At 59.5% G+C, this 54745-nt stretch carries 60 protein-coding genes; 31 read left to right on the top strand and 29 right to left on the bottom strand.

The features are described 5' to 3' along the window. Nucleotides 1–51: 51 nt before the first annotated feature. Genes nadC through RCI20_RS17185 form a run of 4 tightly spaced genes read right to left on the bottom strand, consistent with a single transcriptional unit; the run spans nucleotide 52 to nucleotide 4313 of the window. Nucleotides 52–915 (bottom strand): carboxylating nicotinate-nucleotide diphosphorylase, encoded by an 864-nt coding sequence (gene nadC, locus RCI20_RS17200; protein ID WP_306607738.1) that lies wholly within the window; start codon nucleotides 913–915, stop codon nucleotides 52–54. Between the two features lie 56 nt (nucleotides 916–971). Continuing rightward, entirely contained in the window at nucleotides 972–2477 is a 1506-nt protein-coding gene (locus tag RCI20_RS17195) for an NAD(P)H-hydrate dehydratase (protein ID WP_306607736.1), read from the bottom strand. Continuing rightward, the gene (locus tag RCI20_RS17190; protein WP_306607734.1) at nucleotides 2474–3397 is read right to left on the bottom strand and encodes a histone deacetylase; all 924 of its coding nucleotides are present in this window, start codon (nucleotides 3395–3397) and stop codon (nucleotides 2474–2476) included. Before RCI20_RS17190 ends, RCI20_RS17195 begins: the two co-directional genes overlap by 4 nt. A 19-nt stretch (nucleotides 3398–3416) precedes the next feature. Next, on the bottom strand, nucleotides 3417–4313 hold the full coding sequence (locus RCI20_RS17185; RefSeq protein WP_306607732.1) for a tetratricopeptide repeat protein: 897 nt from the start codon (nucleotides 4311–4313) through the stop codon (nucleotides 3417–3419). 128 nt (nucleotides 4314–4441) lie between these two features. Between RCI20_RS17185 and RCI20_RS17180 the strand changes: the two genes are divergently transcribed. The 6 genes from RCI20_RS17180 to RCI20_RS17155 all read left to right on the top strand — a co-directional run bounded on the left by RCI20_RS17180 (nucleotide 4442) and on the right by RCI20_RS17155 (nucleotide 9608). After that, on the top strand, nucleotides 4442–6079 hold the full coding sequence (locus tag RCI20_RS17180; RefSeq protein WP_306607730.1) for a CTP synthase: 1638 nt from the start codon (nucleotides 4442–4444) through the stop codon (nucleotides 6077–6079). Continuing rightward, a complete protein-coding gene (gene kdsA / locus RCI20_RS17175; RefSeq protein WP_306607728.1) occupies nucleotides 6079–6912 on the top strand; it encodes a 3-deoxy-8-phosphooctulonate synthase in 834 nt (277 codons plus the stop codon). Before RCI20_RS17180 ends, kdsA begins: the two co-directional genes overlap by 1 nt. A 55-nt stretch (nucleotides 6913–6967) precedes the next feature. Next, the gene (eno, locus tag RCI20_RS17170; RefSeq protein WP_306607726.1) at nucleotides 6968–8251 is read left to right on the top strand and encodes a phosphopyruvate hydratase; all 1284 of its coding nucleotides are present in this window, start codon (nucleotides 6968–6970) and stop codon (nucleotides 8249–8251) included. A gap of 14 nt (nucleotides 8252–8265) precedes the next feature. After that, on the top strand, nucleotides 8266–8556 hold the full coding sequence (gene ftsB, locus RCI20_RS17165; protein WP_306607724.1) for a cell division protein FtsB: 291 nt from the start codon (nucleotides 8266–8268) through the stop codon (nucleotides 8554–8556). 90 nt (nucleotides 8557–8646) lie between these two features. Continuing rightward, nucleotides 8647–9117: a peroxiredoxin gene (locus RCI20_RS17160; RefSeq protein WP_306607764.1), complete on the top strand. Its 471-nt coding sequence runs from the start codon at nucleotides 8647–8649 to the stop codon at nucleotides 9115–9117. Further along, entirely contained in the window at nucleotides 9114–9608 is a 495-nt protein-coding gene (locus tag RCI20_RS17155; protein ID WP_306607722.1) for a peptidylprolyl isomerase, read from the top strand. The genes RCI20_RS17160 and RCI20_RS17155 overlap by 4 nt, the downstream gene beginning before the upstream one ends. A 72-nt stretch (nucleotides 9609–9680) precedes the next feature. Here the strand turns inward: RCI20_RS17155 and mutS are convergent, their stop codons facing one another. The 7 genes from mutS to RCI20_RS17120 form a co-directional block, all read right to left on the bottom strand. Beyond that, nucleotides 9681–12284, bottom strand: a complete 2604-nt coding sequence (gene mutS, locus RCI20_RS17150) for a DNA mismatch repair protein MutS (protein ID WP_306607720.1) — start codon at nucleotides 12282–12284, stop codon at nucleotides 9681–9683. Between the two features lie 85 nt (nucleotides 12285–12369). Next, the gene (locus RCI20_RS17145; RefSeq protein WP_306607718.1) at nucleotides 12370–13200 is read right to left on the bottom strand and encodes a DUF3883 domain-containing protein; all 831 of its coding nucleotides are present in this window, start codon (nucleotides 13198–13200) and stop codon (nucleotides 12370–12372) included. A gap of 20 nt (nucleotides 13201–13220) precedes the next feature. Further along, nucleotides 13221–14345 (bottom strand): protein adenylyltransferase Fic, encoded by a 1125-nt coding sequence (fic, locus tag RCI20_RS17140; RefSeq protein WP_306607716.1) that lies wholly within the window; start codon nucleotides 14343–14345, stop codon nucleotides 13221–13223. A gap of 222 nt (nucleotides 14346–14567) precedes the next feature. Further along, nucleotides 14568–14906 carry a type II toxin-antitoxin system RelE/ParE family toxin gene (locus RCI20_RS17135; RefSeq protein ID WP_306607715.1) on the bottom strand — a complete coding sequence of 113 codons (339 nt, stop codon included), beginning with the start codon at nucleotides 14904–14906 and terminating at the stop codon, nucleotides 14568–14570. 2 nt (nucleotides 14907–14908) lie between these two features. Further along, nucleotides 14909–15220 (bottom strand): type II toxin-antitoxin system Phd/YefM family antitoxin, encoded by a 312-nt coding sequence (locus RCI20_RS17130; RefSeq protein WP_306607713.1) that lies wholly within the window; start codon nucleotides 15218–15220, stop codon nucleotides 14909–14911. 113 nt (nucleotides 15221–15333) lie between these two features. Next, nucleotides 15334–16290: a DUF2726 domain-containing protein gene (locus tag RCI20_RS17125; RefSeq protein ID WP_306607710.1), complete on the bottom strand. Its 957-nt coding sequence runs from the start codon at nucleotides 16288–16290 to the stop codon at nucleotides 15334–15336. A gap of 305 nt (nucleotides 16291–16595) precedes the next feature. Continuing rightward, nucleotides 16596–18092: a Do family serine endopeptidase gene (locus tag RCI20_RS17120; RefSeq protein WP_306607708.1), complete on the bottom strand. Its 1497-nt coding sequence runs from the start codon at nucleotides 18090–18092 to the stop codon at nucleotides 16596–16598. Between the two features lie 152 nt (nucleotides 18093–18244). Between RCI20_RS17120 and RCI20_RS17115 the strand changes: the two genes are divergently transcribed. From RCI20_RS17115 to RCI20_RS17100, 4 genes are read left to right on the top strand one after another with little or no spacing between them, the layout of a single operon-like run. Beyond that, the gene (locus tag RCI20_RS17115) at nucleotides 18245–19351 is read left to right on the top strand and encodes an efflux RND transporter periplasmic adaptor subunit (protein WP_306607706.1); all 1107 of its coding nucleotides are present in this window, start codon (nucleotides 18245–18247) and stop codon (nucleotides 19349–19351) included. Then, the gene (locus tag RCI20_RS17110) at nucleotides 19351–22437 is read left to right on the top strand and encodes an efflux RND transporter permease subunit (protein ID WP_306607703.1); all 3087 of its coding nucleotides are present in this window, start codon (nucleotides 19351–19353) and stop codon (nucleotides 22435–22437) included. Before RCI20_RS17115 ends, RCI20_RS17110 begins: the two co-directional genes overlap by 1 nt. Then, entirely contained in the window at nucleotides 22430–22732 is a 303-nt protein-coding gene (locus RCI20_RS17105) for a DUF3240 family protein (RefSeq protein WP_306607701.1), read from the top strand. The genes RCI20_RS17110 and RCI20_RS17105 overlap by 8 nt, the downstream gene beginning before the upstream one ends. Beyond that, nucleotides 22729–23991, top strand: coding sequence for a TolC family protein (locus tag RCI20_RS17100; protein ID WP_306607699.1), 1263 nt, complete (start codon nucleotides 22729–22731; stop codon nucleotides 23989–23991). The genes RCI20_RS17105 and RCI20_RS17100 overlap by 4 nt, the downstream gene beginning before the upstream one ends. Before the next feature lie 162 nt (nucleotides 23992–24153). Here RCI20_RS17100 and RCI20_RS17095 read toward each other — a convergent pair whose 3' ends face one another. The 3 genes from RCI20_RS17095 to RCI20_RS17085 all read right to left on the bottom strand — a co-directional run bounded on the left by RCI20_RS17095 (nucleotide 24154) and on the right by RCI20_RS17085 (nucleotide 25050). Continuing rightward, nucleotides 24154–24372 carry a hypothetical protein gene (locus tag RCI20_RS17095; protein ID WP_306607697.1) on the bottom strand — a complete coding sequence of 73 codons (219 nt, stop codon included), beginning with the start codon at nucleotides 24370–24372 and terminating at the stop codon, nucleotides 24154–24156. A gap of 108 nt (nucleotides 24373–24480) precedes the next feature. Then, on the bottom strand, nucleotides 24481–24792 hold the full coding sequence (locus RCI20_RS17090; RefSeq protein WP_306607694.1) for a hypothetical protein: 312 nt from the start codon (nucleotides 24790–24792) through the stop codon (nucleotides 24481–24483). 21 nt (nucleotides 24793–24813) lie between these two features. Next, nucleotides 24814–25050, bottom strand: a complete 237-nt coding sequence (locus tag RCI20_RS17085; protein ID WP_306607692.1) for a hypothetical protein — start codon at nucleotides 25048–25050, stop codon at nucleotides 24814–24816. A 152-nt stretch (nucleotides 25051–25202) separates the two neighbouring features. Here RCI20_RS17085 and RCI20_RS17080 point away from each other — a divergent pair, with 152 nt between their 5' ends. From RCI20_RS17080 to RCI20_RS17070, 3 genes are all read left to right on the top strand, one after another. After that, nucleotides 25203–26510 (top strand): ATP-binding protein, encoded by a 1308-nt coding sequence (locus tag RCI20_RS17080; protein ID WP_306607690.1) that lies wholly within the window; start codon nucleotides 25203–25205, stop codon nucleotides 26508–26510. Beyond that, nucleotides 26507–27193 (top strand): 2-phosphosulfolactate phosphatase, encoded by a 687-nt coding sequence (locus RCI20_RS17075; protein WP_306607688.1) that lies wholly within the window; start codon nucleotides 26507–26509, stop codon nucleotides 27191–27193. Before RCI20_RS17080 ends, RCI20_RS17075 begins: the two co-directional genes overlap by 4 nt. A gap of 209 nt (nucleotides 27194–27402) precedes the next feature. Next, entirely contained in the window at nucleotides 27403–28467 is a 1065-nt protein-coding gene (locus RCI20_RS17070) for a GSU2403 family nucleotidyltransferase fold protein (protein ID WP_306607686.1), read from the top strand. Nucleotides 28468–28586: 119 nt separating this feature from the next. Here RCI20_RS17070 and RCI20_RS17065 read toward each other — a convergent pair whose 3' ends face one another. The 4 genes from RCI20_RS17065 to RCI20_RS17050 form a co-directional block, all read right to left on the bottom strand. Next, on the bottom strand, nucleotides 28587–29480 hold the full coding sequence (locus RCI20_RS17065; protein ID WP_306607684.1) for a DUF808 family protein: 894 nt from the start codon (nucleotides 29478–29480) through the stop codon (nucleotides 28587–28589). A gap of 222 nt (nucleotides 29481–29702) precedes the next feature. Further along, on the bottom strand, nucleotides 29703–30869 hold the full coding sequence (locus tag RCI20_RS17060) for a CBS domain-containing protein (RefSeq protein WP_306607682.1): 1167 nt from the start codon (nucleotides 30867–30869) through the stop codon (nucleotides 29703–29705). A 27-nt stretch (nucleotides 30870–30896) separates the two neighbouring features. Beyond that, nucleotides 30897–32006 (bottom strand): methyl-accepting chemotaxis protein, encoded by a 1110-nt coding sequence (locus RCI20_RS17055; protein ID WP_306607680.1) that lies wholly within the window; start codon nucleotides 32004–32006, stop codon nucleotides 30897–30899. 102 nt (nucleotides 32007–32108) lie between these two features. Continuing rightward, nucleotides 32109–32771 carry a pyridoxamine 5'-phosphate oxidase family protein gene (locus tag RCI20_RS17050; protein WP_306607678.1) on the bottom strand — a complete coding sequence of 221 codons (663 nt, stop codon included), beginning with the start codon at nucleotides 32769–32771 and terminating at the stop codon, nucleotides 32109–32111. Between the two features lie 83 nt (nucleotides 32772–32854). Here RCI20_RS17050 and RCI20_RS17045 point away from each other — a divergent pair, with 83 nt between their 5' ends. Continuing rightward, nucleotides 32855–34303 (top strand): PLP-dependent aminotransferase family protein, encoded by a 1449-nt coding sequence (locus RCI20_RS17045; RefSeq protein WP_306607676.1) that lies wholly within the window; start codon nucleotides 32855–32857, stop codon nucleotides 34301–34303. On the opposite strand, the gene RCI20_RS17040 is transcribed toward RCI20_RS17045, so the two are convergent. From RCI20_RS17040 to RCI20_RS17025, 4 genes are read right to left on the bottom strand one after another with little or no spacing between them, the layout of a single operon-like run. Beyond that, a complete protein-coding gene (locus RCI20_RS17040; RefSeq protein WP_306607674.1) occupies nucleotides 34300–35541 on the bottom strand; it encodes a hypothetical protein in 1242 nt (413 codons plus the stop codon). The genes RCI20_RS17045 and RCI20_RS17040 overlap by 4 nt on opposite strands. Nucleotides 35542–35554: 13 nt before the next feature. Further along, on the bottom strand, nucleotides 35555–36328 hold the full coding sequence (locus RCI20_RS17035; protein ID WP_306607672.1) for a hypothetical protein: 774 nt from the start codon (nucleotides 36326–36328) through the stop codon (nucleotides 35555–35557). 50 nt (nucleotides 36329–36378) lie between these two features. After that, nucleotides 36379–36915 (bottom strand): hypothetical protein, encoded by a 537-nt coding sequence (locus RCI20_RS17030; protein ID WP_306607670.1) that lies wholly within the window; start codon nucleotides 36913–36915, stop codon nucleotides 36379–36381. Beyond that, complete coding sequence (locus tag RCI20_RS17025) at nucleotides 36912–37190, bottom strand: DnaJ domain-containing protein (RefSeq protein WP_306607668.1); 279 nt, start codon at nucleotides 37188–37190, stop codon at nucleotides 36912–36914. Before RCI20_RS17025 ends, RCI20_RS17030 begins: the two co-directional genes overlap by 4 nt. Nucleotides 37191–37350: 160 nt before the next feature. On the opposite strand from RCI20_RS17025, the gene cysE reads away from it, so the two are divergent. Genes cysE through RCI20_RS16955 form a run of 14 tightly spaced genes read left to right on the top strand, consistent with a single transcriptional unit; the run spans nucleotide 37351 to nucleotide 46831 of the window. Then, a complete protein-coding gene (gene cysE, locus RCI20_RS17020; protein WP_306607665.1) occupies nucleotides 37351–38100 on the top strand; it encodes a serine O-acetyltransferase in 750 nt (249 codons plus the stop codon). A 59-nt stretch (nucleotides 38101–38159) separates the two neighbouring features. Further along, a complete protein-coding gene (locus tag RCI20_RS17015) occupies nucleotides 38160–38663 on the top strand; it encodes an Rrf2 family transcriptional regulator (protein WP_306607663.1) in 504 nt (167 codons plus the stop codon). 5 nt (nucleotides 38664–38668) lie between these two features. Then, nucleotides 38669–39844 carry a cysteine desulfurase family protein gene (locus RCI20_RS17010; protein WP_306607661.1) on the top strand — a complete coding sequence of 392 codons (1176 nt, stop codon included), beginning with the start codon at nucleotides 38669–38671 and terminating at the stop codon, nucleotides 39842–39844. A 45-nt stretch (nucleotides 39845–39889) separates the two neighbouring features. Beyond that, entirely contained in the window at nucleotides 39890–41101 is a 1212-nt protein-coding gene (locus tag RCI20_RS17005; RefSeq protein ID WP_306607659.1) for an IscS subfamily cysteine desulfurase, read from the top strand. Between the two features lie 45 nt (nucleotides 41102–41146). Beyond that, nucleotides 41147–41530 carry a Fe-S cluster assembly scaffold IscU gene (gene iscU / locus RCI20_RS17000; protein ID WP_066879609.1) on the top strand — a complete coding sequence of 128 codons (384 nt, stop codon included), beginning with the start codon at nucleotides 41147–41149 and terminating at the stop codon, nucleotides 41528–41530. A 2-nt stretch (nucleotides 41531–41532) separates the two neighbouring features. Then, nucleotides 41533–41856, top strand: coding sequence for an iron-sulfur cluster assembly protein IscA (gene iscA, locus RCI20_RS16995; RefSeq protein ID WP_306607656.1), 324 nt, complete (start codon nucleotides 41533–41535; stop codon nucleotides 41854–41856). After that, nucleotides 41856–42383 carry a Fe-S protein assembly co-chaperone HscB gene (hscB, locus tag RCI20_RS16990; protein WP_306607653.1) on the top strand — a complete coding sequence of 176 codons (528 nt, stop codon included), beginning with the start codon at nucleotides 41856–41858 and terminating at the stop codon, nucleotides 42381–42383. Before iscA ends, hscB begins: the two co-directional genes overlap by 1 nt. A gap of 2 nt (nucleotides 42384–42385) precedes the next feature. After that, nucleotides 42386–44266, top strand: coding sequence for a Fe-S protein assembly chaperone HscA (hscA, locus tag RCI20_RS16985; RefSeq protein ID WP_306607652.1), 1881 nt, complete (start codon nucleotides 42386–42388; stop codon nucleotides 44264–44266). Continuing rightward, nucleotides 44263–44607, top strand: coding sequence for an ISC system 2Fe-2S type ferredoxin (gene fdx / locus RCI20_RS16980; protein ID WP_306607650.1), 345 nt, complete (start codon nucleotides 44263–44265; stop codon nucleotides 44605–44607). Before hscA ends, fdx begins: the two co-directional genes overlap by 4 nt. Beyond that, nucleotides 44604–44798 carry a Fe-S cluster assembly protein IscX gene (iscX, locus tag RCI20_RS16975; RefSeq protein WP_306607648.1) on the top strand — a complete coding sequence of 65 codons (195 nt, stop codon included), beginning with the start codon at nucleotides 44604–44606 and terminating at the stop codon, nucleotides 44796–44798. The genes fdx and iscX overlap by 4 nt, the downstream gene beginning before the upstream one ends. Then, entirely contained in the window at nucleotides 44741–45121 is a 381-nt protein-coding gene (locus RCI20_RS16970; protein WP_306607761.1) for a YkgJ family cysteine cluster protein, read from the top strand. The genes iscX and RCI20_RS16970 overlap by 58 nt, the downstream gene beginning before the upstream one ends. Next, nucleotides 45121–45318, top strand: coding sequence for a hypothetical protein (locus RCI20_RS16965; RefSeq protein WP_306607646.1), 198 nt, complete (start codon nucleotides 45121–45123; stop codon nucleotides 45316–45318). Before RCI20_RS16970 ends, RCI20_RS16965 begins: the two co-directional genes overlap by 1 nt. Nucleotides 45319–45321: 3 nt before the next feature. Then, nucleotides 45322–45594 carry a hypothetical protein gene (locus RCI20_RS16960; protein WP_306607644.1) on the top strand — a complete coding sequence of 91 codons (273 nt, stop codon included), beginning with the start codon at nucleotides 45322–45324 and terminating at the stop codon, nucleotides 45592–45594. Then, on the top strand, nucleotides 45587–46831 hold the full coding sequence (locus RCI20_RS16955) for a threonine/serine exporter ThrE family protein (RefSeq protein ID WP_306607642.1): 1245 nt from the start codon (nucleotides 45587–45589) through the stop codon (nucleotides 46829–46831). Before RCI20_RS16960 ends, RCI20_RS16955 begins: the two co-directional genes overlap by 8 nt. Before the next feature lie 10 nt (nucleotides 46832–46841). On the opposite strand, the gene RCI20_RS16950 is transcribed toward RCI20_RS16955, so the two are convergent. Next, on the bottom strand, nucleotides 46842–47930 hold the full coding sequence (locus RCI20_RS16950; RefSeq protein WP_306607638.1) for a DUF3616 domain-containing protein: 1089 nt from the start codon (nucleotides 47928–47930) through the stop codon (nucleotides 46842–46844). A gap of 150 nt (nucleotides 47931–48080) precedes the next feature. On the opposite strand from RCI20_RS16950, the gene trxC reads away from it, so the two are divergent. Beyond that, nucleotides 48081–48515, top strand: a complete 435-nt coding sequence (trxC, locus tag RCI20_RS16945; RefSeq protein WP_306607636.1) for a thioredoxin TrxC — start codon at nucleotides 48081–48083, stop codon at nucleotides 48513–48515. 79 nt (nucleotides 48516–48594) lie between these two features. Here trxC and serB read toward each other — a convergent pair whose 3' ends face one another. The 3 genes from serB to RCI20_RS16930 all read right to left on the bottom strand — a co-directional run bounded on the left by serB (nucleotide 48595) and on the right by RCI20_RS16930 (nucleotide 50349). Then, the gene (serB, locus tag RCI20_RS16940; protein ID WP_306607634.1) at nucleotides 48595–49434 is read right to left on the bottom strand and encodes a phosphoserine phosphatase SerB; all 840 of its coding nucleotides are present in this window, start codon (nucleotides 49432–49434) and stop codon (nucleotides 48595–48597) included. 307 nt (nucleotides 49435–49741) lie between these two features. Then, entirely contained in the window at nucleotides 49742–50053 is a 312-nt protein-coding gene (locus RCI20_RS16935) for an addiction module antidote protein (protein ID WP_306607631.1), read from the bottom strand. Next, entirely contained in the window at nucleotides 50050–50349 is a 300-nt protein-coding gene (locus RCI20_RS16930; RefSeq protein ID WP_306607626.1) for a type II toxin-antitoxin system RelE/ParE family toxin, read from the bottom strand. Before RCI20_RS16930 ends, RCI20_RS16935 begins: the two co-directional genes overlap by 4 nt. 583 nt (nucleotides 50350–50932) lie before the next feature. On the opposite strand from RCI20_RS16930, the gene RCI20_RS16925 reads away from it, so the two are divergent. Beyond that, nucleotides 50933–51730 carry a hypothetical protein gene (locus RCI20_RS16925; protein ID WP_306607622.1) on the top strand — a complete coding sequence of 266 codons (798 nt, stop codon included), beginning with the start codon at nucleotides 50933–50935 and terminating at the stop codon, nucleotides 51728–51730. Nucleotides 51731–52173: 443 nt separating this feature from the next. Here the strand turns inward: RCI20_RS16925 and RCI20_RS16920 are convergent, their stop codons facing one another. Both RCI20_RS16920 and RCI20_RS16915 read right to left on the bottom strand, forming a co-directional pair. After that, nucleotides 52174–52368: a hypothetical protein gene (locus RCI20_RS16920; RefSeq protein WP_306607619.1), complete on the bottom strand. Its 195-nt coding sequence runs from the start codon at nucleotides 52366–52368 to the stop codon at nucleotides 52174–52176. Between the two features lie 219 nt (nucleotides 52369–52587). Continuing rightward, nucleotides 52588–53532 (bottom strand): MBL fold metallo-hydrolase, encoded by a 945-nt coding sequence (locus RCI20_RS16915; RefSeq protein ID WP_306607617.1) that lies wholly within the window; start codon nucleotides 53530–53532, stop codon nucleotides 52588–52590. A gap of 84 nt (nucleotides 53533–53616) precedes the next feature. Here RCI20_RS16915 and RCI20_RS16910 point away from each other — a divergent pair, with 84 nt between their 5' ends. Continuing rightward, nucleotides 53617–54468 (top strand): alpha/beta fold hydrolase, encoded by an 852-nt coding sequence (locus tag RCI20_RS16910; RefSeq protein WP_306607614.1) that lies wholly within the window; start codon nucleotides 53617–53619, stop codon nucleotides 54466–54468. Here RCI20_RS16910 and RCI20_RS16905 read toward each other — a convergent pair. Then, the coding region (locus RCI20_RS16905) for a hypothetical protein (RefSeq protein ID WP_306607612.1) at nucleotides 54465–54745 on the bottom strand (281 nt) is incomplete at its 5' end. The genes RCI20_RS16910 and RCI20_RS16905 overlap by 4 nt on opposite strands.

Below are 54745 nucleotides of genomic sequence, written 5' to 3'. Positions count from 1 at the left end.
ATCTGTCGTATTTTTTCACAACAACGGGATTTTATTCCATGAGGAATGAGTTCAGGCGACAAAACGCATCGACAGGTCGAGTGCCTTGACATCCTTGGTCAATGCGCCGACCGAGATGCGATCAACGCCGGTTTCGGCGATGCCGCGGATGGTTTCCAGGCTGACATTGCCGGAAGCTTCTAGCACCGCCCGGCCGGCGTTGATGGCGACGGCCTGGCGCAGCAGTTCGGGCGAGAAATTATCGAGCAGGATCATGCTTGCGCCGGCCTTCAGTGCCTGATCCAGTTCATCAAGGTTTTCCACTTCAACTTGAATGAATTTACAGCGGTCAACTGCTGTATCAGCCACTTTTTGCGCCGCAGCCATGGCCTGGGCGATACCGCCGGCGGCGTGAATGTGGTTTTCCTTGATCAGGATCGCATCCCACAACGCCAGCCGGTGATTGCCGCCACCGCCGGCCCGGACGGCATATTTTTGTGCGATGCGCAGGCCGGGCAGGGTTTTGCGCGTATCCACCACTTGCGCTTTGGTGCCGGCGATTGCATCGGCGTAGATTCGCACCTTGCTGGCGACGGCCGAGAGTAGCTGCAGGAAATTCAGTGCGCTGCGCTCGGCCGACAGTAGGGCGCGGCCGTTGCCGTCGATGCTGCACAGCAACTGGTCGGCGACGATGCGTTCGCCGTCGGTTGCCAGCCAGGTGACCGTGGCCGTCGGATCGAGCCGGCGCACGCATTCGTCGAACCAGCCGGTGCCGCACAGCACACCGGGCTCGCGTGAGATGACCGTGGCGCGAACCCGGCGCTCACCAGGGACCAGACTTGCCGTCAGGTCGCCGGGGCCGATGTCTTCGGCCAGGGCTGCATCAACGTTGCGGGCGATTTCAGGGGCGAGTGGCGTATCGAAGTCTATGGACATGGCTGGGTTCGGAAGATGATTCGGGGAGGGGATTGTAGCGTCTGGTATGCACGGGGTCATGCAGAGGAAGCACGCAGCCACTGATTGAACAGGCTGCGTGCTGCGTCGATCACTTCTCCGGCCGTCATGCCGGCTGGGCCGATGCCTTGTTCGACCAAGCGGTCGGCGGCGGCGCCATGCAGGTGAACGGCGGCGATCAGCGCCAGTTCGGCCGGCCAGTTTTGCGCCAGCAGGGTGCTGGTCAGTCCGCTCAGTACATCACCCATGCCGGCCGTAGCCATGCCCGGATTGCCGGTGGTATTTATCCACCAGCGGCCGTCGACCGCAGCAATCACGGTGCCGCAGCCCTTGAGGGCAACCGGGCAGGTATAGCGTCGGGCCAGTGCGCAAGCGGCGGTGATCCGGTCGGCCTGGACTTCGTGGGTCGATATTTCAAGCAGGCGGGCCGCTTCTGCCGGGTGCGGCGTCAGGATGGCCGGGGCAGTGCGCTTGCTCAGCTTGGCTTCGAGTCGGCGGTCGAGCGCCAGGAGGTTCAGCGCATCGGCATCCAGCACAAGCGGTAGCGGGCAGTCGAGCGCTTGCTTGAGCCACTGGATGGCTTCGGCCGATTGGCCCAGCCCCGGTCCGCAGAGCAGCGCCTGCAGATCGGCCTGGAACAGCGTGTCGACCGGACGAATCATCAGTTCCGGTTGGCTCAGGTCGACGGCCGGGCCATCCGGGTCAAGCAAGCCGAGGTAAACGCGGCCGGCACCCAGTTTCAGGGCGGCGCGCCCGGCGAGCAGTGCGGCACCGGCCATCGAGTGGCTGCCACCGATCACGCCGACGCCACCAAAGCTGCCTTTGTGCGAGTTTTTTTGCCGTGGCTGGAGCCGGCTGGCAAATAATCCGGGTGAGATTACCTGGCCGTCGGGTGCAATGGCGGTGTGGTTTGCTTCGTCGCTATCGGCAGGTAGACCCAGTGTGGCCAGGCGGATTTCGCCGCAATGATCCGGGCCATCTGCGGTCAACAGCCCCGGTTTGCCGGAAATGAAGGTCATGGTGTGGCTGGCGCTAATACATTCGCCCGGCACGGTGCCGCTGTCTGCATTGAGGCCGGAGGGGCAGTCGAGCGCCAGTAACGGGCAGTTGTCGCGTTTGACCAGTTCGTTGGCCGTGGCGATCCAGTCGGCGTAGTGCGCTGCCGGCGCGCGTGCCAGGCCGATACCGAACAATCCGTCGACAATCAACGACCAGCGTGACTGCGTCGGAATTTGCGTGCAGGTCGAACCACCGGCTTGCGTGAAGCGCTGGAAGGCGGCTGCCGCATCGCGTGGCAGGGTGGCCGGATCGGCGGCAAAGACCACATGAACGGCAAAAAACCGTTCGCGCAGCAGTCGGGCGAGGACGAAAGCATCGCCGCCATTATTGCCGGGGCCGGCCAGTATCAGTATCGGGTGTTCACCTGCCAGTTCAGTCGCCAGATCGGCGGCGGCCAGTCCGGCGCGTTCCATCAGTGGCAGTGCGGCGTACTGCCTTTCGATCTGGCGCAGGGTGCTGCTCAGGTAAAGATCGTGCGGCGTCATGGTTTGCTGCCTGTCGGTGAGGTGGTGCAATAACTTCGGGCCAATCGCAGGGTATTGGCGTGGATACTTACCGTGTCGTCGATATTGCGGGCGTAACCACCGGCCATGGTGATGGCGACCGGGATGTTGGCGTTGCGGCAGGCGGTAAAAACCTGGCGGTCGCGTTCGAGCAGGCCGTCCATGCTCAGTGCCAGGCGGCCGAGGCGGTCGTCCTTGTAGGGGTCGGCACCGGCCAGGTAGATGACCAGTTCAGGGCGCGCAAGGTCGAAAGCGGTGTCGAGGCCGTGTGCCAGTTGCAGCAGGTAGGCTTCGTCGGTACAACCGTCCGGCAATTCGATGTCGAGGTCGCTGTCTTCCTTGGTGAAGGGGTAGTTGCGTGCGCCGTGGATCGAGAAGGTGAAGATGCTGGCGTCGTCTTTCAGGATGGCAGCGGTGCCGTTGCCCTGATGCACATCGCAGTCGACGATCAGGATGCGGCTGGCGCGACCTTCAGCCTGCATGGCGCGGGCGGCGACGGCGGCATCGTTGAAGATGCAGAAGCCTTCGCCGTGATCGCGAAAGGCATGGTGTGTGCCGCCGGCCAGATTGGCGGCCAGGCCATCGCTGAAAGCGGCCCGGCAGGCACCCAGCGTTGCGCCGGCCGAGCGGCGCGAGCGTTCGACCATTTCTGCGGTCCACGGGAAACCGATGGCTTTTTGTGCCTTGGCATCGAGTTGACCGCAGGAAATGCGCCGGATGTAGTCGGCGTCGTGGGCGCGCAGCAGTTCTTCGTCACTGGCGGCATCCGGCAGATGGAAATCGCTGGCGGAGAAATTTGCGTCGGCCAGCAATACAGCGCGCAGCCGGGCGTATTTTTCCATCGGAAAACGATGACCCGGCGGCAAAGGCAGCACGAAGACGTCGGTGTAGAACAACTGCACGTTCGACGTCCGGCCGGTATCAGTTCAGCGCGGCAGACATCTTGCGCCGGAATTCGCGAACCAGATCGTCGTATTGTTCGCCAGCCAGTGCTTCGAACAATTGCAGCATGGCTTTGCGCGGTGCGCCTTCGTCGAAGAAGCGGTCGCGCCGGATGACTTCGAGCACCGCTTCGAGGGCTTCGCGGAAACGGCTTTGTGCGGCATAGGCGCGGGCCAGTTCGAGGCGGGTGGCGTGGTCGTCCGGGTTGGCGGCGAGCTTTGCTTCCAGCGGTGCGCTGTCGGCCGCGCCTTGAGCCAGCGCCAGACGGGCGCGCAGGGCGGTGGCGCGGTCTGCTTCATCCTTGTATTCGCCGGCCAGCAACTGGGCGGCTTCGTCGTTGCGTCCGAGTTGCATCAGCACGTCGATGGCGTCGAGCTGGACGGCTTGATCCTGCGGGTTGGCCTGGCTGGCTTCGACCAGTTTGGCCAGTGCTTCTTCCAGTTTGCCCTCGCCAAGCAGCGCGGCGGCAGCCTCGCGCAGATTGACGCCTTCACCCTCAACGGCTGGCAGGGCGATACGATCCAGGAATTCACGGACCTGGGCTTCCGGCAAAGCCCCGTTGAACTCGTCGACCAGTTGGCCCTGGAATACCACCTTCACAGAAGGAATGTTGCGCACACCAAAATGGCCGGCGAGTTCGCCATTTTCGTCGGCATTCACCATGGCCAGCAGGAAACGGCCCTTATATTCCTCGGCCAGCTTTTCCAGCATCGGTTTCAAGGTCTGGCAGGGGGCGCACCACGGCGCCCAGAAATCGACCACCACCGGCACCTGCAGAGAGGCTTGCAGCACTTTGACTTCGAAGTCTTCGATCGATACGTCGAAGGCGAATGCGGAGAGTGGCGTGGTGGCTGGGTTCGGCGGCATGGAGGACATGGTCGGCTCTTTTTTGGACGTGGTTCGTAAGCCATTCATTTTAACGGAGAGCGTCGATGTGAGGCTGCCGACTTTCGCTCGATGCATCTTTTCGGCTATCATCGCGCTTTCCCGCAGCCTGTCTTTCCATGACCAAATACGTTTTCGTTACAGGTGGTGTCGTGTCCTCTCTGGGCAAAGGCATCGCCGCCGCGTCGCTCGGGGCCATTCTGGAATCCCGCGGCCTCAAAGTTACCCACCTCAAGCTTGACCCCTACATCAACGTCGACCCCGGCACGATGAGTCCCTTCCAGCACGGAGAGGTTTTCGTGACCGAGGATGGCGCCGAGACCGATCTCGATCTGGGGCATTACGAGCGCTTTACCAGCGCCAAGATGACCAAGCGCAATAATTTCACGACGGGCCAGATCTACGACACCGTGCTCAAGAAAGAGCGCCGTGGCGAATATCTCGGCAAGACCGTGCAGGTCATTCCGCACATTACCGACGAGATCAAGTTCAAGGTCAAGGCCGGCGCCGAAGGTGCCGACGTGGCGATTGTCGAAGTCGGCGGTACGGTCGGCGACATCGAATCGCTGCCTTTCCTCGAAGCCATCCGTCAGATGGGTATCGAGGAAGGCCGCAACAACGTCTGCTACATGCATCTGACGCTGTTGCCCTACATTCCGACCGCTGGCGAACTCAAAACCAAGCCGACCCAGCATTCGGTCAAGGAATTGCGCGAAATCGGTATTCAGCCGGATATCCTGCTCTGCCGTGCCGACCGCTCCGTGCCGGTCGAAGAGCGGCGCAAGATTGCGCTGTTTTGCAACGTCATGCCGGAAGCGGTCATCGAGTGTCTCGATGCCGATTCGATCTACAAGATTCCCGGCATGTTGCACGAGCAGATGCTCGACGAAATCGTCTGCCACAAGCTGAATATCCTGGCCAAGGCTGCCGATCTGTCGGTCTGGGAAAACCTGATCGTGGCGCTGGAACATCCGCAACACGAAGTGACGGTGGCTTTTGTCGGCAAGTATGTCGATCTGACCGAGTCCTACAAGTCCCTGATCGAAGCGATCAAGCACGCCGGCATTCACACGCGCAGCCAGGTCAATATCATCTACATCGATTCGGAAGATATCGAGAAGGAAGGTTGTGGCGTACTCAAGGAGGTCGATGCCATCCTGGTGCCTGGCGGTTTTGGCCGACGCGGTACGGAAGGCAAGATTGCCGCCATTCGCTATGCCCGGGAAAACAAGGTGCCGTACCTCGGTATCTGCCTCGGCATGCAGTTGGCAGTGGTTGAATTTGCCCGCGACGTGGCAGGCATGGCCGACGCGCACTCCACCGAGTTCGTGCAGGACACCCCGTATCCGGTGATCGGTCTGATTACCGAATGGCTGGACGCATCCGGCAAGGTCGAAACGCGCAGCGAAGATTCGGACATCGGCGGCACCATGCGTCTGGGCGGCCAGGTCTGCAAATTGGCTGAGGGCTCGCTGGCCCGCCAGATTTACGGTGCACCGGAAATCACCGAACGGCATCGCCATCGTTATGAAGTCAATAACACCCTGCTCAGCCAGCTGGAAGAAAAGGGCCTGATCGTTGCCGGTCGTGCACCGGGCACTGACCTGTGCGAAATGGTCGAATTGCCGGCTGACGTCCATCCGTGGTTCGTCGGTTGCCAGTTCCATCCGGAATTCACCTCCAATCCGCGCCAGGGACATCCTTTGTTCACGTCCTACGTGAAGGCCGCACTGGCCAACAAGCAGGGCAAGCACTGATGAAACTCTGCGGTTTCGAGGCTGGTCTTGAGCAGCCGTTTTTCCTCATTGCCGGCCCGTGTACCGCAGAATCGGAGCAGCTTTGCGTCGATATTGCCGGCCGCATGAAGGAAATCTGCGGTCGACTGGGTGTGAACTACATTTTCAAGGCGTCCTACGACAAGGCCAACCGCAGTTCCGGCAAGTCGGTGCGCGGCCCCGGCCTGGACGGCGGCCTGAAGATTCTGGAAACCGTGCGCGCGCAGATTGGCGTGCCGGTATTGACCGATGTGCATGCCGTGGAAGATGTGGCGCAGGTGGCCAGCGTCGTCGACGTGCTGCAGACGCCGGCCTTCCTGTGCCGGCAGACCGATTTCATCCATGCCGTTGCGTCCTGCGGCAAGCCGGTGAACATCAAGAAGGGCCAGTTCCTGGCGCCGGGCGACATGAAGAACGTGGTCGACAAGGCACGTGAAGTCAATGGCGGCGCCGACAACATCATGGTTTGCGAACGCGGTGCTTCGTTTGGCTACAACAATCTGGTGTCCGATATGCGCAGCCTGGCCATCATGCGCGAAACCGGTTGCCCGGTGGTTTTCGATGCGACCCACTCGGTGCAGTTGCCGGGCGGGCAGGGCACGGTGTCCGGCGGTCAACGCGAATTTGTCCCGGTTTTGGCAAGGGCAGCGGTCGCCGTCGGCATTGCCGGTTTGTTCATGGAAACCCATCCTTGCCCGGAAAAAGCTTTTTCCGATGGCCCGAATAGTTGGCCACTGGATCGCATGGAAAGCTTGTTGAGCACCTTGGTGGCACTCGACAAGGCGGCAAAGGCCGCTGGTTTCGAAGAACTTTAGTTTTAAGTAAATAGTTTAAATATCCATTCCAACCTTTTGATAACAAGGACGAATTATGAGTTCCATCGTTGATGTTGTTGCCCGCGAAATTCTTGATTCCCGCGGCAACCCCACGGTCGAAGCCGATGTGTTGCTGGAATCCGGCGTCATGGGCCGCGCTGCTGTGCCGTCCGGCGCTTCCACCGGTACGCGCGAAGCCATTGAGCTGCGTGATGGCGACAAGAGCCGCTATCTTGGCAAGGGCGTGCTGCAGGCCGTCGAGAACATCAACACGGAAATCTCCGAAGCGATCATCGGCCTCGATGCGCAAGAGCAGGCTTTCATTGATCAGACCATGATCGACCTCGACGGCACCGACAACAAGTCGCGCCTCGGCGCCAACGCCATCCTGGCCGTCTCGATGGCGGTGGCCAAAGCTGCCGCCGAAGAGTCCGGTCTGCCGCTCTATCGCTATTTCGGTGGCATGAGCCCGATGCAGATGCCGGTGCCGATGATGAACATCATCAACGGCGGCGAGCACGCCAACAACAGCCTGGACATCCAGGAATTCATGGTGATGCCGGTTGGTGCCGCCAATATCCGCGAAGCGATCCGCTGCGGCGCCGAAATCTTCCACTCGCTGAAAAAGCTGTTGAACAAGGCTGGTCACTCGACCGCCGTCGGCGATGAAGGCGGTTTTGCCCCGAATCTGGGCAGCCATGCCGAAGCCCTGCAGATCATCATGCAGGCGATTGAGGATGCCGGTTACGTACCGGGCCAGGATGTGCTGCTGGCGCTGGATTGTGCCGCTTCCGAGTTCTACAAGGATGGCAAGTACAAGCTGGCCGGCGAAGGTCTGGAACTGACCTCGGCCCAGTTTGTCGATTACCTGGCCAACCTGGCTGACCAGTTCCCCATCGTCTCGATTGAAGATGGCATGTCCGAAGCTGACTGGGACGGCTGGAAGCTGCTGACGGATCGCCTTGGTTCCAAGGTGCAGATCGTTGGCGACGACATCTTCGTGACCAATACCAAGATTTTCAAGGAAGGTATCAAGAAGGGCATTGCCAATTCCATCCTGATCAAGATCAACCAGATCGGTACCTTGTCGGAAACCTTCGCTGCCGTCGAAATGGCCAAGCGTGCCGGCTATACCGCCGTGATCTCGCATCGCTCCGGTGAAACCGAAGACAGCACCATCGCCGACATCGCTGTCGGCCTGAATGCCGGCCAGATCAAGACCGGTTCGCTGTCGCGTTCGGATCGCATCGCCAAGTACAACCAGCTCATCCGTATCGAGGAAGATCTGGGCGATACCGCTTCCTACCCTGGCCGCGAAACCTTCTACAACCTGCGCTAAGCACTGATCGTTGAATGCGCTGGCTGACGGTCGGCCTTCTCGCCCTGGTCCTGCTTCTCCAGTATCCATTATGGCTGGGCAAGGGAGGATGGCTGAAGGTATGGGAGTACGACCGTCAGTTGAAGCATCAGAAGGAAGAAACCCGCAAACTGGAAATCCGGAATGCGGGTCTCGATGCCGAAGTCCGCGACCTGAAACAGGGTTACGACGCCATCGAGGAACGTGCCCGCTTTGAACTGGGCATGGTCAAGCAGGATGAAACCTTCGTGCCGATTCCCGAGCGCTCGCTGGAAAAGCCGCCATAAATACCGGTTGACCGCAGTAGTCACTGCCGTTTGGCTCGGCTAGAATCGTTCTCAGCAGTCTCGTACCGAGTGCTCAAGGAGAACGATATGTTGCTCAAGGTTGGCGATAAAGCCCCGACGTTTTCGTTACCGGATGCCGATATGGATATGGTCGATCTGGGGCGTTACCTCAATGCAAGACATGTCGTTCTGCTCTTTTATCCGAAGGACGGCACACCCTGTTGTACGCGTGAAGTGACCGATTTTGCGGATCACGATGAAGATTTCAACAAGCAGGGCTGTGCGCTGCTTGGTATCAACCGGGAGGACTGCCTGAAACATCAGGAATTCCGGGACAAGGAAGGCATCGGCATCGAATTGTTGTCCGATGCGGAAGGCAAGGTCTGTCGGCAGTATGGAGTCTGGCAGGCCAGGGAGGTGGATGGACAGACGAAATTCGGTATCGTTCGTTCCACCTTCGTCATTGATCGCAGTGGCCTTATCCGCCACGCGCTTTACAACGTCAATTACAAGGGCCACGCACAGGAAGTGCTGCGCCTGGTGAAGGAACTCAATTCATGAACCTGCAGGTTGCCAAGAATAACGTCGTTACGCTCGATTACCACGTCACCGATCCCGATGGCGAAGTCGTCGACGAAGGACGTGACCCGCTCGTCTATCTGCATGGCGGTTACGACGATATTTTCCCGAAAATCGAAGAAGCCTTGCAGGGCAAGGGCGTTGGCGAGTCCGTCAAGGTCAAGTTGCAGCCGGATGAGGCTTTTGGCGAGTACGATCCGGAACTGGTCCAGATCGAGCCGCGCAAGGATTTTCCCAAGGAACTGCAGGTTGGCATGCAGTTCGAAGGCGGTCCGGAAGAAGGCGATGGCGATGATTTCATGATCTACCGCGTCACGGATATCGAAGGCGACAAGGTCGTGCTCGACGGCAATCACCCGCTGGCTGGCAGTGCGCTGATCTTTACCTGCACGGTAACCTCGATTCGTCCGGCCAGCGCCGAAGAAATCGAGCATGGTCACGTGCACGATCCGGACGACGACGAAGACCACTAAAAGCTGGACAGGGCGCCGTTTTCGCCCTCCGGTTTTAGCGACGCCGGTTTGCCATTTGGCCAACCGGCGTTTTTATTTGAGCAGGCTTTTCAGCGCATACAGCGCATCGAGCGCTTCGCGCGGTGTCAGGCTGTCCGGGTCAATTGTGGTCAGGTGTTCGACGACCGGATGCGCTTCCGGCTCGACGATTTCCGGCTCCGGGGCCTGTGCGAACAGGTCTGGCTGCAACGGGTCGGCGACAGCCCGCTGCTCGAACTCGCGCAACTGCTTGCGTGCCGCCCGGACCACGGCAGCGGGAATCCCCGCCAGCGCCGCGACCTGAATCCCGTAACTCTGGTTGGCCGGGCCTTCCTCGACCGCATGCATGAAGACGATGCGGTCGTTGTGTTCGACCGCGCCGAGGTGAACGTTGGCCAGTTCGCTGTATTCATGCGACAGACGTGTCAGTTCGAAATAGTGCGTGGCGAACAGCGTCAGGCAGCGGTTCTTGTCGATCAAATGGCGCAGGATCGCGAAGGCCAGTGCCATGCCGTCGAAGGTCGAGGTGCCGCGGCCGATTTCGTCCATCAGCACCAGGCTCTGGTTGGTGGCATGGTGCAGGATGGCGGCGGCTTCGGTCATTTCGACCATGAAGGTCGAACGCCCGGACGCCAGATCGTCGGAAGCGCCGATGCGGGTGAAGATGCGGTCGAGCGGGCCGAGCACGCAGCGGTCGGCCGGCACGTAGCTGCCGATGTGGGCGAGCAGGGCGATCAGCGCGACCTGGCGCATGTAGGTCGACTTACCGCCCATGTTCGGGCCGGTAATCAGCAGCAGGCGCCTGTTGTCGGCCAACAGGCAGTCGTTGGCGATGAAGGTTTCGGCGCTTTGCGCCAGTTCGTTCTCGACCACCGGATGGCGACCGCCTTCAATGCGCAATTGCGCGGTCAACTGCAGATTTTCGTCAAAATCCTCGGTAAATTCCGGCTTGCACCAGTTGCGCTTCAAGGCCGATTCGGCAAAACCGGCCAGCAAATCGAGCTGTGCAATGGCGCGGGCGATGGTTTGCAAGGTCGGCACCACCGGCAACAAGGCGTCGAGGATGCCCTCATAGAGCAGCTTTTCACGGCTCAGCGAACGTTCCTGCGCCGACAGCGCCTTGTCCTCGAAAGCTTTCAGTTCCGGCGTGATATAACGCTCGGCATTCTTCAGCGTCTGGCGTCGGCGGTAATCGTCGGGAATCTTGTCGGTATTGGCGTGCGTGACCTCGATATAGAAGCCATGCACCTTGTTGAATTCGACCTTGAGGCTGTTGATGCCGGTGCGCTCGCGTTCGCGCACTTCCATATCGACCAGGAAGGCGCCGCAGTTGTCGTTGAGCGAACGCAGTTCGTCGAGCTCGGCGTCGTAGCCCGGCGCAATGACGCCGCCGTCGCGTACCTGCGCACCGGGTTCGGTCGCGATGGCGCGGACCAGCAAATCGAGGGCTTCAGTCGGTGTTTCCAGTTCGTTGAAGGATTGCGTCAGCAGGTTGGAAACGCTGTCAGCCAGCGGTGCACGCAAATCCGGCAGGCGGGCGAGCGATTCGCGCAGGGCGGCCAGATCACGTGGTCGGGCGTTGCGCAGTGCGATGCGTCCGGCGATACGTTCGATATCGGCGATGCCGCGCAGGGCTTTTCTGGTGTCGCCAGCCAGTCGACCGTAATCTTCGAGCAGTGCTTCGACCGCGCCGTGCCGTGCCGCCGGGATCGCCCGGTCGCGCAAGGGATGGTGCAGTGTGTGGCGCAGCAGGCGCGACCCCATGCTGGTGACGCAGTTGTCGAGCAGTGAAAACAGCGTCGGCGACGGCTGGCCGCGCAGGGTTTCGGTCAGTTCCAGGTTGCGCCGCGTGGCCAGGTCGAGGCCGAGATAGGCGCCCTCGATTTCCACGGTCAACCCGCGCAAATGCGGCAATTTTCCCGACTGCGTCGCCTGCGCGTATTGCAGCAAGGCACCGGCTGCAGCCACTGCCGGTTTCAGGCCTTCAACACCGAAGCCGGCCAGCGAGGCGACTTCGAACTGGTCGCAGAGCAGGCGCTTGGCCGAATCGAAATCGAAATACCAATCCGGCTGGCGCGTGCGCGCCACATCGACGCCGAAATTGGGCGTCCAGCTCTCCGGGTAGAGGATTTCCGCCGGGCGGATGCGCTCCAGCGTCGCCGGAATCTGCTCGGTCGGCACCTCGATCAGGATGAATTCACCGCTGGCCAGATTGAGGCGGGCGATGCCGGCCGTATTGCGCAGCGTCGTCACGGCGAGCAGCCAGATGTCCTGCTTGTCGTCGATCAGCGCCGCATCGGTCAACGTGCCCGGCGTGACGATGCGCGCCACAGCCCGTTCCACCGGCCCCTTGCTGGTCGCCGGATCGCCGATCTGCTCGCAGATCACCACCGATTCGCCCAGCTTGACCAGCCGCGCCAGATAAGGCTCCAGCGAATGGAAAGGAATGCCGCACATCTTGATCGGCACCCCGGCCGACTGGCCGCGCGTGGTCAGCGTGATGTCGAGCAGTCGCGCTGCCTTCTCGGCGTCCTCGTAGAACAGCTCGTAGAAGTCGCCCATGCGGTAGAAGAGCAGGGTGTTCGGGTGGTTCGCCTTGAGCCCGAGGTACTGGACCATCATCGGGGTGTGCTTGGGGCTGTCGGCGGTTTTGCTCATGGGTTTCAGGGCGGCCAAAAGGGACGAATTCTAGCAGGGCTCGGGCGGACAGACCGAGGCCATGGGGCTTCGATCCGGGCTTGCTTCAAGCAAATCGGCAGATGTAGTTGCTCGGACTCATCTGGCAATGCTGCTCCACCACACCGGGTAGATCGAATAATCGGGGATTGCGGCGGAAGTCGAACAGCCGATAGAGGTGGAACTGGTTGGCGTTTTCCCGGGCAAACCCGACTTCGTTCTGACTGATGAAAAAAGGTGTTTCTTTGCCGAAAGCGGTGGTTTTGACTTCGATGAAACGCTCGCGGCCATCCTTTTCGAAGGAAAGTACGTCGAAACCGAGACCGTCGCCTCGACTTTGGGAAACATGTTCGACCTTGTCGGCTAGTCGGTCCTGGCCGGCAGCGCGCAAGCGCAGATGTTCAAAATTGACGACAAAGGTTTCACCCGCTTGTCCCAGTGAGATGTTGCGCGCTTCCCGCTCCAGATAGTCACGTTGCTGTGGCAGGCGATAAACAGCGGCCGGCTCTCTCGCTACCCAATGTAGTTCCGGCGGACTGACCAGGGTTTTCGCATAGTCTTGCAGTAAAGGTGTCGTCGCCGGAGAAGCGGTTGCCAGGATTGCGGCTTGATCGAGCGAGCTGTCGTTGCGCAAGCGCACCTCGACGATCTTCTTGAGCATGCCCTGATAGTTGCCCAACGGCTTGTAACCGTTGATGTAGGGCCAACCGTTTTCCAGAAGAACGGCGCTTATGTTCTGGTGTTTGCGCTCGATTGAACCTTCCGACCTGTCGTTCAGCTTTCCCGATAATTGCTTCCGGTGAGCCGACTTGTTGTAGCTTTGCCCTGACAACTCCATGAGTAGCATGTGCAGATAGTCGGCGACCGTAGCTTCAACTTCGGTTTGGCTCCATTCCATGGTTTTCGGGAACATGTAGGTTAAAAATCGTTTTTGGAGTATGCCTCAAACTGATTACCGTCGCGGGTGAGGAGTTGCATCAGCTTAGGGTGAGTAAACAGTTTTTCCCTACCAACTTGCATCTCTTGCAGTACGCCAATACTGACCAGTTCCTTGAGGTAGCTTGAGGCGGCCTGGCGCTGGGCGATTTTCTTGTCGACCAGATTGGCAATGCGGCAGTAGGGCTGCTCGAAGATGACGTCGACCAGTTCGCTGCTGTAGATCTTGGGGGTTTTTCCCCGGATGTAATTGGCGGTGTGCTCGGCCAGGCCGCGGATGGCGGCGATCTTGGCGGTGGTCCATTGGGCGGTTTCTTCAACGGCTTGCAGCATGAAGAGTATCCACGGTTCCCAGGCACCATGGCGCGTGACATTGAGCAGCAGGCGGTAGTAATCCGCCTTGTGGGCAATGATGTGCCGGCTCAGGTAGAGGATGGGCAGGCCGAGCAGGTTTTGCTGGATCAGGTAGAGGATGTTGATGACACGACCGGCGCGGCCATTGCCATCGGTGAAGGGGTGGATGGCCTCGAGTTGATAATGGGCAACGGCCATGCGTACCAGCGGGTCGATGTCTTCCTCGTAGTGCAGGAATTTTTCCCAATTAGAGAGCAGGTCGCGCAGCAGGGTTTCGCCTTCCGGCGGGGTGTAGATGGTTTCGCCTGTGCGGTCGTTGGCCAGACGGGTGCCGGGCGTGCGCCGGATGTCCATGGCGACGCCCTTGGTCGTGCGGCAAACCTCGATGGCCGTAGCGGTACAGAGCGGACGCTCGGCAAGCGAACGGAAGCCACGATAGAGCGCGGTGCGGTAGCGCAGGGTTTCCTTGGTTGCAGGGTCGGCCTGGCTATCACTTTGGGCAAACTGAAAGAGCTTGTCGGTGCTGGTAACGATGTTTTCGATTTCCGAACTGTCCTTGGCCTCGAGCAGGGGAAGGGTGTTGATCAGCATGTCCTGGTTGGGAATCAGCTCGGCAGCCTGCTTGAGTTCGGCAAGGGCTGCCCGCGCGGTAATGCAGCGTTTGAGCACCGCCCGGGTTTCGATCTCCTGGCCGGGTGGAAGGAGGGGAAGGGCGTTGTAGGGCTGTTCCGGGTGCCACTCAGGGGGGCTCATGGTGTCGAAATCGATTTGTGGCGACAGGTTCGGAGGATATGTCGTTGCTGGCGACAGGTCAATAAAACGTGTCGATATTTTTGTAAAATTTCGACACGTTTTGTCTTGTGTCGTTACTGGTGATATGTTGGCTAAATGTGTCGATAAAGTCAGGTTTTGTCGACACGTTGCTAGGGTTGTTTTGTTTTTTGGCAGGTGAATTGCCGTTACTGCCATGTCAGCTCAGCGCGGTGCATCATCGTCGTGCTCGGCTTTTTGATCAATGGGCGCCATCTCGCTTTGGGGAAAATGGCGTTTTGTGTGTACCACGTTGAGTACGATGATGACGTCTTCACGCATTTGTACAAATACCACGTACGGCAGCTTGTTCACTATCAGTTCACGGGCGCCTGGAATACGGTCGCTTTCCCGGATCCGTTCGGGGAAGGGAGGGAGCGATTCGATTTCGTTGATGATGCGGCGTTCCACGGCGGCTGCGGCGCGGGGACTTGCTTCCAGGTAGTAGAAGACGACGATTTCTTCCAGGTCAGCGAGGGCCTCTTCGGTCCAGCGTATCCGCATCGCTACGAGGTCTTATGGAGACGGGCTTCGAGCCGGCCTTTCAGGACTGACATCGCATCGGTGTGCTCGTGCAGTTTTGTCTCGCTTGAAGCAACTCGCTCCATCGTCTTGTTCACTTTGCCGAAGAGCCACTCGTCGTATCCAGACTCCTTGTCGATGAAGAAATCGGAGAAAAAAGTGTCAGCTGCGTCCTCGATGGAGATCATGATGCCGACCGGACGGTCGTTTTTGGTCACGACTACCGGCTCGCGACGGGCCGAATCAAGGAATTCGCCGAAATGGTTCTTGGCATCGCGCGCAGTCATGACTTTCATTTCATGCCTTTCCGAACAAGGAGTGGTGTGTCCATTGTAGCTATAGTGGACATTGGTGCAAAGCGGGCTTGTGATAATCGGAGCGCACGTTTTACGGATGTTCCGGGTGTCGGTCAGGTTGTGACAAGGCTTTGGGCAATTCCTAGACCCAATGTCTGCCGGATGGTTTCTGCCGTTGGTGGTTTTTCTACCCGCCAACGGATCAGCCTGACACCAGCTTCCATGAGACTTTTGTCTTTCTTTTGATCTCTGGACTGGGCTTCCTCATTTTCGTGTGAGGGATCATCGAGTTCGATGGCCGAAATGACTTCCATGGTTGAGCGCAGGCAAACAAGGTAATCCACTCGCTGCTGACCAATCCTGTTTTGCCATCGATAGGAGTTCTTGTGAAAACGCGCTCCCGCTTTCTGTCGATCGATTCGGATAAATGCGGCCAAGGGAACCTGGGGAAATATTTCGCATTCTGGTAATGCTGCGCGAAGCTGCTCGAAAAAATCCAACTCGTAGCGAGACATCACGGGGGCTTGTTTGTACGGTAGATTTTCTTCCTCTGGTGCAGAAAATTGATTGTCTGGTGCTGAGTTTCGCAGCGGTTCAAGGTACGGTGCTGGCAGAGATTTTGGCCCGAGCTTCGAGGGCTTTGTTTTTTGGTGTGAGCCTTTACCTATCAAAGCAAGCAAAATCAAAAAGCCTGCCAGCATAATTATTGAAGTGTTCGAAAATATCGAGAAAATAATCTGAAGGAGATTCGGCTTTTCTGGAGGAGCGGGTGGTTTGGCTTTTTGCGGCCTTGCTTCTTTGGTTGTTACTGCCTGACGTGGCAGTAACTCTTTTTTGACTGGGTTGCTGAGTTGCGGCTCTTTGACCCTGGGGGGTAATGCAGGAAATGCTTCAATGCGCGATTCGGGTGCACTTTTTTGGATAGTTGCTGATTTTTCTGCGGTAGCACAGGGCAGATCGGTAATCGTTACTTTGCCGTTAGTTACGCAACGGTTCAGCTCGCTCGCATTGGCTAATCCAAAGGTGCATAGATAAAGCGCTAAAGCTATCGGGTGGTATCGGGAAGGCACAACAACTCACATGTTGATGATGACCTTGGTATTTTATACAGCGAAACCCGCTGCTGGGTGATTCAATAAATGCAGAGCCTCGGGATCGGTGACAACCAGATAATCGCTGGTCAGGATGCGAAGGCGAACGGGGTTTTCCGGGGGGGGGCCGCACAGGGCTTCCTTGGTGGCTGGGTCGGCTTGGCTGCCGCTTTATCGACACGTTACCTTGCTTTACCGGCTAGTTGTTCCTGCACGGCGATACGCAGCTTGTCCGCCAGCTTTGGAATAGCAGTCACCAATGCCATCACTCAAGTTCCCGATCCTCAGCGTGCAGTAGCGCCCAAACCCACCGCCACAAACAAGCGTTCTCCCCCACGTGAAATCAGTAGTGCCACCGGGCCTTTGACGTTTCTTGTGGTGTTGCGCAACTGATCGATCGATGTCACGGGTTTGCCGTTGACTGATAAAAGCACATCGCCTGCCAGTATGCCGGCAGCTTGCGCCGGATCGCTCACTGCCTCGACCAGCATGCCGCCGTTGCTGCCAATGGCCAGACGTTCCATGGCCTGCAAGGGTCTTAACTGCAATCCGAGCTTGGGCAGGGTTTGTCCCTCCGTGCTTGGGCTTGCCTGGGGCGCCGGCATTTTTCCCGCTTCGCCCAAGATGACCGGCAGGCGTTTTCCTTGTCCATCGCGCCATATGTTGAAGATCAGGTGCTGGCCGGGTTGCGCCATGGTGACCTGGGTCTGGATATCGCCGGCTGAAGTAACCGGTTTGTCATCGATCCCCACGATGACATCGCCGGGTTGTAGCCCGGCCTTGGCGCCGGGGCTGCCGGGTTGGATGTCGAGCAGGATGGCGCCGACCGGGGAGGGGAGGCGGAAAGCCTCGGCCAAGGCTTGATTGACTTCCTGAACACTGACGCCAAGCATGCCGTGCGAGGCATGGCCGGTGGTGACGATTTGCTGCTGGATTTTCAGCGCCAAATCGATGGGAATGGCGAAGCTCAATCCCTGAAAGCCACCTGTCCGGCTGTAAATCTGCGAGTTGATCCCGACCACTTCGCCCCGTGCATTGAACAACGGACCGCCAGAGTTGCCCGGATTGACCGCTGCGTCGGTCTGGATGAACGGAACACCGCTGCCATCCGGCAGTGAGCGCCCTTTGGCGCTGACCACGCCGGCACTGACGCTGTTTTCGAAGCCATAGGGGGCGCCGATGGCGAGCACCCATTCGCCGACTTGCAGCGCATCCGGGTTGCCGATAGTGATGGTTGGCAGGTTGTGGGCATCGATCTTGAGTACCGCGATATCCGTTTTTTTGTCGCTTCCAATCACGCGGGCGTGAAACTCTCGGCGGTCGGTCAGTTTGACGAACACATCGCTGGCATTGGCAATCACGTGGGCGTTGGTCAGGATAAGCCCGTCCGGACTGACGATAAAGCCAGAACCCTGGCCGCGCACCGGCACCTGCATGCTGGCCCCGGTCCCGCCAAATTGCTGCTGGAAGCGGCGCAGAAATTCCTGCATCGTGTCGCCGTCACGGTCATCGCTGCCTGCCGGGTTGCCCGTTTCCGGGCCGACAGAGACTTGGCGTATGCCGCGAATGCTGATGTTGACGACGGTCGGACCATAACGCCGGGTGATCTTCGAAAAATCGGGTACGCCAACGACTGTCTCTGCCGCACCGACGTTCTCGGCGGCAGCAACAGCCCGCGAGACAGGAAAAGCGACCGGCAAAGTCATCAGTACAGCAACGAGCAGGGCAGGCAGGCCGTTGCCCAAGGTGTGGCGGGTGAAGCCGGGGTGATCTTTGGTCATGCTGGCGTGTTCCTTTGCGACGAAATTGATGCAGTTTTAGCTGGCCCCGATTATCGCTCCTGAGCCGCTGTTTTACGCGCAATGCCCTTATTCATCGGGCGTTCAGATGCGCTTCGTTATATTTCCAGCCCTGACTTGTTCAAAGAAAACTCATGCTTACCCGCTTAAAAAAAATTGCACTCCTGCTCCCGCTCGGCGGGATGCTGGGACTGGCCAGTGCTGCACAACCCTTGCTGCTGCAGGATTCCCAGGTGCTGGCACTGGGCATCGAAACCATACAGCTCGGTGCGGCTCGTGAACAGGTGACGCAACGCTTGCCGGCACGTGTCAGCGTACCGCTCAAGCAATTGCGTCTGGTCGCGGCCCCGGCCGAGGGGATGATCGAAATGCTCGCGGTTTATCCCGGCGATACTGTCAAGCAAGGGCAGGTGATTGCTCATTTGCGCAGTACGAAAGTGCTGGAATTGCAGGCAGCCGAAATGGCCGCATCCAGCCAGTCCTCACTGGAGCAGGAAAATCTGCAGCGCGACGAGTTGCTGTTTGCCGAGGGGCTGATTCCGGAATCCCGACTCAAAGCCACGCGCAATACGGCGCGCCAGGCCCAGACAATGGCCAGCGAACGTCGGCTTGGTTTGTCGATGGCCGGCATCACACCGGGGAAAATGGGCTCGGTTTTGTCGTTGACCGCACCCATTGATGGCACGGTGCTGGAACAGACGGCGCAACTGGGGCAACGGGTGGAAGCGGCAGCTGCGATTTACCGCATCGGCAAACTTTCGCCACTCTGGCTTGATATTCAGGTGCCGCTCGATATGGCGGCAAACCTGCAGGTCGGCGACAAAGTGAACATCGTTGAACCGGCACTGGCCGGGCGTTTGATCGCCATTGGCCGGTCGGTGGACCCCGGTAGTCAGAGCGTACTGCTGCGCGCCCAAGTCACTGAGGGTGCCGACCGCCTGACGCCCGGGCAAGTGATTGAAGTCGATCTGGCGGGCGGACAAAGTGCAGGCCAGCGCGCTGGTCAAGGCGCCGGCAGCAAATTGCCCGCCGCTGCGCTGGTCCGGGTGGGCAAGGATAACGTGGTCTTTGTTCAAACCACGGGCAGCGACAAGAAGCAGCATTTCACGCCGCGCCCGGTACAAGTTCTTGCTCAGGGTGGGCAAAATATTGCGGTCAACGGCCTGCAAGCCGGAGAAATGGTGGTCGTCAAAGGCGCTTCCAGTCTCAAGGGACTGCTCCAGTCGCAGGTTGCTGAATAATGTTGAGCGCACTGACGCGTTTTTCGCTGACCCAGCGTCTGCTCATCCTGGTGTTGACGCTCATGCTGAGCATTGCTGGCGTCTGGGCCTTTCTCGGCTTGCCGATCGATGCCTTTCCCGATGTCTCGAGCACGCAGGTCAAAATCATCCTGAAAGCCCCCGGCATGACGCCGGAAGAGGTCGAAACCCGTCTGGCCGTGCCGGTCGAGCAGGAGTTGCTCGGTATTCCGCACCAAAGACTGCTGCGCTCGACCTCCAAATATTCGCTGACTGACATCACCATCGACTTTGCCGACGGGACGGATATTTATTGGGCGCGCCAGCAAGTGGGCGAGCGGCTGGCGGCGGCGATGGAGAAGCTGCCGCCGGGCGTCGTCGGGGGCATGGCGCCGATCACGACGCCGCTGGGCGAAATGTTCATGTTCACCATCGAAGGCGATTTGTCGCTGGAAGAAAAGCGGGCCTTGCTCGATTGGGTGATCCGTCCGCAATTGCGCACGGTGCCGGGGGTGGCTGAGGTTAACAGTCTGGGTGGTCTGGTGCGCAGTTTCGAGGTGGTGCCCAATCCGCAATTGCTGGCCATTCGTGGCTTGACGCTGGAAAACCTGCAGGCCGTTCTGGAAAACAATAACCGGAACGATGGGGCCGGGCGCCTGAGCGACGGTGAAGAGTCCCTGCTGGTGCGCGCGGAAGGCGCCATTAGCTCGCTGGACGATATCCGGGCGATTGTCGTGGCGAATAGCGGCGAGCGGGTGGTGCGCGTTGGCGATGTGGCCGAGGTGCGCATGGGGGCATTGACGCGCTATGGCGCGGTGACCCGCAACGGCGAAGGCGAAGCGGTCCAGGGCCTGGTTCTGGGTTTGCGCGGGGCGAATGCGCAGGCCGTCATCGACGGGGTCAAGGCGCGACTGGCGGAGCTGACCAGCAGTTTGCCGGCGGGCGTGACGATTGTTCCCTTTTATGATCGCAGCAGTCTGGTCGAGCGGGCAGTCGGCACGGTGGCCAAGGCTTTGTTCGAGGCCATCGTCCTGGTGCTTTTGCTGCTGCTTGCTTTCCTGGGTAATTTCCGCGCTGCCCTGGTGGTTGCCTTGATGTTGCCGCTCTCGGCGCTGGCGACCTTCATCCTGATGCGCTTGTTCGGCTTTTCCGCCAACCTGATGAGTCTGGGCGGTCTGGCGATTGCCATCGGCATGCTGGTCGATGCCGCGGTGGTGGTCGTGGAAAACGTCGAGACGCAACTGGCCGAAGGGCAAAAGGACATTCCGTCGCTGCACCTGATTTTTCGGGCGGTCCGCGAAGTGGCGATGCCGGTTTCGTCCGGCATCCTGATCATCATCATCGTCTTCCTGCCCTTGATGACCTTGCAGGGGCTGGAGGGCAAGATGTTCGCGCCGGTCGCCATGACCATCATCTTCGCCTTGTCGGCCTCCTTGCTGTTGTCGCTGACGGTGGTTCCCGTGCTGGCTTCCTACCTGATCCGGCGCGGCGTGCATCACGAGCCCTGGTTGGTCAGGAAACTCAATGCGCTGTACGCCAAAGTGCTCGATTCCGCACTGGCCAATACACGCGCTTACCTGATTGGCGCGGTCGTCGCCTTGCTTGCCGCCAGTGGTGCTTTCCTGCTGCTCGGTAAAAGCTTCATGCCGACAATGGATGAGGGCGACATGATCATGCAGTTGGAAAAACTGCCATCGATCGGTCTGGAACAGACCATCGCGCTCGACATGAAAGTGCAGCAGGCGGTGCTGGCCAAGGTGCCGGAGATCAAGGCCATCATCGCCCGTGCCGGGGCTGACGAACTGGGCCTGGACCCGATGGGCCTGAACCAGACGGACTCCTTCATGGTGCTCGCGCCGCGTGACAGTTGGCGCAATCCCGATCCGGCCTGGCTGGCGGATCAATTGCGGGCGGTCATGGCAGAGTTTCCCGGCGTCGGCTTTTCCTTCACCCAGCCGATTGAAATGCGCGTCTCCGAGATGTTGACCGGGGTGCGCGGCGATCTGGCGATCAAGGTTTTCGGCCCGGATCTGGCGACGTTGAATCGTCTTGCGGTCGACATCGAAAATACCGTGAAAAAGATCCCCGGTGCGGAAGATACCTTCACGGTACGCAACGACGGTGTGCAGTACCTGCAAATCAAGGTGGATCGTCTGGCGGCCGGGCGTTTCGGGCTGAACGTCAATGACGTGCAAAATCAGTTGAAGGCGCTGATCGAAGGGCGTGAAGTGGGCACGGTCATCGAAGCCGGCCGGCGCAGCCCGGTGATTTTGCGCGGCGACGAGCGCTTGCGGGCTTCGCCGGCTGATTTCAGCAACCTGCGCCTGACCTTGGCCGATGGGCGCAGCGTGCCGCTCGGCGAGGTGGCCAGCCTGGCCCGAATCGACGGCCCGGTGAAGGTTGACCGTGAAAATGCCCAACGTTACGTCGTGGTCCAGTCGAATGTCCGGGACCGCGATCTGGTGGGCTTTGTCGAAGATGCCAAACGCTCGGTGGCGCAACAGGTCAAGTTGCCAGCCGGTTATCAACTGGTCTGGGGCGGCCAGTTTGAAAACCAGCAGCGTGCGGCGCAACGTTTGTCCATCGTCGTGCCGATTGCCCTGGCGCTGATTTTCTTCCTGCTGTTTTCCACTTTCGGTTCGGTCAGACAGGCTTTGCTGGTCTTGTCCAATGTGCCATTTGCCATGATCGGCGGCATTTTCGCTTTGCTGGCCAGCGGTGAATACCTGTCGGTGCCGGCCTCGGTCGGCTTCATTGCACTACTCGGCATTGCGGTACTCAACGGGGTCGTGATGGTGACCTACTTCAACCAGTTGCTGGCGCGCGGCATGGCGATTGGCGAGGTGGTGGTTGAAGGGGCCAAGCGGCGCCTGCGGCCGGTCATGATGACGGCGAGCATTGCCGCGTTCGGTCTGTTGCCCATGCTGTTCGCCAGCGGTCCCGGCTCCGAAGTGCAGCGCCCCCTGGCCATCGTGGTGATTGGCGGTCTGCTGACCTCAACGGCACTGACGCTGGTCCTGCTGCCGATTCTCTTCCGGCGCTTCGGTGTCGAACCCAGTGTTTTGTTTAGTGAGAAAAACGATGTCTGATGTGTTGCTTACGCTGATCCTGCCGCAGGATATTGCCGAAGAGGTGGAAGACACCTTGTTGTCGCGCCCCGATCTGGTGGTGGGTTTTACCTCGCATACGGCGTATGGCCACGGTTCCAGCATCAAACTGGTGGCCGCCAGCGAGATGGTCGCCGGTCATGTGCCGCGCACCGTGATCAATTCGGTCGGCCCGGAAGCGAAGATGCGCGAAGTGCTGGCCTTGATCAAACAGACCCTGCCACTGGCCAATCTCTATTACTGGCTGGTGCCGGTCAGCGAAGTGGGGCGTCTATGAAAATACGATTGCTTGTCTTGTTGCTTGGGCTGACGTTCAACGCAGCAGCCGAACAAAAGGCCGAACAAAATCCCGGCGCGCTACCGCCGGAAGCCTCGGTCATCGATACCCTGCACAATCACCCGCGCATCCGGGAAGCCGACAGTTTCATCGTCGGCGAAACGGCGCAACGTGCGGCGCTGGTTGCCGGCTCTCACGAATGGACCGTTCGCCTTGGCGGTCAGCAGCGACGGACGGACGATCCCGGACAGCCTGGCCAGCGTTATCAGGAATGGAATGTGGCGCTTGAACGTCCGCTGCGCTTGTACGGCAAAGCCGAACTGGACGAAGCCATGGGGAACGCCGGCGTGTCGCAGGCCGAACTTGCCGCACGCGCAGTCCGTCATGAAACCAGTCGAAATCTGCTGAGCGCGTGGTTCAACTGGCTGCGGGAGAATGTCGCCGCGGAGCAATGGCGCGAGCAGGTTGCGCTGGTCGGCCGACAGGCTGCGGCATTGAAACGCCGGCATCAATTGGGCGACGCGTCGCGGATCGAACAGACCCTGGCAGATGCGGCATTGGCTCAGGCTGAGGCGCAATACACCCAGGCCAGGGTGCGACAACAAATGGCGGAAGCCGGCTTGCAGCGTCTTTACCCGGCGCTTCCCGTTACCCCCCCGTCCAGCCTGCCTGAACCGGTCGAACCCGGTGGCGACGAGGCCAAATGGCGTGAGCGGATCATCGAGAACAACCATGATCTTGGCTTGGTGCGTCTTGAACAGCAGCGTTCGTCAATCAGCGCCAGGCGTGCCGAGCGTGAGCGTTATCCCGATCCATCGGTCGGCATCCAGTATTCCCGCGAGCGTTCCGGTGCCGAACATGTTGCAGGGCTGTTTGTCAGCATCCCGCTGGCCGGCGAAAAACGTCGGCGCGATGCCGATACCGCCCAAGCGCAAGCGCGGATGGCTGAATATCGGGCGCAGGATGTCCGGCAGAAAATTGAAGCCGAGGCTGCTGGCTATTTTCACAGCGCGCTGGGTGCCTATCGTAGTTGGTTGTCAGCCAATACCGCCGCTACGCAACTCGAACAGGTTGCGCGCATGACCCAGCGCGCTTACGCGTTGGGTGAGGGCAGTCTCGACGATTTCCTGACCCGACAGCGTCTGGCCAACGAAGCCCGGCTTGGCGAATTGCAGGGGCGCCTCGACGCCATTGAGCGTTATCACCGCTTGCAGCTGGAAGCCCGTCAGTTGTGGGATTTTGGCGGCGCTGGCGGCTAGGCATGTAGCGGATATTGACCTGCAGGATGAAATCCTGCGGCCAGCCGCTACATTTTGCTGCGGTCGACGTCCCTCAGACAGCAATATCCAAGGAGTCAGGGTGCGGCCCATGGCCTGGGGGCAATGCTTATCCCCATTTCCTGTGGATAAGTCTGGGTACAGTCACTGCGTACTGTGCTTAGTGCCTTGTTGCTGAAGCGCTTTATCTGTGCTGCCCATAAAATGAGCGCTGCTTTCGGGAAAAAGATTCAATAGGGTGCCCCAGATAGCGGACCAGGTTTCTGCTGCGCTGGCTTTGCGACCAGCAGGGCGCCGAGGATTTTGTCCAGGCGGGAAAAAGCCGCTATTGCGCAGGCTGCGAACAATCAGGATTTTTGCCATGAACTTTCCCGGGAATTCGATTTCGGGAATTTTCGGTGGCGCATCGCTTCGCCGGAATGATGCATTTCTTATGAGTGTATGCCGTCCTGTTCGTAGCGGGGGCAAGAGTCAAACTGCGGCACGGTGGAGGATGATCGACAATTCCGGAAAATAGCCCAGGCGACTAATTTCGATGCGATGCTGGATTTCCAGCGATTCGGCAACTTCCCGGGCGGCCGGGGATTGCTGAAGAAGCACGACAAAATGTTGTAGCGGGTTGAGTACGGAGAAAATTTCTTTCAATGCCCTGCCGCAGGCAAGGTAGCAGGCTGGGTCGAGTCGAACGTTCCTGTTGCCTTGGTCGCAGGCATCCAGATAAATGGCAGCTCTGATCGCCGTGACGGCCAGGTATTCAATTTTTTCCGGGCTGAGGAGCGACATGATGAGCCTCCAGTTGGCGGGTTAGCGCAAAATCGCGTTGCTTATCTTAAATAACGTCATCCCGGATTCAAGCTTGAGATACGCACCAAAGATAAAACCCCGGTAGCGTGATTGAAGCTGAGTCACTGTTGTACGAAGGCTGTTTTTGCGACGAAAACGTAGTGTTTTTTGACTGCCGCCAACCAGACGGTCACGACGTGGACGATCCTGAGTGGGCAGGGTGTTTGCCCCGGTAAAAACTGTGAGGGTTTTATTCATCGGGTCAGAGGTGTTGAGTCGCTTGACTAAGTTTGTTTGGGATTTTTATAGTATTTGGAATTTTGATCTGCTCGGGGTACATTGTCTCAAGCCTATTGTCAGCCAATAAACATGAGACTCTCCTGCATCTTCCCGCAAACGGTGCCCCACTGATGCATCCTGAACGTCAGCGCCTGATACGTTCGTTATTCGACGAATATATCGAAATGTATGCGTCACGAGATGAGCGCCTGACCACCCGCTTTAGCCGGAATTTCAGCGGTTATGCGGGGAGCAGCGACCAGCTTGTGACGGACAGGGACGAGTGGATCAGGATCACCCTGCTGGATTTCTCCCAGGTGCCGCAACGTATCGGGATCGAAATGCTCGATATCGCGCTACAGGATCTGGCGGACGATGTCGTTGCGGTGACCGCTTTCTTCCATATTCACCTGCCGTTTCCGGAAGCCGTTCTGGCGCAGGAAACGGCCAGGCTGGTCCTGGTTTTTCGGCGTGAAGCTGACGCCTGGATGATCGCGCACAGTGGTATCTCGATTCCATTTGGCCTTGCAGGTCATGGCGAGGTCTATCCGATGCGTCGTCTGGAGGAACGCAATCGGGAGCTGGAGGCGCTGGTTGAAGCGCGGACGCAGGCCTTGAAAGAGGCCAACGATGCGCTGGATGCCCACCGTGCCCATCTGGAAGAGGACGTTCGGCTGCGCACCGCCGATCTCATCGTTGCCAAGGAGGCGGCGGAGGTGGCGAATCGAGCCAAGAGCACTTTCCTGGCGACGGTCAGTAATGAACTGCGCACGCCGATGAACGCCATCATGGGGATGAACTCGCTGGCCCGGACTCGGGCCACGGACCCGGAGGTGATCAAGCGCCTGACAGTGGTCGATCAGGCATCGCAACATCTGCTCAGCATCATCGACCGGATACTCGATATCTCGAATCTGGAAGCCGAACGGCTGACGCTGGACTGTCATGATTTTCGGCTGGGTTGTGTGCTCGATAGTCTGATCGACATGCTGAAAACCCGGGTTGCCGGGAAGGGGCTGCAACTGCATATCGAGGTGGTGCCGGAAGCCTGGGAGCTGTCTTTGCTAGGTGACTCCCTGCGTCTGGCGCAAATACTGCAAAGCCTGGTCGACAATGCCGTTAAATTCACCGAGCAAGGCATGATCGCGTTGCGGCTTCGCCTGAATGAGCGTGTTCCTGGCTGCGTTCAGTTACGCTTTGAAATCCAGGATAGCGGTATTGGCATCGCCAGCAAGGATATCAAGCGTCTGTTCTCGCTTTTTGAACAAGGCGACGGTTCATCGACCCGCAAATACAGCGGCACGGGTCTCGGACTGGTCATCAGCAAGCGTCTGGCCCAGTTGATGGGGGGCGACATCCATGTTGTGAGTGAGCCCGGCGTGGGGAGCACCTTCTCTCTGACCGTTCAGTTGAAGCGCACAGCCTGCCAGCCAGCATGAAGTTTTCCCGCATCTTCCTGAATCGTTTGCAGAACCAGCCCGGCGCGGAAGATACGGTCGTCGTCATCGATGTGCTGCGCTCGTTTACCACCGCGGCCGTGGCGCTGGCCAAAGGGGCTGCGGCGATTTATCCGGTAGAAAACATCACCCAGGCCATCACGCTGGCCGGTCAAGTTGCCAATCCGGTTTCGGTCGGTGCCATCGGGGGCGGCGATCCGGTCCCGGAATTCGATTTCGGCAATTCGCCTTCACAACTGCTGCAGGCCGATCTGGCCGGCAAAACCGTGGTGATGAGTACGGCAGCCGGCGTGCGCGGCCTGCAACGCTTTCGCCAGGCACGGCAACTTTACGCCGCCAGCCTCGTTTGCGCCCGCGCCACGGCCGAGGCAATCCGCGCCGCCGGCGCCGAGAAAGTCTGTTTCGTCATCACCGGAGAATGGGTTGATCGTGACGGCGATGAAGACATCGCCTGCGCCGACTACCTCGAATCCTTGTTACGCGACGAACCGGTCGACGTCGCGCAATTTGCCCAACGCGTGCGCAATTCGGATTTCGGTCGGCGTTTTACCGCAGGCACCTGGCCCAATCTGCCGCAGGCCGATCTGGAACTCTGCATGCAGGCGGATATCTACCCGTTTGCCATGCCGGTCAAACGCGCCGGCGAGCATTTGATCATTTCCTGAATTTAGGGCGGGTATGGGATTCGGAAATGATTGTGCGGTAAGGGTATGAGATGTTTTGCGATGTTTTCTTGACGATCGTCTACGACGCCTGAATTCGTAAGCCATAGACGCGTTTCGGAAATTTGTAGTACACATTTTTACGTATACTACAAATGCCAATGGGTTTTGTAGTATACTTTTCTTCGTGTACTACAAACTTCGGAACTGCCATGGAATTGCAAACAGCCCTGACCCAGACGCTTTACGCGCAACTCCTGGAAGAAGCCTTGAGTTACGAGGTCTTGATATTCGAGGATGGCGTCGTCGGCAGCCCTTATGTGAATATTTCCCATGAAAAGCGCTACCTCTACTGGCAGGTGAAGCTGCCGGATGGCACGTTCCGGCGCAAGGCGCTTGGGCTGGAAACCGAGGAAACCAAAGTGCTGGTCGAACGCCTGGTCGAGCGTAAGCGCGACATTCAAAGCGCCATTGAATCTCTGAAAACAACGACGCGCTCCTTTGTGTCCAGTGGCGGCATGTCCGTAGAACTGGCGCACTTCCGGGTAATGGAGTGGCTGGCCAGAGCAGGGTTGTTTTCCAAGGCCATCGTGGTTGTTGGCTCCCATGCGTTCGGTGCCTTGGGCAATGCGCTGGGCGTGCGCTGGGGTAGTTCCCTCAAAACGACGGACATGGATTTTGCCAGACCCCATGGAATCGCGCTGGCTACCCCGGTCAGCGATGTCACGCTGAATGTCGAGAATGTTGTTAAAGCCGGCGATGATTCCTTCTTCGCCGTGCCATCGCTCAACATCAAGTTCCCGGCGACTTCGCTCATGAGTCGCAAATCGAAGGTCAAGATCGACTTCTTGACGACGATCCGGCGCAAGGGCGACATGTCGCCCATCATGTTCCCTGATCTTGGGTTTGCAGCCGAACCCTTGCGTTACATGGACTACCTGCTGGGAGGCCCGATTGTGCGCGGCCTGCTGATTGGTCAGTACGCAATCCCGGCAAACTTCCCTGACCCGGCACGCTTTGCGATCCATAAGCTGATCGTTGCGCAGGAACGGGCGGCGGGTTTTCAGACCAAGGTGCAGAAAGACGTGACTCAGGCGATGGCGCTTGTCGAAGCGCTGGTCGAGATTGGGCGGGATTACGAGTTACAGGAAGCGCTCGCCGCCCTGCCTGAGTACGGTTACGGCAAGGTGGCCGAGAAAATCCGGAAGTCCCTCACGCTTACCGATAGCCCGGCGAAGTGTGCCGTTGAGGTGTGTCTGGCAAAACTAACAGACTGAACGGGCCGGTATCTGAAGCGTTACCAGCCGTTGATTCACGTCGATTTTCGGAGGCTTCTATGGCCGTTGATTCCCGCTCCCTGAATCTCATATCAAATCGTGCGCTTATGCTGCTTCGTTCAATCTGAGCTAATTCCAGTCCTCAACTTGGCCCACAGGTGATGCGTGCCGGCCAGCAGCAGGCCGGTCAGCGTGCCAACCACGATATCGCCCAGGAAACCCAGGGTCCAATGGGGATATTCGACATGGACGGTGTGGGTCAGGATGCCGCCCGCCACGGCCAGCATGGCGACCATGCCGACCGGGCCAAGCACCTTGAGTACTACCGGCGCCCCATTGGCCAGCTTGATGCCGAAGGCTTTCTTGAAACCGCTTCCCGTGCGGGCCAGCGCCAGCCCCATGTCGTCGAGGCGGATAATCAGGCCAATCAGGCCGTAGACCCCAATAGTCATCAATATGCCCACGGCAAACAGCACGCCGATCTTGTATTCAATCGGCGCCTCGCCGGTGGCGGCCAGCGAGATGACCAGCATTTCGAAACTGAGCACCATGTCGGTACGAATCGCCCCCTTGACCTTTTCATCTTCAGTCAGCGGCACTTCTTCGACCGTGTTTTCGGCGGGTGGATGCAATTTTTCCAGCAGCGCCTCGCCGCCTTCGTAAGCCAGGTAGAAGGCACCGAGTACCAGGGCGACCGTGATTGCCATCGGCAGGTAATGGCCGACGACGAGGAGCAGGGCGCCCAGCCAAAGTTTGTTCAGCGCACTGCCTTTGGTAATCCGCCACAGGGCGGGCAGTTCCCGGTTGGGCGACACGCCGGCCACTTGTCCGGCACCGACGGCCAGATCGTCCCCGGCGACGCCGGCTGTCTTGACGGCAGCCTTGCCGGTCAGCACGGCAATGTCGTCAGCCGCCGCAGCCATCTTGGCGCTCTGGCTGGCCAGATCGTCGGCCGCTGCAGAGGCCAGTTTGAGAACATCGCGCAGAACGGCGAAAAAAGCGGGTGTTGCCATGAAAACTCCTGGGGTTACGTAGAGGCCAATCAGCTCAACGCGTCGTTGATTGTCGGAAGTTCAAAACGATCCAGAAGATGCTCCCCGAGCCTTCTTTGCCCGTTTGGTCCAACGCCGTGCGCGCGTTTCAGCGCGACATGCCTGTTTTGGTCAAGAACAGATTTTTACCCGAGGCGGTAAAAATATCTACATGTTGTGACTTAATAAAATGGTATGGCCGGTTCAAGCAACGGATTTTTCTGCGGCCAGGGTCGTCGCGTGCAAATGATAAAGGGCCGCCAGCAGGTCGGTCTGCCCCAGCATTCCGGCCAGCTTTCCTCGGCTATCGACCACCGGTACGGCCGAGTGATGATTCCGGCCGGATAGCAGGTAGGCAACCCGGCTGATCGGATCGTCGATTTTCGCGACGATGACGGGCGGCGACATGATTTGGCCGACGACTTCCGGCTTGTTGCTGTGCTGGCTTGCGTCGTAGCGCAGCAGGCGGCGAATGTTGTCGGCAATCGGGTGCTTGCTGTCCGGATTCACGTGGTGCAGAAAATCGTCGGCGCTGATCATGCCGAGCACGAATTGCCCGCGGTCGACGACGGGCAGGGCTTTGAGGTGATGCTGGCGCAGCAGCGTCCAGGCATCGTTCAGCGAGGTGCCGAAACTCACCGAGATCACCGAGCGGGTCATGATTTCCCCGCACAGCCTTTTCTCGTGGCGTTCGCAGGCGTGATTCAGGGCATGCTCGTACACTTGGATCAAATCGTCCTCGGTGATGTCGAGAAAACCGTCGATCCGGCCCAGCGCGTACTGCAGGTCATCGTGATTGATGCCCGGGCGTTGTTGCTGCTGTTCGGGGCGATTGCCCGGTGTTTCCGGAAAGCATTGCGGCCAGCGGCGCCCGGGAATCGCTGCGTTGACGGCGAGGGCGGCAAGAAGGACGGCCAATATGTTGATCAGAATCGTGTCGACCGCAGTATTTACACTGCCGAAGCCGCTGGCGAACAGTACGGCCATCGCGCCGCCCGGCGGGTGAATGCAGCGCAGGCTGGCCATCAGCCAGACGGATGCGGCCAGGGCCAGCGCAACGGCCAGCCAGGCCGGCTGAATCCAGACGTGACACAGCATGCCGATCAGGGCGGATAGCGCCAGGCCGCCGGCGCTGGGCCAGGGTTGGCCGAGCGGGCTGTGCGGCAGGGCAAACAGGATCACCGAGCTGGCCCCCAGCGGTGCCAGCAATTGCCGGCTGGCGCTGTCTCCCGGCATCACGGTGAGGATCGCTTCGATCAGCAAGATGCCGGCAAAGGCGGCAATCGTGCTGCGCCAGCGCTCGGCGCGCGACAAGGGGGCGGCGTCGGCAAGCAGGTAACGTTCGGCAAACGTCCGCAGTTTTTCGATCATGGTAAATCCGCAATGTTCTTTTTTACATCATGCACTTCTGTGTCCGGGGGCTTGGGCCAGCATGCGTTCCATGCCCGCCATGACTGTCAGATTGGCTTGTTCCATCCGGCTCAGCGCATCCAGCGCACCGTTCAGGTCGCCGTCGCGGTAGCGCTGTACCGCCTGTCGGGCCTGATCGTGGACTGCCTTGTGCGGCGCTTCCATTTCCCGATAGCCGGGCAGGCGGGAGAAGTCCACCCGGCCTTCGCCTTCGTAATACCAGCGACCGAGCCGGCATTCGGTTTCGTCTGGCAACTCCTCGGCCTTGAGCGCCGACAAGCCGAGCAGGACTTTGTATACCTCCAGTTTCAGCATCAATTCCTCGATGTTGGCCAGTTCGGCATTGGCCAGGCGGGACGACGAGGCGATGCTTTCCTGCATGTGTTGCGACAGGTCGAGCAGGTGCTGCATGCTGTGCATGGCGGCTTCGCTTTCGGCACTTTGGCTGGCTGCATTGCCGGCGCCGATATCCATGATCGTCTTGGCTTGCGCGGTTCCCCGCTGGATGCCGGCCACCAGCCCGCCGATTTCCGTCGTCGCCTTGGTGGTTCGTTCAGCCAGTTTGCCGACCTCATCGGCGACGACAGCGAAACCGCGGCCGGCTTCGCCAGCGCGGGCTGCCTCGATGGCCGCATTGAGCGCCAACAGATTGGTCTGATCGGCGATTTCCTTGATCAGCAGCACGATGCCGCCAATTTCGCCGGCCCGTCGCGACAGGTCTTCGACACTTTCCCCTGCGGCGCTGATGCGTTCGAACATGCCGCTCAGATTGCCGGCTATCTTCTCGAAGGACGAACGGTTGGCATCCGATTCCCGGGCAGCGGTCAGGGCAATGGCCGATTCGTCATTCAACTGACCGGATAGCCCGGAAAAGGACAGGCGGATTCCCGCCAGCGATTCACCGAAGCGGGGGATGTTGTTGATCACGCCCTCAAGCATGGACTGGCGGGCCAACAGTTCCTGCTGGCGGGTTTCCGCGTGCTCGAGGCGGCCTTGCGTTGCCGCCAAAGCCGCCTGAGTGCTCGCCAGTTGCGCTTGCAAGCTGCTGTTTTCTGCCTGAGCGGCGGTCAGCGCTTTTCGGGTGTTGCTGCCGAACATGGGATTGCCCTGTCTGTGATAGTAAATTGTTGAGTAATTTACTATGGTATTCCATGGCGCTCCCTTAACCCGCATCAAATTATCGGGATTTGCTGGGTCGACTCAGCCTGGCAGCCTGTTTTCAGCTTGCAAAAAGGCAGGCAGGGCCGGTGCTGGCAAGGCGTCGCAAGCGCTATCCGCTTGCCGTGCGCCTGCCTGCTGATGGATAGGCACAACGCCGGCCCAGACGGGCAGGGCGAGATCGTCGGCGTCGTCCTCGACGCCCCAGTTGCGAATCTTGGCGACGGCTTCATCGAGGGCCAGGCGTAACACACGCGTGCCGGCCAGTTCGGCAGCATTGGGCGGGCGAACCTGGGTCGAACGACCGGGACTGACGTGGTTGACGAACGCAGCGAGGATGCTTTTCTTCTCTTTCGGGTCGTCGACCGCAGAAAAGCGCCCATAAACCACCACGGAGCGAAAATTCATCGAGTGGTGAAAGGCTGAACGGGCCAGTACGAGGCCGTCGACATGGGCGATGCAGACGGCGCATTCGCTGTCGAGCAGGGTTTGCGTCAGCCGGGAATTGTTGGCGCCGTGTACGTATAGTGCGTTGCCGACACGCCAGCAGGCGGTGGGTAGACAATGCACGCTGCCGCCTTCGTTGAAGGCGATCTGGCAGATCAGGGCGCTGTCGATGATGCCGTGAATGCTCGCGGCATCGTAATGGCCGCGCTGCGGCTTGCGATGAATTTGAGTGCGTGGGCTGGGGGCGCTGGTGTTCATGTTTTCTCCTGGAAAGTACGGCCAGCATAAAGGCGATATGGCACTATTCATGGAGCCAGTTTGATCACGAAATATGGAGCCAGATGTCGCTCGATCTCATCCTCGCCGACCTGCTTTTGCCCTTGCCGACAGGCGAAGCACGCCAGCAACAACTGTCGTGCCTGCTCAAGACGGCGATCCTGTCGGGGCGTCTGCCGGCCGGTATGCGTTTGCCGGGGTCTCGGCAACTGGCCGGCGATTTCCGGATGGCACGTAACGGGGTGCTCTATGCCTACCAGCAACTGATTGCCGAAGGCTTTCTGACGGCAGATCGCGGCGGGACAAGGGTGGCCAGCCTGCCGCTAGCGGCGAGCAAGGCGCTGCCGGCGTTTCCCGAGCACGGTGTTTTGTCGCGTCGGGCCGGGCAACTGGGTGCCGCGCATATTGGCGAAGCCTTGTTGCCGTTTGCGCCCGGCGTCGCCGATCTGAATGCTTTTCCGTGGCAGGCCTGGGCGCGTTGCCTGCAAGCTGCCTGGCGCATGGTCAGCGCCCGTCATCTGGCTTATGCGCCAACGGGTGGCGAACCGGCCCTGCGCCGTTCGGTAGCGTCATTTCTGGCCGCCCGGCGCGGTGTCAATTGCACGCCGGAACAGGTCTTTATCGTGCCCGGCGGGCAAGTGGCGCTGGATGCCTGCGCCCGCTTGCTGGCCGATCCCGGCGATCTCGTCTGGCTGGAGCAGCCGTGCTACCAGACCGCACGCAACGCCATGCTGGCCGCCGGCTTGCGCGTCCAGCATGTTGCCGTCGACCACGACGGCATGGCACCCGCTCCGGCGCTCTGGCAAAGCTGTCCGCCCCGGCTGATCTATCTGACGCCAGCGCATCAATATCCGACGGGTAGCGTGCTGAGTCTGGCACGCCGGCTGGATTTCCTGAATCGCCTGTCGCCCGGCGAGCACTGGCTGATCGAGGATGATTACGACAGCGAGTTCAACCATGCCAGAGCGGGCAGCCGGCCGTTGCCGGCGATGCAGGGACTGCACCCGGATGCGCCGGTGATTTATACCGGGACGTTCAGCAAACTGCTCTATCCCGGATTGCGCATCGCTTATCTGGTGGTGCCGCGCTGGGCCGTGCCGGCCTTTGGCGAGGCGCTGGCCAGCTTGTATCGCGGCGGCCAGGCCGTTGAACAACGGGCGCTGGCGCAGTTTCTCGATAGCGGCCGCCTGACCCGGCACGTGCGCGAGATGGCCGGGGTTTATCGCACCCGGCAACAGGTCTTGCGCGAGGCGCTGCACAGCCATTTCGGCCCGGCAGTAAAAATCACCGGCGGCCAGGCGGGCCTGCATTTGACGTTGTATTTGCCGGATGCGCCGCCGGATGAACACATTGTCGAGGCCGCTGCCGGGCAGGGCATCGCCGTGCGTGCCTTGAGCCGGTATTTTCCCGATGGCGGCGGTGACAACGGGCTGGTGCTCGGCTACGGCATGGCAGACGCAGCGCACATCCCGGCGCTGGTCGAGCGACTGGCCCGCGCGGTACGCGGGATTTAGCGGCTGCTGCCCTTCCAGCTTGCCGCGCAGTTTTGCTTGAAGTACTGCAGGGCTCTATCCATGTGGCTGTCCGGCATCTGTGGGTCGTTGTCGGCCAGATGGGTTTCCGCATCAGGTTGCAAATCTTCGGTCCACAGCGCCTTGAGGTCTTCGCGTTGCTCGAACGGGGCATGCTCGTCGATGAAGGCCAGCACGGCCTTGCTGTCGAAGCCCTGGCGGCGGAAGGTGGCGATGATGCTTTTGGCGTCTTTGAGCAGGGCGCTGGCCTTGGCCGGATGGCCGGTGGCCACGCACAGGAAGATCGTCGCCAGTACGGCAGGGTCATCGGCATCGCCTTTGGTGATGCGCACCCATTCCTTGGCAACCAGCTTGTCGTAGGCGACTACGTCGTCTTCCGGCGTGTCGCGGACGAAATAGGCGCCCTGGGCTTCGCCATGCAGGATTTCGTCGGCCGATTTGTCTTTTGCCTTGAGGCGCGGCAAGGCCTGCTCGACGAAGGTCTGCATGGCTTGCCGGGTCATGCTGGCAAAGGCTTCGGGCGCATCGCGCAGAAAGCTGTCGAGTACGGCGGCTTGTGGCTTGAAGGATTTTTTGCGCAGCGTTTCGACCAGTTTGACGAACTGGGTCTTCGACGGCAATTCCTGGGCTTTAACATCGGCATGGAGGACCAGCATGGCCGAGCGGATTACTTCCGGTGCGCTGTAGTCATCGTAGTCGTTTGGCTTGGCATTCAAACGGCGGGCCAGCCAGTGGGCAAAATCGATCTGCAACTGGTTGGCCTGGCATTCCGCGACTTGCGCCCGGTAGCTGCCCAGCGACAGCGGAAAAGCGAAACTGCGTTCGTTGACGAACAGTTTTTGCCCTGCCGGGTCGGCGCTGCGGGTATGCAGGCTGGTCTCGCCGGGCATGGCGTGCAGGCGCTTGAGCATTTCGGAACCGCCGCGCGAATGCGAGAGCAGGGTGTTGTCACGCAGCGACATGGCGGCGACACGCAAATCGCCGTTCGAGAAATCTTCCAGATACAGGCTGATCAGGTTGACCAGGCGCGTCACAGCGGTTTCCAGATCGGTCCGCAAGTAGGCCGTGCCGAAATGATCGGCGATCTGCACAATCCCTTTGGGCGCATCGGCTTCCATCTGGCGGATTTTTTCCGGCGTCAGAATGCCCTGGGCAAGCCCGTAGCGGAGCGCCTTCTCGAAAAAAGGGCGATCATCGACGATGGCAACGGCATTGTTCACTTGATGCATCCCCTTAAAGTGCCGATTCCTCGTCGCCGCTCGCCGCGGTGCCTGCGCTGGTGCCAGATTTTGCCGGTTTGCCCGCTTGCACTTCCGTATCTTCCAGCGCTTCCATGCGCTGCAACAGGCGGTCGCGCAGCGTGATGACGACTTGTTCGAAAATATCCGGCAGTTCGTAGCGCAGCACCCAGGCGGTTTCCGCCCAGTCACGGTCGGAAATTTCCGAGCGCGATACCTTGGGGCGGGAGCTGGTGATCGAATTGCCTTCGTGCAGCGCCTCGTCGATTTCGTCGATCTTTTCGTTCAGCCAGGAGATCGATTTGGACTCATGCCAGCCGTCGCTGCGATGATCTTCCGAAAAGACGCCGGTCATGGCGAAATCCAGCAGTTCGTCGTCGCGCTCGGCAAAATAATTGGTCAGCACTTCGTAGCCACCCTCGATTTCGCCAATGGCTTCGAGGTACTCGGCAGTCATGTCTTCGTCGCGGTAGAGCACGGCGTTCATCATGCCGTGCAGCGCGGCGTGCGTTTCGTCGCGGTAACGCGTTTCCAGCACCACGGCGCGGGCGAACTGTTCCGGCGTGACCAGCATGTTGACCACGGACTGACGGGAGCCATCGAAACCGCGCATCACGGCGAGCAGATCCTTCGGCGCAACGTGATCGAGCACTTCGACCAGGGCCTGGTCGCCATCGGTGTCGGCAATCGTCGCCAATGCCGTTTCGGCGCCCTGGATATCACCGGCGAGGATGAGTTGTGAGGTTTTGAGTACGACGGGATGGGTCATGTAATACCTTGTTCAATCAATCGGGAGTGAATGCGGATTCGGGCGCAAAGTCAGGATTTCAGCGAGTCGAAGCCTTGCTGGCCCAGCCAGTCGTCGCCGGCTTCTGCCAGATCGAGTTCGCCCTCATCGTCGTCACCGTCTTCCTTGTCGCTGTCTTCGTCACGATCTTCGCCGCCGGATGTCTGGGCTGCGCTATCGAACTGGCGCAAATATTCCAGGCAGGCCGCCGTCACCATGAAAGCCTCGCCGGCACTTTCGGCCAGCACGCTTTCGACATACGGTTTGGCCCAGTCCTGCAGCGTGACCAGTGCGGAAAAGCTTTCCCAATCAGGGAAGTCGCCATCGTCCGGTTCGCTTTGTACGATGGCTGCCAAGGCTTTCGGATTGGGGAAGGAAAAGCCGTCGTAGAACACCGGCACAACCATTTCCGGGGCGAATTCCATCATCGGCAGGATGGCGTCCAGTTCCTGGCGTTTTTCCTTCAGCCGGGCTTTCAGTGCCGCCTTGCCTTCCGAGTCGGTCAGCAGGTCTTGAATCTCGGCATCGTAGGAGGCGGCGAGTTCGGCGAAATAATAAGATTTGTTCATTGTTGGATCCTTGCTAAATAGTCGGACCAGATTTCCCGGGCCTGGGCTTGCGGATCGTCGATCAGACTGCTGCGCCGGGTTTCATCGTAGGCCTTGCGGCGATCGGTGTCGGCCAGCACTTCGTAGGCTTCCTGGACTTCCCGGAACTTGGCGGCGGCATCGGCTGCCGGGTTGCGGTCGGGGTGATACTGGGCGGCTTTCTTGCGATAGGCGGACTTGATGATGTCCGCTGCGGCATCCGGCGATACGCCCAGCAATCCGTAATAATCTTTCATGGCGCCTTTGTCAGTGGTCAGGTACGCGGTAGCAAAGCGGAATTATCGCTTAACAATCGGGCGACAGGGAGAGGCAGCATGGCAAATAGCCCGATTAATAGCTGACAAATTCAGTCGAGTATTTTAGAATTCACCCCCTTTCAATAGGGAGATTTCCCCCATGTTCCGGCACTTGCGTGAGGATATCCGAGCAGTTTTTGATCGTGATCCGGCGGCTCGTTCGTTCTGGGAGGTGCTCACCTGTTATCCGGGCATTCATGCGCTGATCCTGCATCGCATCGCGCATTGGTTGTGGGGGCACCGGCTGCGCTGGCTGGCCCGTTTCACCGCCCATGTTTCCCGTTTTCTGACCGGTATCGAGATTCATCCCGGCGCCACCATCGGCCGGCGGTTTTTCATCGACCACGGCATGGGTGTGGTGATCGGCGAGACGGCCGAAATCCATGACGACGTGACGCTGTACCACGGGGTGACGCTGGGCGGTACGTCGTGGAACAAGGGCAAACGCCATCCGACGCTGGAAAACGGCGTGGTGATCGGTGCCGGTGCCAAGGTGCTCGGTCCCATCGTCATCGCGGCGGGGGCCAAGGTCGGCTCGAATGCCGTGGTGACCAAGGCATTGCCGGCCGGGGCGACCGCGGTCGGCAATCCGGCCCGTGTGCTGGATCCGCAGAGCCGCGAACGCGAAGTGCAGGCTGAGAAGCTGGGCTTTTCCGCCTATGCCGTCGGCCGCGATCAGGACGATCCGCTGGCCAAGGCAATTCATGGCCTGCTCGACCATGCAGCGGAAACCGACCGTCGCCTGGCATCCTTGCTCAAGGAGCTGGAAGCACAGGGCGTCAAGTGCGATCAGGAAGTGCAACCGGCCGACGATTTCGATGCGAAATATCTGAGCAAAATAGTTGACTGATTTTGTCTGGTTTGCGTATAGTTGACCGCAATACTAGGTTATTTGATCGGGAGACCGAAATGCGTTTGACTACCAAAGGACGTTTTGCCGTAACGGCCATGATGGATCTTGCCCTGCGTGGCGATGATGGTCCCGTGGCCCTGGCGGGCGTTGCCGAGCGACAGAGTATTTCCCTGTCCTATCTTGAGCAGTTGTTCGGCAAACTGCGCCGCTACAAGCTCGTCGATTCGGTGCGTGGCCCGGGGGGCGGTTACTGTATTGCCAAGCCGCTAGCTCAACTGACGGTGGCCGATATCATCCGCGCCGTCGATGAGCAGCTCGATGCCACGCAATGCGGTGGCCAGGAAAATTGTCAGGATGAACACCGCTGCATGACCCATGAACTGTGGTCTACGCTGAACGCCAAAATGTTCGATTACCTGGCATCGGTCACGCTGGCCGAGCTGGTGGACCGAGAAAAGGCCAAAGCGGTGACGCGAGGCGAGTCGATTGTCGAGGTCAAGCGACCGCTCGGCCCGCATCCGCGCCGCGCTGTTCGCGAAAAGATTGCTGCAGTCGCCTGAGACGCATGATGGTTCAGCCGCTTTTTCAACCGGTCTATCTCGACCATAACGCCACCACACCGCTCGATCCTGCGGTGCTGGCGGCCATGCTGCCCTGGCTGAACAGCCTGTGCGGCAATGCGTCGAGCCGCCACGAATATGGGCGGCGGGCAAGGCTAGCATTGGACGAAGCGCGGCAGAAAGTGGCGGCAGCGCTCGGCGCGCACCCGACCGAGGTGTTGTTCACCAGCGGCGGCAGCGAGGCCAACAACCTGTTCATCAAGGGCGCGGCAGCCAGTCTGAAACCGGGACTGCTTGCGCACAGCGCCATCGAACATCCCTGTGTGCTCAAACCGGCAGCGCAATTGGCGCGGCAGGGCTGGGCAGTGCGGGAAATTGCGGTCGACGCCGCCGGGCAGGTAAAAACCGCTGAGTACGCCGAACTGCTGCGGGAAAAACCGAAATTGCTGTCCGTCATGCTGGCCAACAACGAAACCGGTGTGGTGCAGGATATCGCCGCGCTGGCGGCTGCAGCACGGACTAGCGGCGCCTGGTTCCACAGCGATGTGGTGCAGGCTTTCGGCAAGTTGCCGGTGGATTTTCGGGTGTTGAACGCGGCCGGTGTGCATGCGCTGACGGTTTCGGCGCACAAGATCAACGGGCCGAAGGGCGCGGCAGCGCTGGTGCTCGACAAGCGCATTGAATTGCAGCCGCAGATTGCCGGTGGCGGCCATGAGCGTGGTTTGCGTTCGGGTACGGAAAATGTGCCGGCCATCGTCGGATTCGGTGTGGCTGCGGAACTTGCGGCGCAACGCGTTGCCGAACTTCCGCAGCGTATGCAAATGTTGAAAAACCGCCTGGAAAGCGGGTTGACCGCACTTGGTGCACGGATTTTTGCGGTCGACGCCCTTCGTTTGCCTAATACCAGCTATTTCGCCTTTCCCGATATCGACGGTGAAACGCTGGTCGGCAAGCTGGACCGCGAAGGTTTTGCCGTGGCCAGCGGGGCCGCTTGTTCCAGTGCCAACCCGGAGCCATCGCATGTGTTGCGGGCAATGGGCGTGGCGCCGGAAATTGCCCGCGGTGCAGTACGCGTCAGTTTGGGCGCGAGCAATATGGAACATGAGATCGATCAATTCATCAACGCCCTGCAGATTACAGTCGGACGCCTGCAGGGACTGACGGCCGTAGTTGCCCATTAGGTCGACCAAGCCCGTTTGAACAACCCGACTTTAGCGAGAATGACGATGAAACTCCCCATCTACCTGGACTACTCGGCAACTACTCCGGTCGACCCACGGGTCGCCGAAAAAATGATTCCGTACCTGTGCGAGCATTTCGGCAATCCGGCTTCGCGTTCGCACAGCTTCGGCTGGGTGGCCGATGCGGCCGTCGAGGAAGCCCGCGAGCAGGTAGCGGCACTGGTCAATGCCGATCCGAAGGAAATCGTCTGGACCTCCGGGGCGACCGAATCCAACAATCTCGCCATCAAGGGCGCCGCCAATTTCTACGCCGGCACCAAGGGCAAGCACATCATCACCGTGAAGACCGAGCACAAAGCCGTGCTCGATACGGTGCGCGAAATGGAGCGCCAGGGTTTTGAGGCGACTTATCTCGACGTCAAGGAAGACGGCCTGCTCGATCTGGAAGTGTTCAAGGCGGCGATCCGCCCGGATACCGTGCTGGCTTCGGTGATGTATGTCAATAACGAAGTCGGCGTCATTCAGCCGATTGCCGAACTGGGCGAAATCTGCCGCGAGAAGGGCGTGATCTTCCACGTCGATGCCGCGCAAGCGACCGGCAAGGTCGAGATCGACCTGAGCAAGCTGAAGGTCGACCTGATGAGCTTCTGCGCCCACAAGACCTACGGTCCGAAAGGTATCGGCGCGCTGTATGTGCGGCGCAAACCGCGTATTCGTCTGGAAGCCCAGATGCACGGTGGCGGTCATGAGCGGGGTTTCCGTTCCGGTACCTTGCCGACGCATCAGATCGTCGGCATGGGCGAATGCTTCCGCCTGGCCAAAGAAGAAATGGCTGCAGAAAACCTCCGTGTCGGCAAACTGCGCGACAAGCTGTTGAAGGGCCTGCAGGATATCGAGGCGACCTTCGTCAATGGCGACCTGACGCAGCGCGTGGCACACAACCTGAATATCAGTTTTGCCTACGTCGAAGGCGAGTCGATGATCATGGCGATCAAGGATCTGGCGGTTTCGTCCGGCTCCGCCTGTACCTCGGCCAGCCTGGAACCGTCCTACGTGCTGCGCGCGTTGGGCCGTGACGACGAACTGGCGCACAGCTCGATTCGTTTCAGTATCGGTCGATTCACGACAGAAGAAGAAATTGACTATGCAATCAAGTTGTTGCATGAGAAAGTTGGCAAATTACGTGACCTTTCGCCGCTGTGGGAAATGTACAAGGACGGCATCGATCTGAGTACGGTGCAGTGGGCTGCTCACTAAGCAAGAAACTGCCATCGGCTAACCCTGAATTATTGGAGAATTAACATGAGCTATAGCGTAAAAGTCATTGATCACTATGAGAATCCACGTAACGTCGGTTCCTTCGGCAAGGAAGATGACGGCGTCGGTACCGGCATGGTTGGTGCGCCGGCCTGCGGCGACGTGATGAAGTTGCAGATCAAGGTCAACAAGGCCGGCGTCATCGAAGATGCCAAGTTCAAGACCTACGGTTGCGGCTCGGCCATCGCCTCGTCGTCGCTGGTCACCGAATGGGTCAAGGGCAAGACGGTCGATCAGGCCTTGTCCATCAAAAACACCGAAATCGCCGAAGAACTGGCGCTGCCGCCGGTTAAAATTCACTGTTCGATTCTGGCCGAGGATGCCATCAAGGCAGCCGTGGCGGATTACAAGAAAAAGCACGGAGAATAAGCATGGGTGTGACCTTGAGCGACTCGGCGGCCAAGCATGTCGCCAACTTCCTGACCAAGCGCGGTAAAGGCATCGGCCTGCGCCTCGGCGTACGGACTTCCGGCTGTTCCGGCATGGCCTACAAGCTGGAATTCGTTGACGAGGTGAATGAGGACGATGTGGTCTTCGAGAGTGCCGGTGTCAAGGTCATCGTCGACGCCAAGAGCATGCCTTATCTCGAAGGCATGGAGCTGGACTTTGCCCGTGAAGGTTTGAACGAAGGTTTCAAGTTCAACAACCCGAACGTCAAGGACCAGTGCGGTTGCGGCGAGTCGTTTAACGTCTGATGGAACTGAGCGCCGATTTCTTCGCGCTGTTCGAACTGCCGCGGGCTTTCCGGCTGAACCTGTCCGAGCTCGACTCGCGTTATCGCGACGTGCAGGCGCAGGTGCATCCGGATCGTTTTGCCAATGGCACTGACGCCGAGCGGCGTTTGTCCATGCAATGGGCGACGCGCGCCAACGAGGCTTATCTGACGCTGAAAAAGCCGCTGGAACGGGCGAAATATCTGCTCGAACTGGCCGGTCACGACCTGCAAGCGGAAAGCAATACCGCGATGCCGGCCGATTTCCTGATGGAACAGATGGAATGGCGCGAAGCGGTGATGGATGCCCGGAAGGGCGGCGATCATCATGAACTCGAACATCTGCACAACCGTCTGCGCAGTGACATCAATAGCCGTTACGACGATGTGGGCGAGATGCTCGATGTGGCGAAAGATTATGCCGCCGCGACGGATCGCGTGCGCCGGCTGATGTTCCTGGAAAAACTCTTGTACGAAATCGACGACGCGCTGGCGTCGCTGGAAGACTAAAAATGGCCTTGTTTCAAATCGCCGAACCGGGCGAATCCGCAGCTCCGCACGAACATAAACTCGCCATCGGCATCGATCTCGGCACGACCAATTCGCTGGTCGCCACGGTGCGCAGCGGTATTGCGATCTGCCTGAGCGACGAGCAGGGCCGTCCGCTGCTGCCCTCGGTGGTGCATTACCACGCCGATGGTTCGACCGAGGTCGGCCACGATGCGCAGAAGAATCAGGCGGTCGACCCGAAAAACACCATTGTTTCCGTCAAGCGCTTCATGGGGCGTGGCCAGAAGGATATCGCCCACGTCGAATCGATGCCTTACGACTTCATCGAAGCGCCGGGCATGGTCAAGCTGAAGACGCAGGCCGGCATCAAGAGCCCGGTCGAAGTCTCGGCAGAAATTCTCAAGACGCTGAAGCTCAGAGCCGAAGCGGCGCTGGGTGGCGAACTGGTCGGGGCGGTGATCACCGTGCCGGCTTATTTCGACGATGCACAACGTCAGGCGACCAAGGATGCAGCACGTCTGGCTGGCCTGAACGTGTTGCGCCTGTTGAACGAACCGACTGCAGCGGCCATCGCCTATGGGCTGGATAACGCGGCAGAAGGCGTTTATGCGGTCTACGACCTGGGTGGCGGTACTTTCGATATTTCCATCCTGAAGCTGACCAAGGGTGTCTTCGAAGTGATGTCCACCGGCGGCGATTCCGCGCTGGGCGGCGACGATTTCGATCACCGGATTTTCTGCTGGGTCATCGAGCAGGGCAAATTGCAGCCGTTGTCGCCCCAAGATGCGCGTCTGCTGATGATGCGCTGCCGCGAGGCCAAGGAATATCTGAGCAAGAACCCGGAAGCGCCGATCACCGTGCGCCTGTCTTCCGGCGAGATGGTCGATCTGAAACTTGACGTGGCGACGTTTGCCGATATCACCCAGACGTTGATTTCAAAAACCCTGCAGCCGGTCAAGAAAGCCTTGCGTGACGCAGGCCTGCGCGCCGACGACATCAAGGGCGTGGTGATGGTCGGCGGCGCGACACGCATGCCGCAGATACAGAAGGCGGTCGGCGACTTTTTCCGCCAGGAACCGCTGACCAATCTCGATCCGGACAAGGTCGTCGCGCTCGGCGCTGCGACGCAAGCCAATCTGCTGGCCGGCAACAAGACCGGCAAGGACGACTGGCTGCTGCTCGACGTGATTCCGCTGTCGCTCGGCCTGGAAACGATGGGCGGTTTGACCGAGAAGGTGATTCCGCGCAATTCGACCATTCCGACCGCGCGCGCCCAGGAATTCACCACCTTCAAGGACGGCCAGACGGCGATGGCCATCCACGTCGTGCAGGGCGAACGCGAAATGATCGCCGACTGCCGTTCGCTGGCCCGCTTCGAACTGCGCGGCATTCCTCCGATGGTGGCCGGCGCTGCCCGCATCCGCGTGACTTTCCAGGTCGATGCCGATGGCCTGCTGTCCGTCGCGGCGCGCGAGCAGACGACCGGGGTTGAATCGAGCATTACCGTCAAGCCATCCTATGGTCTATCCGACGATGAAATCGCCGGCATGCTCAAGGATTCGATGGCACACGCCAAGGACGACGCGATGGCACGGGCGCTGAAGGAAGCGCAGGTCGAGGCCGAGCGCATGATCGAGGCCACTGAAGCTGCGCTGGCCGAAGATGCCCATCTGCTCAGCGCCGCCGAATTCGCCAAAATTACCGCAACGATTGCCAAGCTGCGTGAAACGGCAGCTGGCGACAACCGTCGCCTGATCAATATCGAGATGGACGATCTGGGCTTCGAAACCCAGGAGTTTGCCCACCGCCGCATGGATCAAAGCATCAAGAAAGTGCTGTCCGGCCGCAAGGTCGACGACATCAAAATGGGAGAAGACGCATGACACAGTTGATCGTGTTGCCGCATGTGGAGTTGTGTCCGGACGGCGCCGTGATTGAGGCGGAAGAAGGCAAGTCCATTTGCGAAAACCTGCTGGCCAACGAAATCGAACTTGACCACGCCTGCGAAATGTCCTGCGCCTGCACGACATGCCACGTTATCGTGCGCGAGGGCTTTGCTTCGCTGGAAGCCGCCGAGGATATTGAGGAAGACCTTCTGGACAAGGCCTGGGGTCTGGAACCGAACTCCCGCCTGGGCTGTCAGGCCATTGTGCGGTCGACGCCGCTGGTCGTCGAAATTCCCAAGTACAGCATCAACATGGCGAAGGAGGGACATCGCAAATGAAATGGACCGACATCAACGACATCGCTATCGAACTGAGCGATGCGTATCCCGATCAAGACCCGCTGAAAATCAATTTCGTCGATCTGCGCGCCTGGGTCCTGGCCTTGCCTGATTTCGCCGATGATCCGAACCGCTGCGGCGAGAAAATTCTCGAAGCCATCCAGCAAGCCTGGATCGACGAGGTCGCCTGATCAGCGCCGGCATCACCTGCAGTGACTGCCAGGCCTGCTGTTGCCAACTGGAAGTCATTTTGATGGGGGACGACGACGTCCCCCAGCGCTACACCCGTGAAGATGCCTGGGGTGGCGAAGTGATGCGCCGGCTCGACGATGGCTGGTGCGTGGCACTGGACCGGCAGACCATGCGCTGCACCATTTACGAACGCCGCCCCGGTGTTTGCCGGGAATACGCGATGGGCGAGGGCGACTGCCTTGAGGAGCGCGCCCTGTTTTTTGCCGGGAAAAATGCCATTCCGGCGTCAACTCAAGCCAAATCAAAGCACGAATTTTACTGATGACCTACGAAGAACACCTGGACGAAGTCACCACGCTGATCACCGAAAATTACGATGTGACCGATGCGGCAGCGATCAAGATGGTGATGCAGGCGCAGGCCGACGATTTTTTCACCGGCCATGATGACGATCCGGCGATCTGCACGCTGGATCGGGCGCATCAGGACGCCAAGGCCGTGTTCAAGAAATACAAGTAAGCCATGCGCTCAACCCGTGCTACCGCCGCCGTCGCCCGGCTCAACCAGCGTAGCGAAGGGCGACACTACCTGATGGTGATGACCGGTAACGGCCTGTTCCAGTTGCGTGAACGGATCGATGGCAATGACCGTGATGTGTCGCCAGCACTGCCGCTCGACGATTTTGTTGCGCAGGTTAATGCCACCGGGCCGCAGCCGGTGCGGCGGATGAGTAAAAACGACGAGGCCTTCGCCCGCCAACTGGCCCGCCGGAAAAACCCGGAAAACAATGACTGAGGACGTGCTGCCCAGGCTGGGGCTGTTCCTGCGCGATCTCGGGCAGGCCCTGCATGTCAGCGGTGCGCCGGCGCATGAACTGGAGCGCCGGCTGAAGGAAATCGGCGGGCGCCTCGGCGTGCAGGTGGAAGGATTTGCCGTATTGACCTTCCTTGCCTTGACCCTGGTCGATGCCAGCGGCAAGCGGCGGGTCGAAATGCTGCGTTTACCGGCTTACGACTACAACATGGCCCGCCTGATCGAACTCGAAACGCTGTGCCGGGAAATCGATGGCAGCGAACGGCTGGACGACTACGAACGCCGTCTGGCAAGCCTGATGGCGCTGCCGGCGCCGTGGTCGGGGATGGCCTTTATCGGCATGGGTTTTCTGCTGTCCGCGTCGGTAGCCTTGTTGCTGCGCGGCGGCTGGATGGAAATGCTCTGCGGCGGCCTGATCGGCATGGGCTTTGTTGCTGGCGTACTCGGTTGCGCCCGCATTCCCCGGCTCGGCCCTGCGGTGCCGGTCATCCTGTGCACGCTGGCCGCGATGCTGGCGCAGGCACTGGCCTGGTTTTTCCCGCAGCAAAGTCCTTTCGTCTCGGCGGTGGCCGGCGTGGTCTTCCTGCTGCCCGGTTTCATGTTGACTGTCGCCATGTCCGAACTGGCGACACAAAACTACCTCGCCGGCAGCGGCCGGCTGATCGGTGCATTTCTGCAGTTGTTCCTGATGGGCGCAGGATTGGCCATCGGCACCAAGATCGGCCAGACGCTTTATCCCGTTGAAACGCTGGGCGTCGTCACCAGCCTGCCGGCCTGGGTGATCTGGCCGGCAGTGGCAGTGCTCGGCGTCTCGTTGCTGGCCGTGCTGCAGGCGCCGTGGTCGGCGGTGCTGGTGTCGGCCGGCGGCTGTTTGCTGGCCTGGGCCGTCTATTCCGTGGTTGGCACCAGCATGGGCAATGTCGTCGGAGCGTTCTGCGCCGCCTTCGCCGTCGCTGCCGCCGGGCACCTCTACCAGTTCGTCAGCAGCCGGCCATCGGTGCTGGTGCAGATTCCCGGCTTGATCACGCTGGTGCCCGGCAGCATGGGATTTCGCGGCCTGCACGCGCTGATGGCGCAGGACAGCGTCACCGGCATCGCGCTGATCACCGAAATGCTGCTGACCGGTGCCGTGCTGGCAGTCGGCCTGTTGCTGGCCGACAACCTGATGCCGTTGATTTTCCAGCGCAAGTTGCCGGTAGCGGAAACTGCCGGCGTTTAGCGCACGAGCATCATTGATGCAGCAGATCCCCGAAAACCGTGTATTCCCCGGCCTTGCGATCCGGGCCGGGCGCGTCGTAAAGCACCAGCCAGCTTGGTGTGGTGGGCGCGGCGAGTTCTGGCGGCAGGGCGCAAAATGCCTCGGCGCGATTGGTGCCGTGCCCGTGGGGCAGGGAGAGCAGCTCGGTCAGGGTGGATTCGAAACGTACCGGCTCCTGGTTGGCCGCCAGCAGGGATTTTGCATTCGGCCATTTGAAGACGCGGATATCGCCATCGAGCACCATCGTCGGCCCGGCCAGGATATGCAGGTCATCACCGGAAAAATGCAGGTCGCGAATGCCAAGGCCTGCCAGATTCAGGAAATGCTTGCGGATCAGGCAGCCGCTATCGTCGAGTGGCGCCAGCCGCAATTGCTCGCCCTTGGTTTCGAGCGCAATTTCCAGTAGCGCCGACCAACCGCGCAATACCGGGCCGCGCAATCCGAGCAGCAAGCGCTTTCCGTCTACCACCAGCCCCTCGATATCGAAGCCATTATCTTTGCCGGGAATGGCCAGATAAGGGCCGAGATGCGGATCATCCGCCAAGGCCTGGGTGAGCAGATTGGACTCGGCATCGCCTTTCAAGCGACGCGCCCGACGGCCATCTTTTGCCTCCCGAACCAGACAGGGTTTGCCGTCCTCACCCAGTTCAATCGGCAAGCAGGCCAACAGGCGACGGTTGGCATCGAGCGTTACCTTGGCCAGCCGCTTGGCGTTATCGGCATGGTCCCGGCCGTCCTTCGCATTCTTGCGTTTGAGTCCATGCGAGCCCACCACCCAAAGATAGCCGTCAGCCACCGCCATGCCCTCCAGGTCGGCCTCGTCATCCGCCGCGCCGGGTAGATCCAGCAGTGCCGACAGCGGAAAGCTCAGCCCATCGCCGAAGCGCAGTTGTTCGGTGCCTGACGGCTCAAGGCGATGCAGACGGTCAATACCGCAGGCCTCATCACCGGCAACCCACAAAAAATCACCGGAAAATGCGGCGCCGGACAGGTTGGCATGAACCAATGCGCCCGCAGAGAATTCAAGACGAATGGCATTGGGGATACGTTTTTTGGGCATGTGATCTTTTGGTTGTGAAGGGGGTTATTGGAGCGCATTCAGGCCGCCCTCTATTGTGCCTGGCCCAGTGGCCACTGGCAGGGCTTGAAAAAACGCCTTTCGCCAAAATATAAGACTCTTCTAATGCTTTTTCTTTGCCAGAGGTCTGACATGAGTAGCCTGCATTTAGTTTGTCCCCATTGTCACGCGGTCAATCGTGTTCCCGCGCCGCGGCTTGCTGAACAGCCGGTCTGTGGGCAGTGCAAGCAGGCACTGCTGACGGGCTTACCGCTCGAACTGACGGTCGACCGCTTCGAACGGCACATTTCACGCAATGAGATTCCGGTGCTGGTCGACTTCTGGGCGCCCTGGTGCGGCCCCTGCAAGACGATGGCGCCGGCGTTTGCCCAGGCTGCTGCGGCGCTGCCGCAGGTGCGTTTTGCCAAGGTCGATACCCAGGCGCAACCCAGCTTGGCGCAGCGTTTCAACATCCGCAGCATTCCGACGCTCGCGCTCTTCGTCGGTGGAAAGGAAGTGGCGCGGCAGGCCGGGGCGATGGATGCCGGCAGTATCCAGCGCTGGCTGATGCAAGCACTTCCGCGTTGAGCGGCTGGCTGCATTCAGCACCGGCGTGCAAGCACTTCCGCGTTGAGCGGCTGGCTGCATTCAGCACCGGCGTGCAAGCTCAGTCGAACAGGTTGAGCAGCGCGTCCAGCCCGCCGAAATTGATCGCCACGTCGGCTTTGGCGCGGGTCGCCGGCTTGGCGTGGAAAGCCACCGACAGCCCGGCTTCGGCCATCATCATCAAGTCGTTGGCCCCATCGCCGACAGCGATGACCTGATCCCGGCGCAAGCCCAGTTCGTCGCGCAGACGGGCCAGGTGATGCGCCTTGGCGGCGGCATCGACGATATCGCCAACCACCCGGCCAGTCAGCTTGCCGCCGGAAATTTCCAGTTCGTTCGAGGTGGCAAAGTCGAAACCCAGCTCGATGCGCAGGCGTTCGGTGAAGTAAGTAAAACCGCCGGACAGGATAGCCGTGCGCAAGCCGGCGTTCTGCGCCGCTTCGAGCAGTTCGCGGGCGCCGGGCGAGAGCAACAAGCGTTCGCCATAGACGCGCGCCAACACGCGTGCATCCAGCCCGGCCATCAGCGCCAGCCGGCGGCGCAGGCTTTCGCGATAATCGATCTCGCCGCGCATCGCCGCTTCAGTCACTTCCGATACCTCGGCTTTCTTGCCGGCGAAATCGGCCAGTTCGTCGATGCACTCGATGGTGATCAGTGTCGAATCCATGTCGAAACAGATCAGGCCGAAGTCGGACAGCTGTTTATTGCGGTCGACGAAGGCCCAATCGAGTTTTTCCGCTTCGATCAACGGAATCAGCGCGTCGAATTCGGCAGTGCGCTGCGCGTCGGGCAGGCGAACCACCTGCGGCGGCAAGGGTTCTGCGGTCGACGCGCCGGTGGCGGCAATAATCTTTTCAAGCAGGAAAGTGGGCAGCGCGCCGCCCTGGAGGATGAGATTCATGGATGGGGATTGGAGAGTCATCTTTTCACGAGTTTTGCGTGAGTCTTGGATGGTTTCTGTCGGCAGTCCAGAATGGCGACAACCGTGATGAAATCAACATCCATCTGATAATAAACAGCGTAGGGAAAGCGTTTGGACAGTGTGCGGTGGAAGCGCCCACTGCTTGCCAACAATATTGCGGATTCTTTGCTTCGCTTCTTCCAGCGTGGATAGCGGTTCTTCGTCCCGGTCCAGCGGTCTCCTTGTGCTTTCGCATTTTCATACGGTCGATAAGGGAGCGAAAGGATTGTGCTAGGTGTCACGGGCCTCAAGCTGTCGCCAATGGATCGCTACCTGCCGATGCATGAAGCTTGATCTTCAGTGCCTTGATGACCTTCAGAATTGTCGAGAACTCTGGATTGCCAGCCGGCGATAGCGCCTTGTAGAGACCTTCGCGCGTGATTCCTGTTGCCTTGGCCAGTTGGGACATGCCTTGAGCGCGAGCGATATCGTTGAGCGCAGCACGCACGACGCTACCATCGCCGGGGTCTTCCTCAAGGCAAGCATCCAGATACATGGCCATGTCCGCATCAGACTGTAGGTGATCGACGGGATCCCAACGGGTAAATTGTTCGCTCATGGTTTCCATTCCTTCGCAATCTCGATGGCCCGCTTGATGTCAGCATCCTGAGTGCTTTTGTTTCCACCAGCGAGCAGAACCACGATGATGGGTCCGTTTTGCATGTAGTACAGCCGATAACCTGGGCCGTAATCGATGCGGATTTCACTGACACCGTCTCTGACAGCCTTGGTATCACCAAAGTTACCGGTTTCTGCTACACGGCGGATTCTCGCGTTGATCCGCATGATGGCAGCGCGATCCTTCAGTTTGCCCAGCCACCGCGAGAACGTCGCACTTTGAATGATTTCAAGCATGAGCAAATGTAGTCCATGGATTACATTTTGGCAACTCGATTGCTTGGGGGGGCGCGCTGCGGCGCGCCTTACTTTCTTTTGCTTCGCCCGCTCCCTTGCGCTACTCGGAACGCCGGGCGGCTGGCTAAACTCGCCTGCGGCTCAGACACCGCCAGCCGACTACCTCCGGCCTTCCTGCGTTGCTCAGCGCTTCGCATGGGGACCCGAAAAGCGTCCGGGGTTGGCGGCTGTCGCTGGGAATGAAAAATGGGGGATTTTTGCGGTCGACCGTGGAATTCGGTGATTTTTACCGTGATCAATCTTGGGAGAGGTGATCGTTCGGGATGGTTTTGCATGCCGTGGAAAATGACCCTGGTCCCTTTGTTTTTTGACATGAAAATTTCAGTGGCGTATGCTTTTGTGCTTTCTGGGGGCGTTTGTCGGGAAATGTCCCTGGCTCCTTTGGTCGGAAAAAGGGCGAAAGCGCCATGGCGTGGATCGACAGGACTCGCCCGCAAGTCGACGAGCTAAACGCCAAGAATAAGGAAGCGGCGTAATTGCCACCAAATGGGAATTGCGGATCGATCATTTGTAGAGCTTGAACATGGCAAATAGCAAAAAGACAATTCAAATCGGCGCAATTGCGCTGATGGCGGCGCTTCTCGCTTCCTGCGGGAATAAGGGCGAAGAAGATGCGAAAATCCTCAGCGAAAAGGTCAGCGCCCTGGAAGCGGAAAAGGCCGAGCTCGCGGCGAAGGTGCAGGAGTTGGAACAGACCGAACCGAATCTATTACAGCGCTGCAAGGAAATCGCCGCCAAGACGGCGGACGGCGCCAGCAGGGAACGCTCCGCCGATGTCGAGGAGGCGTTGAAGGTCTGCTCGGGATTCGTCGCCAAATTCCCGAATTCGCCCCAAGCCGAAGAAGTGAAGGCGATAGTCGCGCAAAAGAAGCGGCTTCAAAATGTATTCAGCGCGCTGGACGATATCCAGAAGAAGGCCGCCGACGGCGAATACGCCGCCGCAAAGCGAATTGCCGAATCGCTGCGCGGGGAAATCGATGACGGATTTGTCGACAGGATGCTCGAACAAATCGAGAAGGCAAAGAATGCTCCGACGCCGATTGGATACGGGGAGCTTCACAAATTGGTTTCGACGGGCATGCAGGTCGGAAAGCAATACGCCGTCGAAGCCTATTTGATGCCGGATGGCCGCTATCTCTGCGTCGCCTACGCTCAATCCTGCTTGGGTCCCGACACGATGATCCGGATCGAGGAAAACCTGAATCACGAAAAATCCCGCCAGCTATATGACCAGCGAGGAAAAAGCTCTTGCTTCTTGGTTAGTATGGAATACGGCGGCAATTTGATGATCGACGATTTCAATCCGTCGAAATGCAATTAGCCCGGAAATTTCACCACCCCTTACCTTACCGAAAAGGTACCAGGCTCATTTTTCCTCCTTGCTAAGCGGGAAACCGTATCTTGCTCCATCGCTGCGCGCCAGCGACGACAAGCCGCCGGGTTTCTTGCAATGGGTCTGAGCGCGATGGAAACACTGCATTCCCGCTCAGTGGCTCGACGGGTAGCTGACAAGCCCTTCGATACGCCCACTATCTGGGCTGCTCAGGGCGAACGGCTTCATGGTCCGGAGTAGATTTCGCCCATACTCGCCAAGGTGACAACAAAAAAGCCTGATTTTTACGGTCGACCGTAAAAATCAGGCTTTTTTGTTGTCAATCCAGCCGGCCCTTTAATACTGTTTCGGCGCCTTGCCTGCTTCGTCGATCGGTAAAAGGTGCCAGGTTCATTTTTCCGTTTTTTCACGCCAAGCCCTTTGTCATTGTTTCAAAAAAACTGTTTGGCGAAATTGGCGATAGCCAAACCCATCAAGGCGGCAACCATTAAGCGTGTGAGCCGCATTTCCCCTATAAGCTCGGCCTTGGTCTCGCGCATGTCAGCACGGATAGCTGCAGTATCGGCCTTAGTGGCGAACGTCGCATCCATGGCTTCGGCAAGGGTTTCCTTCTGGATTTCCACCATCGTTATCGCCAGTTCGCGCGATGCACCCGCTTTTCTAGCCGATCCACGAATTTCAACGTATCGAAGCTAATTGCACTCATTGTTCGTCGATCCATTTGGGATTGCTCGCGGAAGCGTAGCAGAAAACCACTTGCAGATGAGGTGGCGGCGCTATTGCACACCCGGACAACGCCAGCGTACTGGCCAGGCACCGGCAACCGACCAGCACGCCACGCAGCCTCAGTTCCGGTGATCCAGCCAGTAGGCCAGTCCTTGTGCGTTGAGTTCGAGGTCGGTTGCCAGCACCTCGAGAATTTCTGCTTCCGGCAAGACGCAACCGTGCGCCCGCAGGTCGGCGAGGAGGGCGTCGGTAATGCCCTGTTTGATTGCCGCGTGTCGTCCCGCGCCGGCATCGGCATGGGCCTCGGCAATCGCCACATGCGTATCGAGACGGCGGCGCAAGGCAGCGGCCTGCGCGGGTACGTCGTGCAGTTGCGCATAGTGGGTCAGGTACATCGCGGTGGGATCGAAGCTCATCAGGCGGTCGATTGAGGCATGCATTTCAGCGGGGTCGAACTGCGTCGGCGAGGTCGTCGGCAGAATGAACTGGCGGCCATCGACATCGAACTCGCGGTACGACAGACCGAACATGTCGCCGGTGAAAATGCTGCCGCTCTTGCGGTCGACCACGCAAATATGGTGTTTTGCATGTCCCGGCGTGTCGATGCACAGCAATTCGCGCTCACCGAGCGGCAAGGTCAGTCCTTCGTGCGCGTCGATGATCCGTTGCGCCGGAATCGGCAGGATTTCGCCATACACCTGATCGACGTAGTCCTGACCATAAACGGCGGTGACGCCGGCCACCAGTTTCGACGGTTCAGCCATGTGGCGCGAACCGCGTGGATGGACGACCAGTTTCGCCTGCGGAAATTCGCGCATCAGCGTGCCGGCGCCACCGGCATGGTCGAGATGGATGTGGGTCAGGATGATGTAATCGACGGCATCGCGCTCCAGGCCCAGTTTTTCCAGCGCCGCCAGCGCGTTGGGCAGCGAATCGTTGCTGCCGGTATCGATAAAGGCGACCCGCCCTGAATCGACGATCAAATGAATCGCCGCCAGAATCGGCCGCACATAGCCTGCGTCAAAGGCGTAAATCCCGTTACCATAATCGCGCCAGTCGAACATGCTTTCTCCTCGTTGCTGTTTATTAGTAAATTTAGCGGCCCGATTATACTGGCGGGCTTCCTGAATTTCTGCGAGCACCGCGCCATGACCCACTTTCTGGCCGACGACGGCGAAAAGATCCACGTTCAAGTTTCCGGCGAAGGTTCGCCATTGATCCTGCTGCATGGCTGGACCGCCAACCATCAGGAATGGACGCCATTTCTCGCGGCGCTCAACGCCCGGCATCGGGTCTACCGTTGGGATGCCCGCGGCCACGGTGGCCACAAACTGGCTCACCCCGGTTCTGCCACCGTCGACCGAATGGCCCGCGACCTGAAAAACCTGATCGACCACTACGACATCGCCCATGCAACGGCGGTCGGCCATTCGATGGGCGCGTTGACGCTGTGGCAATACCTGCGCGACCACGGCACGCATGGCCTGGGCAAGCTGTGCCTGATCGATCAATCGCCCAGGCTGCTGACGGGCGACGACTGGGAACATGGGATTTACGGCGATTTCGGCGTCGACCGCAATCGTCAGCTGATGACCTGGCTGCGCGAGGATTTTGCCGAAGGCGTCCTGAAACTGACGGCGCTCGGCCTCAACCCGCGCGCCCGGCAAAAATACGAGGAAAACGCCAGCGGCTGGGAACGCTCACGCCAGGCCCTGCGCGCCCAGAATCCGGAACCGCTGATTCACTGCTGGCAAAGCCTGACCGCCGCCGACTATCGCGACGTATTGGCACGGATTCCATTGCCAACCTTGCTTGTCTACGGCGGCCAGAGCAATTTTTACCGCAGCGAAACCGCGCGCTATGTCGCCGACAACATCCCCAATGCCATCCTCAACATCTACGAAGGCACCGACCACTCGCCGCACCAGTGGCAACGCGAACGCTTTGTTCGCGAATTGCTGGAATTCATCGATGGTGGGAGTCGTGGTCCGGTGATTTAGTTGAAGAAATCAAAAAAGCCGGATTTGCGCCGGCAACGGAATATCGTTTCGTAGGCCTTTGCCGCGATGCGGTCGTCGGTCAGGCATTCGAAAGCCCGAATGAATTCGGCTGGCGCTCCCTTGGCGCGCATGTCGGCAATCAGTGAGACAAGGATGCATTGGCGCTGCTGATCCGGCAGCGTGAGGATTTTTTCCAGACGGGCATAAACCGCCTCATCCTCGCAGGCGACGCGGATCATCGTGATGAAACTGTCGATGTCGGCGAGGCTGTTGGGTT

Source organism: Azonexus sp. (genome assembly GCF_030824335.1).
GTDB lineage: Bacteria > Pseudomonadota > Gammaproteobacteria > Burkholderiales > Rhodocyclaceae > Azonexus.
This window is presented reverse-complemented; position numbering and strand designations above follow the sequence as displayed.

Coding starts and splice junctions, on each gene's coding strand:
- eno (WP_306607726.1), top strand. CDS start 6,968: ATGAGTTCCATCGTTGATGTTGTTGCCCGCGAAATTCTTGATTCCCGC.
- RCI20_RS17070 (WP_306607686.1), top strand. CDS start 27,403: ATGGAATTGCAAACAGCCCTGACCCAGACGCTTTACGCGCAACTCCTG.
- RCI20_RS17145 (WP_306607718.1), bottom strand. CDS start 13,200: ATGGAATGGAGCCAAACCGAAGTTGAAGCTACGGTCGCCGACTATCTG.
- RCI20_RS17115 (WP_306607706.1), top strand. CDS start 18,245: ATGCTTACCCGCTTAAAAAAAATTGCACTCCTGCTCCCGCTCGGCGGG.
- ftsB (WP_306607724.1), top strand. CDS start 8,266: ATGCGCTGGCTGACGGTCGGCCTTCTCGCCCTGGTCCTGCTTCTCCAG.
- RCI20_RS17030 (WP_306607670.1), bottom strand. CDS start 36,915: ATGAACAAATCTTATTATTTCGCCGAACTCGCCGCCTCCTACGATGCC.
- RCI20_RS16910 (WP_306607614.1), top strand. CDS start 53,617: ATGACCCACTTTCTGGCCGACGACGGCGAAAAGATCCACGTTCAAGTT.
- RCI20_RS17050 (WP_306607678.1), bottom strand. CDS start 32,771: ATGAACACCAGCGCCCCCAGCCCACGCACTCAAATTCATCGCAAGCCG.
- RCI20_RS17080 (WP_306607690.1), top strand. CDS start 25,203: ATGCATCCTGAACGTCAGCGCCTGATACGTTCGTTATTCGACGAATAT.
- RCI20_RS17090 (WP_306607694.1), bottom strand. CDS start 24,792: ATGTCGCTCCTCAGCCCGGAAAAAATTGAATACCTGGCCGTCACGGCG.
- RCI20_RS16925 (WP_306607622.1), top strand. CDS start 50,933: ATGGCAAATAGCAAAAAGACAATTCAAATCGGCGCAATTGCGCTGATG.
- RCI20_RS17105 (WP_306607701.1), top strand. CDS start 22,430: ATGTCTGATGTGTTGCTTACGCTGATCCTGCCGCAGGATATTGCCGAA.
- hscA (WP_306607652.1), top strand. CDS start 42,386: ATGGCCTTGTTTCAAATCGCCGAACCGGGCGAATCCGCAGCTCCGCAC.
- RCI20_RS17180 (WP_306607730.1), top strand. CDS start 4,442: ATGACCAAATACGTTTTCGTTACAGGTGGTGTCGTGTCCTCTCTGGGC.
- RCI20_RS17010 (WP_306607661.1), top strand. CDS start 38,669: ATGATGGTTCAGCCGCTTTTTCAACCGGTCTATCTCGACCATAACGCC.
- hscB (WP_306607653.1), top strand. CDS start 41,856: ATGGAACTGAGCGCCGATTTCTTCGCGCTGTTCGAACTGCCGCGGGCT.
- RCI20_RS16950 (WP_306607638.1), bottom strand. CDS start 47,930: ATGCCCAAAAAACGTATCCCCAATGCCATTCGTCTTGAATTCTCTGCG.
- RCI20_RS16960 (WP_306607644.1), top strand. CDS start 45,322: ATGCGCTCAACCCGTGCTACCGCCGCCGTCGCCCGGCTCAACCAGCGT.
- kdsA (WP_306607728.1), top strand. CDS start 6,079: ATGAAACTCTGCGGTTTCGAGGCTGGTCTTGAGCAGCCGTTTTTCCTC.
- RCI20_RS17015 (WP_306607663.1), top strand. CDS start 38,160: ATGCGTTTGACTACCAAAGGACGTTTTGCCGTAACGGCCATGATGGAT.
- RCI20_RS17130 (WP_306607713.1), bottom strand. CDS start 15,220: ATGAAAGTCATGACTGCGCGCGATGCCAAGAACCATTTCGGCGAATTC.
- RCI20_RS17005 (WP_306607659.1), top strand. CDS start 39,890: ATGAAACTCCCCATCTACCTGGACTACTCGGCAACTACTCCGGTCGAC.
- RCI20_RS16915 (WP_306607617.1), bottom strand. CDS start 53,532: ATGTTCGACTGGCGCGATTATGGTAACGGGATTTACGCCTTTGACGCA.
- RCI20_RS17095 (WP_306607697.1), bottom strand. CDS start 24,372: ATGGCAAAAATCCTGATTGTTCGCAGCCTGCGCAATAGCGGCTTTTTC.
- RCI20_RS17065 (WP_306607684.1), bottom strand. CDS start 29,480: ATGGCAACACCCGCTTTTTTCGCCGTTCTGCGCGATGTTCTCAAACTG.
- RCI20_RS17100 (WP_306607699.1), top strand. CDS start 22,729: ATGAAAATACGATTGCTTGTCTTGTTGCTTGGGCTGACGTTCAACGCA.
- RCI20_RS17045 (WP_306607676.1), top strand. CDS start 32,855: ATGTCGCTCGATCTCATCCTCGCCGACCTGCTTTTGCCCTTGCCGACA.
- iscU (WP_066879609.1), top strand. CDS start 41,147: ATGAGCTATAGCGTAAAAGTCATTGATCACTATGAGAATCCACGTAAC.
- RCI20_RS17120 (WP_306607708.1), bottom strand. CDS start 18,092: ATGACCAAAGATCACCCCGGCTTCACCCGCCACACCTTGGGCAACGGC.
- serB (WP_306607634.1), bottom strand. CDS start 49,434: ATGAATCTCATCCTCCAGGGCGGCGCGCTGCCCACTTTCCTGCTTGAA.
- iscX (WP_306607648.1), top strand. CDS start 44,604: ATGAAATGGACCGACATCAACGACATCGCTATCGAACTGAGCGATGCG.
- RCI20_RS17060 (WP_306607682.1), bottom strand. CDS start 30,869: ATGATCGAAAAACTGCGGACGTTTGCCGAACGTTACCTGCTTGCCGAC.
- RCI20_RS16920 (WP_306607619.1), bottom strand. CDS start 52,368: ATGGTGGAAATCCAGAAGGAAACCCTTGCCGAAGCCATGGATGCGACG.
- RCI20_RS16955 (WP_306607642.1), top strand. CDS start 45,587: ATGACTGAGGACGTGCTGCCCAGGCTGGGGCTGTTCCTGCGCGATCTC.
- RCI20_RS17085 (WP_306607692.1), bottom strand. CDS start 25,050: ATGAATAAAACCCTCACAGTTTTTACCGGGGCAAACACCCTGCCCACT.
- RCI20_RS17135 (WP_306607715.1), bottom strand. CDS start 14,906: ATGCGGATACGCTGGACCGAAGAGGCCCTCGCTGACCTGGAAGAAATC.
- fic (WP_306607716.1), bottom strand. CDS start 14,345: ATGAGCCCCCCTGAGTGGCACCCGGAACAGCCCTACAACGCCCTTCCC.
- iscA (WP_306607656.1), top strand. CDS start 41,533: ATGGGTGTGACCTTGAGCGACTCGGCGGCCAAGCATGTCGCCAACTTC.
- mutS (WP_306607720.1), bottom strand. CDS start 12,284: ATGAGCAAAACCGCCGACAGCCCCAAGCACACCCCGATGATGGTCCAG.
- fdx (WP_306607650.1), top strand. CDS start 44,263: ATGACACAGTTGATCGTGTTGCCGCATGTGGAGTTGTGTCCGGACGGC.
- trxC (WP_306607636.1), top strand. CDS start 48,081: ATGAGTAGCCTGCATTTAGTTTGTCCCCATTGTCACGCGGTCAATCGT.
- nadC (WP_306607738.1), bottom strand. CDS start 915: ATGTCCATAGACTTCGATACGCCACTCGCCCCTGAAATCGCCCGCAAC.
- RCI20_RS17075 (WP_306607688.1), top strand. CDS start 26,507: ATGAAGTTTTCCCGCATCTTCCTGAATCGTTTGCAGAACCAGCCCGGC.
- RCI20_RS17195 (WP_306607736.1), bottom strand. CDS start 2,477: ATGACGCCGCACGATCTTTACCTGAGCAGCACCCTGCGCCAGATCGAA.
- RCI20_RS17185 (WP_306607732.1), bottom strand. CDS start 4,313: ATGTCCTCCATGCCGCCGAACCCAGCCACCACGCCACTCTCCGCATTC.
- RCI20_RS17110 (WP_306607703.1), top strand. CDS start 19,351: ATGTTGAGCGCACTGACGCGTTTTTCGCTGACCCAGCGTCTGCTCATC.
- RCI20_RS17055 (WP_306607680.1), bottom strand. CDS start 32,006: ATGTTCGGCAGCAACACCCGAAAAGCGCTGACCGCCGCTCAGGCAGAA.
- RCI20_RS16930 (WP_306607626.1), bottom strand. CDS start 50,349: ATGCTTGAAATCATTCAAAGTGCGACGTTCTCGCGGTGGCTGGGCAAA.
- RCI20_RS17035 (WP_306607672.1), bottom strand. CDS start 36,328: ATGACCCATCCCGTCGTACTCAAAACCTCACAACTCATCCTCGCCGGT.
- cysE (WP_306607665.1), top strand. CDS start 37,351: ATGTTCCGGCACTTGCGTGAGGATATCCGAGCAGTTTTTGATCGTGAT.
- RCI20_RS17025 (WP_306607668.1), bottom strand. CDS start 37,190: ATGAAAGATTATTACGGATTGCTGGGCGTATCGCCGGATGCCGCAGCG.
- RCI20_RS17155 (WP_306607722.1), top strand. CDS start 9,114: ATGAACCTGCAGGTTGCCAAGAATAACGTCGTTACGCTCGATTACCAC.
- RCI20_RS16935 (WP_306607631.1), bottom strand. CDS start 50,053: ATGAGCGAACAATTTACCCGTTGGGATCCCGTCGATCACCTACAGTCT.
- RCI20_RS16965 (WP_306607646.1), top strand. CDS start 45,121: ATGACCTACGAAGAACACCTGGACGAAGTCACCACGCTGATCACCGAA.